51 protein-coding genes and 1 pseudogene (1 of these 52 running past the window's edge) are annotated in these 57,671 nt (G+C 62.8%); 24 read left to right on the top strand and 28 right to left on the bottom strand.

Going from position 1 to position 57,671, the window contains the following annotated elements:
• On the bottom strand, nt 1-273 hold the start of the coding sequence (gene rimO / locus VMH34_04355) for a 30S ribosomal protein S12 methylthiotransferase RimO (protein ID HTT08003.1). It extends 1,089 nt beyond the left edge of the window; the window shows 273 of its 1,362 coding nt (coding positions 1-273); its start codon is at nt 271-273; the stop codon falls past the left edge of the window.
• Nucleotides 274-400: 127 nt separating this feature from the next.
• Between rimO and glk the strand changes: the two genes are divergently transcribed.
• The gene (gene glk / locus VMH34_04350; GenBank protein ID HTT08002.1) at nt 401-1,357 is read left to right on the top strand and encodes a glucokinase; all 957 of its coding nucleotides are present in this window, start codon (nt 401-403) and stop codon (nt 1,355-1,357) included.
• 51 nt (nt 1,358-1,408) lie between these two features.
• On the opposite strand, the gene VMH34_04345 is transcribed toward glk, so the two are convergent.
• The gene (locus VMH34_04345; protein HTT08001.1) at nt 1,409-2,449 is read right to left on the bottom strand and encodes a mechanosensitive ion channel family protein; all 1,041 of its coding nucleotides are present in this window, start codon (nt 2,447-2,449) and stop codon (nt 1,409-1,411) included.
• A gap of 351 nt (nt 2,450-2,800) precedes the next feature.
• The gene (locus VMH34_04340) at nt 2,801-4,927 is read right to left on the bottom strand and encodes a molybdopterin oxidoreductase family protein (GenBank protein HTT08000.1); all 2,127 of its coding nucleotides are present in this window, start codon (nt 4,925-4,927) and stop codon (nt 2,801-2,803) included.
• A gap of 166 nt (nt 4,928-5,093) precedes the next feature.
• Here VMH34_04340 and VMH34_04335 point away from each other — a divergent pair, with 166 nt between their 5' ends.
• Nucleotides 5,094-5,855 (top strand): class I SAM-dependent methyltransferase, encoded by a 762-nt coding sequence (locus tag VMH34_04335; GenBank protein ID HTT07999.1) that lies wholly within the window; start codon nt 5,094-5,096, stop codon nt 5,853-5,855.
• Here VMH34_04335 and VMH34_04330 read toward each other — a convergent pair.
• Genes VMH34_04330 through recC form a run of 5 tightly spaced genes read right to left on the bottom strand, consistent with a single transcriptional unit; the run spans nt 5,852 to nt 16,293 of the window.
• Nucleotides 5,852-7,165 (bottom strand): YhjD/YihY/BrkB family envelope integrity protein, encoded by a 1,314-nt coding sequence (locus VMH34_04330; protein ID HTT07998.1) that lies wholly within the window; start codon nt 7,163-7,165, stop codon nt 5,852-5,854. The genes VMH34_04335 and VMH34_04330 overlap by 4 nt on opposite strands.
• Before the next feature lie 47 nt (nt 7,166-7,212).
• Entirely contained in the window at nt 7,213-7,704 is a 492-nt protein-coding gene (locus VMH34_04325; GenBank protein ID HTT07997.1) for a putative molybdenum carrier protein, read from the bottom strand.
• Nucleotides 7,701-9,491 carry an exodeoxyribonuclease V subunit alpha gene (gene recD, locus VMH34_04320; protein HTT07996.1) on the bottom strand — a complete coding sequence of 597 codons (1,791 nt, stop codon included), beginning with the start codon at nt 9,489-9,491 and terminating at the stop codon, nt 7,701-7,703. The genes VMH34_04325 and recD overlap by 4 nt, the downstream gene beginning before the upstream one ends.
• Nucleotides 9,488-13,084 carry an exodeoxyribonuclease V subunit beta gene (gene recB / locus VMH34_04315; protein ID HTT07995.1) on the bottom strand — a complete coding sequence of 1,199 codons (3,597 nt, stop codon included), beginning with the start codon at nt 13,082-13,084 and terminating at the stop codon, nt 9,488-9,490. Before recB ends, recD begins: the two co-directional genes overlap by 4 nt.
• Entirely contained in the window at nt 13,081-16,293 is a 3,213-nt protein-coding gene (recC, locus tag VMH34_04310) for an exodeoxyribonuclease V subunit gamma (protein ID HTT07994.1), read from the bottom strand. Before recC ends, recB begins: the two co-directional genes overlap by 4 nt.
• 39 nt (nt 16,294-16,332) lie before the next feature.
• Between recC and VMH34_04305 the strand changes: the two genes are divergently transcribed.
• From VMH34_04305 to VMH34_04270, 8 genes are all read left to right on the top strand, one after another.
• On the top strand, nt 16,333-17,415 hold the full coding sequence (locus VMH34_04305) for a phytoene/squalene synthase family protein (GenBank protein ID HTT07993.1): 1,083 nt from the start codon (nt 16,333-16,335) through the stop codon (nt 17,413-17,415).
• Between the two features lie 189 nt (nt 17,416-17,604).
• Nucleotides 17,605-19,566, top strand: a complete 1,962-nt coding sequence (gene shc, locus VMH34_04300) for a squalene--hopene cyclase (protein HTT07992.1) — start codon at nt 17,605-17,607, stop codon at nt 19,564-19,566.
• Complete coding sequence (locus VMH34_04295) at nt 19,563-20,267, top strand: 5'-methylthioadenosine nucleosidase (GenBank protein HTT07991.1); 705 nt, start codon at nt 19,563-19,565, stop codon at nt 20,265-20,267. The genes shc and VMH34_04295 overlap by 4 nt, the downstream gene beginning before the upstream one ends.
• A gap of 67 nt (nt 20,268-20,334) precedes the next feature.
• Nucleotides 20,335-21,099 (top strand): phytanoyl-CoA dioxygenase family protein, encoded by a 765-nt coding sequence (locus VMH34_04290; GenBank protein ID HTT07990.1) that lies wholly within the window; start codon nt 20,335-20,337, stop codon nt 21,097-21,099.
• 15 nt (nt 21,100-21,114) lie between these two features.
• Complete coding sequence (gene hpnA / locus VMH34_04285) at nt 21,115-22,101, top strand: hopanoid-associated sugar epimerase (GenBank protein ID HTT07989.1); 987 nt, start codon at nt 21,115-21,117, stop codon at nt 22,099-22,101.
• A gap of 11 nt (nt 22,102-22,112) precedes the next feature.
• Nucleotides 22,113-22,463 (top strand): DUF3147 family protein, encoded by a 351-nt coding sequence (locus tag VMH34_04280; protein HTT07988.1) that lies wholly within the window; start codon nt 22,113-22,115, stop codon nt 22,461-22,463.
• A 28-nt stretch (nt 22,464-22,491) separates the two neighbouring features.
• Complete coding sequence (locus VMH34_04275) at nt 22,492-22,992, top strand: hypothetical protein (protein HTT07987.1); 501 nt, start codon at nt 22,492-22,494, stop codon at nt 22,990-22,992.
• Between the two features lie 129 nt (nt 22,993-23,121).
• Nucleotides 23,122-24,372: a TIGR03862 family flavoprotein gene (locus VMH34_04270; protein ID HTT07986.1), complete on the top strand. Its 1,251-nt coding sequence runs from the start codon at nt 23,122-23,124 to the stop codon at nt 24,370-24,372.
• A gap of 29 nt (nt 24,373-24,401) precedes the next feature.
• Here VMH34_04270 and VMH34_04265 read toward each other — a convergent pair whose 3' ends face one another.
• From VMH34_04265 to uvrA, 3 genes are all read right to left on the bottom strand, one after another.
• Nucleotides 24,402-25,253 (bottom strand): hypothetical protein, encoded by an 852-nt coding sequence (locus tag VMH34_04265; protein HTT07985.1) that lies wholly within the window; start codon nt 25,251-25,253, stop codon nt 24,402-24,404.
• A 169-nt stretch (nt 25,254-25,422) separates the two neighbouring features.
• Nucleotides 25,423-25,884: a hypothetical protein gene (locus VMH34_04260; protein HTT07984.1), complete on the bottom strand. Its 462-nt coding sequence runs from the start codon at nt 25,882-25,884 to the stop codon at nt 25,423-25,425.
• A 61-nt stretch (nt 25,885-25,945) separates the two neighbouring features.
• Entirely contained in the window at nt 25,946-28,834 is a 2,889-nt protein-coding gene (uvrA, locus tag VMH34_04255; GenBank protein HTT07983.1) for an excinuclease ABC subunit UvrA, read from the bottom strand.
• A gap of 83 nt (nt 28,835-28,917) precedes the next feature.
• Here uvrA and VMH34_04250 point away from each other — a divergent pair, with 83 nt between their 5' ends.
• The 4 genes from VMH34_04250 to VMH34_04235 all read left to right on the top strand — a co-directional run bounded on the left by VMH34_04250 (nt 28,918) and on the right by VMH34_04235 (nt 32,611).
• Entirely contained in the window at nt 28,918-30,081 is a 1,164-nt protein-coding gene (locus VMH34_04250) for an MFS transporter (protein HTT07982.1), read from the top strand.
• Nucleotides 30,082-30,119: 38 nt separating this feature from the next.
• On the top strand, nt 30,120-30,584 hold the full coding sequence (gene ssb, locus VMH34_04245) for a single-stranded DNA-binding protein (GenBank protein HTT07981.1): 465 nt from the start codon (nt 30,120-30,122) through the stop codon (nt 30,582-30,584).
• A gap of 216 nt (nt 30,585-30,800) precedes the next feature.
• The gene (gene pyk / locus VMH34_04240) at nt 30,801-32,252 is read left to right on the top strand and encodes a pyruvate kinase (protein HTT07980.1); all 1,452 of its coding nucleotides are present in this window, start codon (nt 30,801-30,803) and stop codon (nt 32,250-32,252) included.
• A 23-nt stretch (nt 32,253-32,275) separates the two neighbouring features.
• On the top strand, nt 32,276-32,611 hold the full coding sequence (locus VMH34_04235) for a hypothetical protein (protein HTT07979.1): 336 nt from the start codon (nt 32,276-32,278) through the stop codon (nt 32,609-32,611).
• Here the strand turns inward: VMH34_04235 and VMH34_04230 are convergent.
• The 3 genes from VMH34_04230 to zapE form a co-directional block, all read right to left on the bottom strand.
• Entirely contained in the window at nt 32,608-33,090 is a 483-nt protein-coding gene (locus tag VMH34_04230) for a DUF934 domain-containing protein (protein ID HTT07978.1), read from the bottom strand. The genes VMH34_04235 and VMH34_04230 overlap by 4 nt on opposite strands.
• Entirely contained in the window at nt 33,090-34,763 is a 1,674-nt protein-coding gene (locus tag VMH34_04225; protein HTT07977.1) for a nitrite/sulfite reductase, read from the bottom strand. Before VMH34_04225 ends, VMH34_04230 begins: the two co-directional genes overlap by 1 nt.
• 368 nt (nt 34,764-35,131) lie before the next feature.
• Nucleotides 35,132-36,226 carry a cell division protein ZapE gene (gene zapE / locus VMH34_04220; GenBank protein HTT07976.1) on the bottom strand — a complete coding sequence of 365 codons (1,095 nt, stop codon included), beginning with the start codon at nt 36,224-36,226 and terminating at the stop codon, nt 35,132-35,134.
• A gap of 84 nt (nt 36,227-36,310) precedes the next feature.
• Between zapE and VMH34_04215 the strand changes: the two genes are divergently transcribed.
• Nucleotides 36,311-36,829 (top strand): hypothetical protein, encoded by a 519-nt coding sequence (locus VMH34_04215; GenBank protein HTT07975.1) that lies wholly within the window; start codon nt 36,311-36,313, stop codon nt 36,827-36,829.
• A gap of 23 nt (nt 36,830-36,852) precedes the next feature.
• On the opposite strand, the gene VMH34_04210 is transcribed toward VMH34_04215, so the two are convergent.
• A complete protein-coding gene (locus VMH34_04210; protein HTT07974.1) occupies nt 36,853-37,920 on the bottom strand; it encodes a PA0069 family radical SAM protein in 1,068 nt (355 codons plus the stop codon).
• A gap of 62 nt (nt 37,921-37,982) precedes the next feature.
• Between VMH34_04210 and VMH34_04205 the strand changes: the two genes are divergently transcribed.
• Together VMH34_04205 and VMH34_04200 are read left to right on the top strand one after the other, a co-directional pair.
• Nucleotides 37,983-39,221 carry a DNA recombination protein RmuC gene (locus tag VMH34_04205; GenBank protein ID HTT07973.1) on the top strand — a complete coding sequence of 413 codons (1,239 nt, stop codon included), beginning with the start codon at nt 37,983-37,985 and terminating at the stop codon, nt 39,219-39,221.
• 51 nt (nt 39,222-39,272) lie between these two features.
• Complete coding sequence (locus tag VMH34_04200) at nt 39,273-40,139, top strand: HAD-IA family hydrolase (protein ID HTT07972.1); 867 nt, start codon at nt 39,273-39,275, stop codon at nt 40,137-40,139.
• 181 nt (nt 40,140-40,320) lie between these two features.
• On the opposite strand, the gene VMH34_04195 is transcribed toward VMH34_04200, so the two are convergent.
• From VMH34_04195 to VMH34_04155, 9 genes are all read right to left on the bottom strand, one after another.
• A complete protein-coding gene (locus VMH34_04195; protein ID HTT07971.1) occupies nt 40,321-41,706 on the bottom strand; it encodes a DegQ family serine endoprotease in 1,386 nt (461 codons plus the stop codon).
• A 128-nt stretch (nt 41,707-41,834) separates the two neighbouring features.
• On the bottom strand, nt 41,835-42,284 hold the full coding sequence (locus VMH34_04190; GenBank protein ID HTT07970.1) for an Hsp20/alpha crystallin family protein: 450 nt from the start codon (nt 42,282-42,284) through the stop codon (nt 41,835-41,837).
• Between the two features lie 81 nt (nt 42,285-42,365).
• Nucleotides 42,366-44,153, bottom strand: coding sequence for a monovalent cation:proton antiporter-2 (CPA2) family protein (locus VMH34_04185; GenBank protein ID HTT07969.1), 1,788 nt, complete (start codon nt 44,151-44,153; stop codon nt 42,366-42,368).
• A gap of 14 nt (nt 44,154-44,167) precedes the next feature.
• Complete coding sequence (locus VMH34_04180; protein HTT07968.1) at nt 44,168-44,866, bottom strand: pirin family protein; 699 nt, start codon at nt 44,864-44,866, stop codon at nt 44,168-44,170.
• Nucleotides 44,863-45,516 (bottom strand): 2-polyprenyl-3-methyl-6-methoxy-1,4-benzoquinone monooxygenase, encoded by a 654-nt coding sequence (gene coq7 / locus VMH34_04175; GenBank protein ID HTT07967.1) that lies wholly within the window; start codon nt 45,514-45,516, stop codon nt 44,863-44,865. Before coq7 ends, VMH34_04180 begins: the two co-directional genes overlap by 4 nt.
• Nucleotides 45,517-45,540: 24 nt before the next feature.
• Nucleotides 45,541-45,969 carry a secondary thiamine-phosphate synthase enzyme YjbQ gene (locus VMH34_04170; protein ID HTT07966.1) on the bottom strand — a complete coding sequence of 143 codons (429 nt, stop codon included), beginning with the start codon at nt 45,967-45,969 and terminating at the stop codon, nt 45,541-45,543.
• Nucleotides 45,969-46,991, bottom strand: a complete 1,023-nt coding sequence (locus tag VMH34_04165; GenBank protein ID HTT07965.1) for an asparaginase — start codon at nt 46,989-46,991, stop codon at nt 45,969-45,971. The genes VMH34_04170 and VMH34_04165 overlap by 1 nt, the downstream gene beginning before the upstream one ends.
• A gap of 2 nt (nt 46,992-46,993) precedes the next feature.
• Entirely contained in the window at nt 46,994-47,560 is a 567-nt protein-coding gene (locus VMH34_04160; protein HTT07964.1) for a nitroreductase, read from the bottom strand.
• Nucleotides 47,561-47,567: 7 nt separating this feature from the next.
• The gene (locus VMH34_04155; protein HTT07963.1) at nt 47,568-48,356 is read right to left on the bottom strand and encodes a sulfite exporter TauE/SafE family protein; all 789 of its coding nucleotides are present in this window, start codon (nt 48,354-48,356) and stop codon (nt 47,568-47,570) included.
• 123 nt (nt 48,357-48,479) lie between these two features.
• On the opposite strand from VMH34_04155, the gene VMH34_04150 reads away from it, so the two are divergent.
• The 4 genes from VMH34_04150 to VMH34_04135 are packed head-to-tail and all read left to right on the top strand — an operon-like array spanning nt 48,480 to nt 53,406.
• Complete coding sequence (locus tag VMH34_04150; protein ID HTT07962.1) at nt 48,480-50,444, top strand: transglycosylase SLT domain-containing protein; 1,965 nt, start codon at nt 48,480-48,482, stop codon at nt 50,442-50,444.
• 6 nt (nt 50,445-50,450) lie between these two features.
• Nucleotides 50,451-51,419, top strand: a complete 969-nt coding sequence (locus VMH34_04145; GenBank protein HTT07961.1) for a complex I NDUFA9 subunit family protein — start codon at nt 50,451-50,453, stop codon at nt 51,417-51,419.
• Between the two features lie 14 nt (nt 51,420-51,433).
• On the top strand, nt 51,434-52,642 hold the full coding sequence (locus VMH34_04140; protein ID HTT07960.1) for a multifunctional CCA addition/repair protein: 1,209 nt from the start codon (nt 51,434-51,436) through the stop codon (nt 52,640-52,642).
• Entirely contained in the window at nt 52,639-53,406 is a 768-nt protein-coding gene (locus tag VMH34_04135) for a class I SAM-dependent methyltransferase (GenBank protein ID HTT07959.1), read from the top strand. Before VMH34_04140 ends, VMH34_04135 begins: the two co-directional genes overlap by 4 nt.
• Before the next feature lie 9 nt (nt 53,407-53,415).
• Here VMH34_04135 and VMH34_04130 read toward each other — a convergent pair whose 3' ends face one another.
• Genes VMH34_04130 through folB form a run of 3 tightly spaced genes read right to left on the bottom strand, consistent with a single transcriptional unit; the run spans nt 53,416 to nt 55,416 of the window.
• Nucleotides 53,416-54,606 carry an SAM-dependent methyltransferase gene (locus tag VMH34_04130; protein ID HTT07958.1) on the bottom strand — a complete coding sequence of 397 codons (1,191 nt, stop codon included), beginning with the start codon at nt 54,604-54,606 and terminating at the stop codon, nt 53,416-53,418.
• A gap of 5 nt (nt 54,607-54,611) precedes the next feature.
• A complete protein-coding gene (locus VMH34_04125; protein ID HTT07957.1) occupies nt 54,612-55,052 on the bottom strand; it encodes a hypothetical protein in 441 nt (146 codons plus the stop codon).
• Between the two features lie 10 nt (nt 55,053-55,062).
• Nucleotides 55,063-55,416: a dihydroneopterin aldolase gene (gene folB, locus VMH34_04120; GenBank protein HTT07956.1), complete on the bottom strand. Its 354-nt coding sequence runs from the start codon at nt 55,414-55,416 to the stop codon at nt 55,063-55,065.
• 79 nt (nt 55,417-55,495) lie between these two features.
• On the opposite strand from folB, the gene plsY reads away from it, so the two are divergent.
• Nucleotides 55,496-56,083 (top strand): glycerol-3-phosphate 1-O-acyltransferase PlsY, encoded by a 588-nt coding sequence (plsY, locus tag VMH34_04115; GenBank protein ID HTT07955.1) that lies wholly within the window; start codon nt 55,496-55,498, stop codon nt 56,081-56,083.
• Nucleotides 56,084-56,090: 7 nt separating this feature from the next.
• Here plsY and tsaD read toward each other — a convergent pair whose 3' ends face one another.
• On the bottom strand, nt 56,091-57,104 hold the full coding sequence (gene tsaD / locus VMH34_04110) for a tRNA (adenosine(37)-N6)-threonylcarbamoyltransferase complex transferase subunit TsaD (protein HTT07954.1): 1,014 nt from the start codon (nt 57,102-57,104) through the stop codon (nt 56,091-56,093).
• Nucleotides 57,105-57,192: 88 nt separating this feature from the next.
• Here tsaD and rpsU point away from each other — a divergent pair.
• Both rpsU and VMH34_04100 read left to right on the top strand, forming a co-directional pair.
• Nucleotides 57,193-57,372 (top strand): annotated as a pseudogene (gene rpsU / locus VMH34_04105) (30S ribosomal protein S21).
• 159 nt (nt 57,373-57,531) lie between these two features.
• The coding region (locus VMH34_04100) for a GatB/YqeY domain-containing protein (protein ID HTT07953.1) at nt 57,532-57,671 on the top strand (140 nt) is incomplete at its 3' end.

Here is a 57,671-nt window from a genome sequence, read left to right as displayed (position 1 = left end):
GCGCGCGCGGATCCTGTCCGCTCGCGCACCGAGGCAGCCGGTGACGATGACCTTGCCGTTTTCGGCCAGCGCCTCGCCGATGGCGTCCAGCGACTCCGTCACCGCAGACTCGATGAAGCCGCAGGTGTTGACCACCACCAGATCGGCGGCGTCATAGCTCGGCACGATGTCGTAGCCCTCGACCTTGAGTTGGGTCAGGATGCGCTCGGAGTCCACCAGCGCCTTGGGGCAGCCGAGACTGACAAAGCCAACCTTGGGGTTCATTTTGGACATCGGCATGACGGCGGCGATTTGGGGGCGCTGATTATACGCTGCGGGCCGATCCCGTTCGATGGATCAGCCAATATCCTGGCCAGCGGGCGTTGATCCGCGCAGCGGGTCCGTATACCTTGCGAATCCTATGACATCCAAGGCTGAATCACCGGCATTGATTGCGGATGTCGGCGGCACCTATACTCGGCTCGGCATTCTCACGGCCGCCGGCCCCGCTCATGTGAAGGTGGGCGAAAACGCCGCATCGGCAAATTTGATCGTCCTGCTGGAATCCTACCTCCAGACCGTACCGGCCAGCGATCATCCCACCCGCGGCGCGATCGCCGTCGCCAGCCCGGTGACGGGCGACTGGGTTGAGATGACCAACCTCAATTGGCGATTCTCCATCACCGATCTGAAATCGAGACTGAAACTCGACCCGCTGCGTGTCATAAACGATTTCATGGCGCTCGCACTGGCCTTGCCCCATCTGACCGCGGACGCCGTGGTACAGATCGGCGGCGGCAAGGCGGCCCGGGGTGGCGCGGTTGCCGTCGTCGGTCCCGGCACCGGTCTCGGCGTGTCCGGTCTGCTCCCCTGCGACGGCGCCCATGTGCCGATCACCGGGGAAGGCGGTCACGTGTCGCTGGCCGCCCACGACGAGGAAGAGGACCGGGTCCTCGAATGGTTCCGCCGCCGCTATGGACGCGTTTCAGCGGAGCGCGTCTTGTCCGGCCAGGGCCTGGTGGATCTCTATCACTGCCTATGCGGCGGCGCACCGGACCCCGCCATCTCTCCGGAAGCCGTCATCGCGCTCGCCCGCTTGCGGGAGGACCCTTTCGCGGTTCGTACACTGGAAACTTTTTTCTCTTTTCTTGGGGAAACAGCGGGCGATATCGCCCTCATCCTGGGCGCGCGGGGAGGCGTGTACCTTGCCGGCGGCATTCTGCCCCGCGTGCCAGATATGCTTGCATCCTCACCGTTTCGCGCGCGGTTTGAGGACAAGGGGCGTTTCAGGCGCTACATGGCCGAGATCCCGAGCTTTGTAATCACCGCGCCGTATCCCGCCTTCACGGGTCTTCAGGCCTGTCTCAAGCAGCGCTGACCGTTACTCAAGCCCCCGGTTGCGCGTCTCCCCTTCCGCAGCCGTGCGGATTCAGCCGGCCGCCTGCTGCAGCTGGATCGTTTGAGTGGGGTAGGCGAATTCGATTCCTTCCCGCTCAAATCTTTTCAATATCTCCAATCCGATTTTCTGATGGACGTCCATGTAAAAGTTGTAGTCGGGGTCAAGCACGAAATACACGGTCTCGATGACGAGTGCGAAATCGCCAAACTGGGAGAAATGCGAGCGATCAAAGCGCGTTTTCTCGAGGCTGCAGATGATCTCCCTGATCATGTCCGGGATGGCCGCCAGCTTGTCCGCCGGCGTTTGATAGGTCACGCCGATGGAGAAAACGACCCGGCGTTCGAACATGCGCTTGTAATTCCGGATCCGACTTTTCAACAGGTCGGAGTTGGAGAAGACGACCTGCTCACCGCCCAGACTGCGGATGCGCGTGGTTTTGATGCCGATGTGTTCGACCGTGCCCATCTTGTCATCGACAACAATGAAATCACCGATGAGGAACGGACTGTCAAATACAATGGATAATGATGCAAAAAGGTCCCCAAGAATGTTCTGTGCCGCCAGCGCCACCGCCACGCCACCGATGCCGAGTCCGGCGACCAGCGCGGTGATGTTGATGCCGAAGGTGTCGAGGGCGACGAAGGCGAGCATCGTCCACAGCAGCACCCTGACGACGATCCCCATCATGGACATGGTCGTGGCCCTGGCCGGATCCCAGCGCGTCGCCATGTGATGCAGCCAGCTGACGATGATCCGATCGAACCAGCTGGCGACCTGCAACAGAATGCCGGCAATGGCGATGCTGGCGAGCAATCCGTTCGCCGCCCGCGGGAGATTCAGCACGGTGGAACCAACGTACAACGCCAGCGGCAGGAACAGGACGATGCTGGTCCGATCAAGGACATCCACCAGATGATCGTCCCAGGTGTTTTCCGTCCGTCGCGCGAAGGCCGCAAGCCGGCCCAACAGCACCCGCTTGAACAGCACGACAACCAGCAGGACGACGGCGAACAGCACCAGGGACAGACCCAGCGTTTCCACAGAATGTCCGAACAGCTTCAAATCCTTCACGGGGAACCTCCATCGCGGTGCGCAGCTTTCGACAGGCGACGGGCGGGTTTTCGCAATGCCCGGAACCTCCGCCCGGAACGGCCGCCCTGCCGGCGCGCTCCCGGGGGATGACACGCCATCACCGCAGTTTCAGATTCGATCACGTGCCAAAATCGGCGGCGCTGAACAGACGATATCGCTATTGCCAAAACAAATGAACCACGGATGCCACGACGCAACAATCGTTGACCATATCTTCCCAATTGTGTTTGCAATCCGGAAGGATTCGTCCAAACCGGCCCGGTCATTATCGGCGGCGCTCGCACGGGCATCAAGCGCTCCCGCACCCCTCACGCCGGTTTTAAACCGGATTCAGGCGCGGGCGATCTCGACAAGGTTGTCGGAATACGTCGGGCAATGGCCCATGCCGCCGAAGCGGCCGGCGGCAATGCTGTTCACCGTGCCCACCGGATTGTGCGTGCGCCAGTAGCCCAATGTGCCCACCACCACGCCCGGATTGACGTCGTCCGTGACATGCGCGACGCCGAGGAAGGCGCCATGGTCGTTGTAGACCCTGACCCTGTCATCCTGCTTGATCGAGCGCGCCGCCGCATCGTGCGGATTGATCATGACGAACTGCTCGCCCTGGCCGTGGATCTTCTTGGGCTCGTTGGCATAGCAGGAGTTGAGGAAGCCGTGGCTCTTGGGCGCGACGATGTTGAGCGGGTATTTCTTCGCCCGCGCCGGCACGGTCTCCGGATTTTCGAACGGCGGAATGTAGCCGGGCAGCGGCGGGATCGGTTCGCCGCCCTGCAATTCGTTGTACATTTGCCGGAACGGCGGCGCCACGAAATTCTTCGCGTCCTTGAGCAGAATCTCGCACTTGCCGGAGGGCGTCTTGAAATTGCCGTTCTTGTGCGGCGTACGCTTGTTCGGCGCACCCAGTTTCAACCGGGCATAGCCGTGTTTGCGGAAATACTTCATGTCGATGCCCTTCATCTGCGGCACCTTCCAGTCGATGAAGTATTTGATCATCTCCTGATCGGTCATGGTGAACTGGCGATCGTTGAAGCCCATGGTCCTGGCCAGACGGCGGAAGATTTCAGAGTTGGCCACCGCCTCGCCGGGCGGCTCGATGGCCTTCTGATTCAGGGTGAAATACAGATGCCCCCACGAAAACATCATGTCGTCCATCTCCGCGGCCATCGCTGCGGGCAGGATGATGTCGGCATAGGACGCGGTGTCGCTGACGAAGTGGTCGGCGACCACCGTGAACAGATCGTTGCGCTTCAGGCCGGCGAGGATCTTGTCGGTCTCCGGCGCCTGCGTCACCGGGTTGGTATTGTAGACAAACAGCGACTTGATCGGCGGATCGAGCTTCAACTCGCCGGTCAATGCCTTGCCCAGTTGCAGAATGTTGACCACGCGCGTGCCTGGTTTAATCCAGTCGGGACGGCAGACCTTGTCCCACATGATCGGGAACTCCCACAGCGGCGCCTGGTAGATGCCGCCCGCCACGTCCTTCCATGCGCCGGTCAGCGCCGGCAGCGTGCAGATGGCGCGGATCGCCTGTGCCCCGCCCGCGGAGCGCTCGAGCGCGACGCCGATGCGGATCGAGGCGTTGCGCGACTTGGCATACTCGCGCGTCAACTTGCGGATGTCGTCGGCGGCAATGCCGGTAATCTTCTCGGCCCATTCGGGCGTGCAGCTGGCGGCATGCTCCTTCAATTCCTTATGACCAATCGTGTGCTTCTCCATGTAGCCGCGGTCGACGAGGTTCTCCGCGAACAGGACATTGATCATCGCCATGGCCAGCGCGCCATCGGTGCCGGGCTTCGGCGCCAGGTGCCAGTCGGCGTGCTTGGCGGTGCGCGACTTGTAGGAATCGATGACGACGAGCTTCGCGCCCTTCTCCTGCGCCTCCTTGACGAAGTGCCAGTGGTGCAGGTTGGTGGAGATGCTGTTGCAGGCCCAGATGATCATGTACTTGGACTGCGTGAAGCTCTCCGGGTCAAGGCCGGTGATCGGCCCCACGGTCAGGAGCCATGCCGTGGAGGAACCGGAGGCGCAATAGGTCTTCTCGCACACGGTGGCGCCGAGCTTGTTGAAAAACGCGTCGCCCGCGGTCAGGCCCTGAATCATGCCCTCGTTGCCGAGGTAGGAGAGCGGCAGGATGGCCTGCGCACCGTGCCGGGCGATGGTGTCCGTCCAATTCTGTTTGATCTCGGCAAGCGCCTGCTTCCAGGTGATGCGCACGAAGGCGCGGCTGCCCTTGGGACCGTTGCGCTTGAGCGGGTACAGCACCCGATCGGCGTTGTAGTGATGATCATGGAAGTCCTTCAGCTTCACGCACAGGCCGCCGCGCGTCATGGGATGATCGGGGCGGCCGCTGACGTCGATCAGCCGTCCGTTCTTGACGGTGTAGACGAACGCGCAGGTGTCGGGGCAGTCATGCGGACAACCGCCGTGGAATGTTTTGACGCCGGGTTCTTTGCCCATGAGTGACCTCCTTTGAAGTACCGATTTTAAGATCGCCGTTGTACGCGGCTTATGGAGGTTAACTTACACCCATTATTTATAGTGCGTCTACGCAAAATCTATTGTGCGATGCGGCATTGTCATGTTTTTATATGGCCTGCTCATTGCCCCTGCCCGCCCATGCCCCATGGCCACCACCTTTCAAGATCATTTTTCAACTGTCGCGGCTCAGTACGCGCAGTTCCGACCGCGCTATCCCGCGGCTCTGTTTGATTATCTGGCCAAACTGGCTCCCGGCAGAACACTGGCCTGGGACTGCGGTACGGGAACGGGGCAGGCCGCGGTGGCGCTGACCGAACATTTCCAGCGCGTGGAGGCGACGGATGCCAGTGCCGGCCAAATCGCGCACGCGCAAAAACATGCCCGCGTCGATTTCCGGGTTGCACCCGCCGAGCACAGCGGCATGGCGGAAAACTCGGTCGATCTCATCACCGTCGCGCAGGCGCTGCACTGGTTCAACCTGCCCGCCTTTCACGCCGAGGTGGCGCGCGTGCTGCGGCCGGCCGGAATTCTGGCGCTCTGGAGCTATGGGCGTACCGAACTCACGGACGGTGAAGCGCAGAAAATATTCGATGACTTCTACGACGGGATCATCGGTCCGTACTGGCCGCCGGAGCGGCGGGTTGTGGACGATGGTTACCGTGGAATCACGCTGCCGTTCCCGGAACTGGGCGTGCCCGCATTCACGATGGAAGCAGAGATGACGCTGCCGGCACTGGCGGGTTATGTGCGCACATGGTCCGCCACCCAGCGCTTCCGGCAAATCCGCGGTGAGGACCCGGTACCCGCGTTGATTGAATCACTGACCGATGTCTGGCCGGATCCGGAACGGCCGCGGATCGTCCGCTGGCCGCTGGCGCTGCGCGTCGCGCGCAAGCCCGGCGGCTAGATCATTTCAGCGAGGTCCTTGAGCGTGAGTGTCTTTACCGCCGCGGCGATGCTCTGTTCGTAATTGCGCCAGTGGGACAGGAACGCCGTGCTTGCGCGCGTCTCCAGTCCGCCGGCCGCATCCGCCGATCGCACGATATCCAGCACCGCATCCACCGTCGTGACCTCCGGCGCGCGCGCCAGCAGGTAGGCGGGTTCATCGCCCGCGACGGTTTTCAGCAGGCCGCTCTGCTGCAAGGGCTCCAGCATCTTGCGGAGCAGCGCCTTCGGCACGTGCAGTCGCTGCGCGAGAGCGGGCAGCGTGCAGGGCGGCCTGCTGTGGTAGAGCGCCGCCGTGATATGACCCATCGCCAGCAGGACCAGCGCCTCCTGCTCGCGCACGCTCAGAACCGGATCGCGCCGGCGACTGCTCAAATATTCCGGGTGCTGGTGATAGAAGGCGATGTTGGCGCCGGTGAGCAGGATGAGCCAGGCCACGTACAGCCAGATGATGAACAGGAACAGGCTGGCGAACGTGGCATAGACCGCCGTGTACTGCGCGGAACCGGCCACGAATTTTGCGAAAGCCCAGCTCGCCACCTGCCACAAAATGCCCGCCGTCACCGCGCCCGCAAAGGCCGAGCGCACCCGCACGCGCGTGTTGGGCATGAACACATACACAAAGGTAAACGCGCCGATGACGATGAGATACGGCAACAGCCGCGCCATCCAGCGCAGTACCTGCCCCACCAGTTCATACGAGGACAAATAATTCACCACCTGATTGTCCATCAACGAGGCGGTGATGCCGAAGGCGGTGAACACCAGCACCGGGCCGATGATGATCACGCTCAGGTAATCGCTGAAACGCTGTTTTGCGCTACGCTGGGTTGTAATCCGCCAACTGTGGTTGAAGGCCTGTTCGATCTTCTGCATGACCGACACCACGGTATAGAACAAGGTGACCAGACCCACGGTGCCCAGCGCGCCGACTTTCATGTTGTTGACGAAACTGATGATGTTGTGCGCGATGTCCTCGCCACTGGGCCCCAGAGGTTCCAGCGCCTGCAACAATATCGGTTCCAGCTTATTGTGCACACCGAAGGCCTTGAGCATGGAGAAACTGACCGCCAGGAGCGGCACCATCGACAGCAGGGAGGTGTAAGCCAGACTGGCGGCGCGAATCGGCAGATCGCCCTGTGTCAGGTCGCGCACGGTGACGTAGAAATAGCGCGTCAGGGTGATGAATACGGCGTGGTGATGCGGCACACCCCGGAGGTCGGGGTTCCCCCAAAGATAATGATGCACATGGGCGGCCGGCGAGCGATTCATATAACGATGATGACACTACTCCCGCTTCCGGCCAAGCAAGACAGCGTTCATGGTGCGGCAAATCCTGACTGCCACATTGCCTCCAGCGTTTGCTGGACGAATAACCGGATCGCCGGCTCATTCGAGGCCCTCGGTCCGGCAATGTTCAAAATCCTGACCGAGTGACGGATCAGAAATTCGCCAAGCGCCGGCATGTGCGCATCGCCGGGGTGGACATGGCGGCATGGCCTGCCCAGTCTCATCGCCAGTTGCCGGGTCAGCAACGAACCGCCGCTGAGCGCCGGTGCGATGGAAAAAACGAGCGTGGCGTCGCTGTCACGCACATTCCACTCCGTGCGTTGCGCGTAGTCCGCGGAAGGAGTCTCCGTCAGTTGGTAACGCACCGGGATGGCGCCATCTTCGGCCAGACGGCCCTGCGGACACCAGCCGCCATATTTGATGTTGTGCGCGATTGCCCAGTCCAGCGCCGCGCGATCGGCGCCGGTCTGGCCGCCCGATATGACCTTCTCCACCTCCCACCACCCACTCATACGATTCATGTCCACAAGGCATCACGCAGGCCGGAGTCGCGTTGCGAGACGCGTCCGACCGCCGCCGCCACAACCTCGGCGCTGCCGTAAATCTCGGTCCGCCGCCGGGCACGGGTGATGCCGGTGTAGAGCAGTTCGCGCGACAGCACCATTGAGGCGGCATCCGGCAGGATTAACAACACCTCGTCGAACTCCGAGCCCTGGGCCTTGTGCACGGTGAGTGCATACGCCGTCTCGTGCGCCGGCAGGCGCGCCGGCGCCAATGCCCGGATGCCACCGCCCGCCGCCGCAAAATAAACCCGCAGGTCGCGCGCACCCGATGCGCGCATCGCGATGCCCAAATCGCCGTTGTAGAGCTGAAGCTCATGATGGTTGCGGCTGATCAGCACCGGCCGCCCCGGATACCAGTGCTCCCGCGCCGGCAATCGCCCCTTGTCGGCCAGCACACGTTCAATCATCTCGTTGAGCCGTCGTGCGCCGCTCAAGCCCTCGCGATGCGCGGTCAGGATGCGGAAACGATCGAACGCGGCCAGCGCACGCGCCGGGTCGCCGTCATCAACCGCATCGAAGTATTCTTTCAATCCAACAAGCAGCCGCCCGACGAGTGCGGCGGGAATCAATTTTGCATCCGGAAACCAGCGCAGATCGCCCTCTTGATTTGCGGCGCCCGCGTTCCGCAGCAGCATCAGCGCAGCTTCCACGTCGCCTTCGCGCACGCGGCGCGAGAGCCGGGCGATGCCGCTGTCGGCGGCGAAGCGGTGGCTGCGATCGAGCAGCGCGGCGCAGTCGGCCAGCGGTGGGCGCACGCCCCCCGCCGTCGGCACGTTCATGCCGGTCACCGTGCCCAGCCGGCTGGCAAACGCCGGGGAGTACAGATTTTCGCGACTGCAAATATCGGCAAGTACCGCCCCGGCCTGCACTGAGGCGAGTTGGTCCTTGTCGCCAATCAGGATCAGCCGCGCCCCCGGGGCCAGCGCGTCAACCAGTTTCGTCATCAACGCCATGTCCACCATCGAGGCCTCATCCACCACCAACACGTCAAGCGCCAGCGGATTCTCACGGTTGTGACGGAATAAAAGCGAATCCGGCGCCCCGCCGAGGAGCCGGTGCAAAGTGGAAGCCGCGTCGGGAATGGCGGCCTTGATCGCGTCCGCCACCGGCAGCGTTTCGCGCGCGGCGCGGACGGTCTCCTGCATGCGCGCCGCCGCCTTGCCGGTCGGCGCCGCCAGCCCGATGCGCGGCGCCACAGGCGACTGTTCGGCGAGCAGCGCCAGCAGGCGCACGACCGCAGTGGTCTTGCCGGTGCCGGGGCCGCCGGAAATCACACACAGCTGCTTGAGTACTGCGATGGCGGCGGCGACTTGCTGCCAGTCAGTTTCCCCGCCGACCGTTCCGAACAGCCGCCGCAGCCCTTCCCGCAAACGCACCTCATCAACCTGCAATTCCGCCGTGGCGCGGGCACGTAAATCGGAGGTCAGCTTCTGCTCATAATTCCAGTACCGATGCAGATAAAGCCGGCCCGTTCCATCCAATATCAGTGGTTTGAATTCACCCGGCGCGCCGGCGACACCGCTTTGCCGCAGCGCTGCCATCCAGCCTTCATGATCAAGAGCGGGTGGCGGCGCGGCGCGGTGCAGATCGACACACACATGGCCCGCGCTGGTTGCAGCCGTGAGTTGTTCCACCGCCGCGGTGATAGCGGCGCCGTGATCGCCCGCCACACGCGCGAGCAACGCAGACAGGTGCGAGCCCAGCAATCGGAGATCGTCACCGCCCGTGACCGGTACGATGCTCATGCCGCGACTCCCCGTCGATCCGCGACCAGGGCATCGAGCGCCTCGATCAATGCCGCCGCCGGGCGGTCGTGAAACACGCCTTGCCCGGCTGCATGTGTCGGCGCCATGCCGCGCACGAACAGGTAAAATACGCCGCCCAGGTGGCGTGCATAGTCATAGTCGCGGAGCCGGGCCTTGAGAAAGCGGTGCAGGGCCAGCGCGTAGATCAGATATTGCAGGCCGTAGCGTTCGCGGTTCATCTCGGCGAGCACGCGATCGCCGGTGTAGTCTTCAGCCCCGGGTCCCAGCCAGTTGGACTTGTAATCAGCCAGGTACCAGCGCCCGGCGGATTCGAAAATCAGATCGATATAGCCCTTCATATACCCGCGGCCGAGATTGATTTCCAGATCCTCCACCTGCTGACGCAGGCCCGGCGCGGCGCCGTGGGCGGACAACAGCCGGATCAGATCGCGGCCCATGAACGGTTTCAGCGGGTAACAGAATTCAAGTTCGTTTAACCGCTGCTTGAGGGCAATGTTGCCAAGACGCAGATCGGGGTGTGACAGAAGCGGCGTGGCAAGCACGTTGCCCGTCATGTCGGCAATCGTCGCCGTCCATTCCTCGCTGAATCCATGCCGCAAGAGTTCGGCCGTCACGGTTGGCTGCCATGTGCCGCGATCGGTGAAGTCGATGTGCTCGAAGATGGCGTGGATGCAGCGGCCGGCGCGGGCACCACGCGAAAAGGCGTGGATGCCCGTCTCCGCGCCGGTTCCCGTACCCTCCCCTGTGAGCGCATCGTAATCAGGCCGATCATCGGCGCTGGCGCGCAACAGCGAGGAATAGCTCACCATGCGCACGGCCGGTGCGATGCGGACATCGAATGGACGCGCGGCCAGTTTTTCTGATCCGGTCGCCGGCGCTGCAAGCGTCGGCCGTTCAGGCCCCTCTTCTGACAATGTCTCAACGGCGATGGCGCCGCCACTCTTCAGCGCCAGCTTCTTCAGATCCGCCAGCAGCGCCTCATCGGACTTCGCCTTGACGTGTGCAAAAAACGCATCCGCGTCCGATTTCCAGCCATCGTCGCCCTGATGCAGCAGCCATGCCGGTGGCGCGCGTTCGGCACCGTCGACCGCGCCCCAAAACAGGTAACAGCGGTTCTTCGCCCGCGTCAGCGCCACGTAAAACAGGCGCAGATTCTCGGCGCGCGACTCCTGTTCCGCCTGTGTCTGCGCGATGGGATCACCGCAGTCAAATTGCAGCACCGGCATGTCGTTTTTCGCCAGATCGTGGAAATAGATCGGTTCGTCACTGTCGCGCGGCGACATCACGTCCCAGGCGAAGGGACAGAAGACGAAGGGAAACTCCAGTCCCTTGCTGTTGTGCACGGTGACGATGCGCACAAGTTGTTCGTCGCTCTCCAGCCGTAGTTGCGTCTCCTCCGTGCCGCGTTCCCGCGCCTGCCGGTGTCGGGCCAGCCAGTCGATGAGCTGTTCCATCCCTGCCAGGCCGTGGCCGGCCTCCGTTTGCAGCAATTCGGCGAGATGCAGCAGATTGGTCATTGCCCGTTCGCCATCGGCGCGCGCAAGCAGCCGCCGCGTCACGTCCGCCTCATACATGAGCTTGCAGAACACATGAAAAAATCCACGTTCGCACCACTTGTCATGCCAGGCATGGAAGTGCCGCACCCATTCCTCCCACGCCGTTTTATTGTCATCCAGATCAAGCAGCGTTTCAGCGGCGCAACCCAGCAGAGGGGTCGCGAGCGCGGTGCGCACCAGCCGCTCGCGACCCGGCTCGGCAATGGCGCGCAGCACATGCTCCAATTCCGCCGCCTCGATGCTCGCAAACACGCTCTCCTGCGACTGCTCGACGCTGTGTATGCCGCGCATCGCGAGGGCATTGCGGATGAGGCCCGCCTGCCTGTGGGTCCGCACCAGCACGGCGATGTCACGACCAGTCAATGGACGGCCGGTCTTTTTCACTTCATCGAAGAAATACGCCTGGTTTTCGGCGCTCAGGCGCAGCAAGTGGGCAATCTCGTTGACGGCGGCCTCCACTGCATGTGGTACGGCTGCTTTTTTGGGTAAAAACCCCACATCCGCGCCCCGCTGCATGAACCAGAGCACAAACGGAGCGCCGTCCAGATTCGACACTTCACGTTGCTTTTCCGCCGGCATCGCCGGTGAGAATTCTATGCCCGGAAGTAAAAACGCCGTGCTGGCATTTGCAAAGGTAAAGATCGCATTGACGGCATGGATCAATGCCGGCTCGGAACGCCAGTTCACCGTCAGGGGATGTATGGTGCCGGCGTCGCGGCGGGCTTGGAGATAGGCGTAGACATCGGCGCCGCGGAACCCATAAATGGCCTGCTTCGGATCGCCCACGAGGAACAGCGGCAGATCGGTGCCCAGATACAGGCGACGGAAGATGTCGTACTGCAACGGATCGGTGTCCTGGAATTCGTCGATCAGCGCCGCCGTGTATTGTTGCCGCAGGTGCTGCACAAGCGCGTCGCCCAGCGGTCCCGCCAGCGCCCGCTGGGTACGGCGGAGCAGATCGCCATAGGACTGCTGCCGCAGGCGGGAGAGGCGCGCTTCCAATTCCTGGTTGCAGTAATCGAGCAATTGTCGTCTCAACGTTCGCGCGCGCGACTCGAAGCACGCCGTAAGTCCGGCATGGTGCGTACCCAGCATTTCACAATGATCGAAAAACGGGTTCCCCGGCGTCGGTTGATCTTTTTTCGTGCCTTCATCAAGCCCGCTGCGGGTGAATTTCCGGAATTTCTCCGGCAATGCCAGGCTGGGTCTTCCCGCAAACAATTCATCCAGCGACATCAGCCAGCCGGGAATTGAATCCTTTTTATAGGATTTGCGATTCAATGCCTGGCTGTTCAGTAAAATCTTCTCAACCTCGTCGCGTCGCTTCCGCCAATCATCGGCAGCCGTTCCAAATGCACTGTCATAAATCCCTTCGAGATCGGAGCAATCGATCGTGTCGTCAACGCCGCGCACCTCCATGCCAGTTTTCCCCACGTGAGGTTTGATGGTTTTCAGCAGCGCTTCGGGAGTTTTCGATGTGCCGCCCAGCAAATAATCGACGAACAGCGGCGAAGCGGTGGTCACTTCCCGCCGCCAGAAATCCCGCGCGATTTCCGCGAGGAGATCATCGGTGTCAGGCAGGATTTCGACGTCAAAGGGCTGGCCGCCCGCAAACGGCCAGTCCGACAACACCTGCTGGCAGAAGCCGTGGATGGTGTGGATCGCTGCCAGATCGAAACCGGCCACCGCCGCCGTGAGCCTGCGGATCGCCAGCGCCGGATCGCAGTTCGCGGTGTGCAGCCGGACGATGAATTCATCGTCATCGCTGCCGCCACGGAATACCTTGAGCACGCGCTGAAGTTTTGCCCGCAGCCGTTCGCGCAATTCCGCAGTCGCGGCCTTGGTGAAGGTCAGCACCAGGATTTGATCGACGGTGCGTTCCGTCTCCACGATCAGGCGCGCATATAGGTTGCCCAGCACATGCGTCTTGCCGGTACCGGCGCCGGCTTCGATGAGTTGCAGGCCGGAAAGCGGCAGCGCCAGGGCATCGAACGATGCAGGCGACCGCCGGCTCACGATGACGACCCCGTGTGCCGCCGCAAAGGTTCGCAGACGCAGCGCGCCAATGTCTCGAATTCGGCATCGAGCGGATCAGTGTCACCGAAGGCAAGACGGTAGTGGGCGTCCTCGCACTCACCCTTGCGATATTCATCACCCTCCCAGGTTCTGCGTGCGGCGTCGAGGCCGTCCCCGCCCTTTTCGACAACAGCGATGTATTCCAGCGCCGACCTGGGGAAAAAGTGCAGCGGCCTTGTCAGTCCTTCGCGGAACAAGGCCAGCAGATCCTTCAACAATTTCCCTGGATCACTGACGGGTCGCAATCGTATTTCATCGTCCAACAGGTAAATCTCGCTCCCGCTGCCGGCGCGCGACACATTCAACGCCAGATGCTGAACCCAGCATTCCAGCTGCAAGGCGGGATGGGTTTTGTCACGAGCGAGATACCGTTGCAAGCCGCCGTCGGTGACGCCCGCCATCGCGCCCGTCAGGCGCACGCCGCCGATCTCCAAATCCAGCGCCAGCGTTTCCGCCGGCTTGAGCCGCCGGCGCAAATTCGCGGCGAAGCGCATCGCGGCTCTACTTTCCGCGAGGAACAGGCGCTCACCCACTTGCCCGTGCGGCAGGGTGCCGAGCGATTCCCCGGCAGTGCGCAGTTCTGCCGGCGCGTGACCCGCCAGCAGGAGATCGGTCAGCCGCTGGCGCATCCCGTTATCGGCATAATTTTCGAAAGCGAACGGCTCATCACCGGCCAGTTCCCCCGTCGTTTCGCGCAGGTCGATGCCCAGCCGGCGTGTCAACAGGAAGCGTGCCGGGTTGCGAAAGAACGAAACGAGATCGCGCAGCGTCAGCTCGCGCCACTCCCCGTCCTTGAGCGGTAGTATCGAAGTCAGCAGCGGCGGGCGTGCCAGCGTGTCGGCTGGCGCAGGAGGCACGCAAAGCTCCGCTCGATAACTGTACAGCCGTCGATCACGACCGTCGAAATAACGCCGACTGAAGGCCTGCAACGGATGGCGGGTCACGAAATGCTGTTCGTCCGCGGGCTCGCCGTTCACGGTGAAGCCCGTGCGCAGCACATCGAGCAGTTCACTGACCAGCACCGACGGCGGAAGTGATTCGTCGGTATGCTGATCGCTGCCCACGTAACTGATGTAAAGACATTCGCGCGCCGCGAGCAACATTTCCAGGAACAGATAACGATCGTCATCGCGGCGCACGCGATCACCCCGGCGGTGCTCTGAGGCCATCCTGTCAAAATCAGGCCGGTGATCGAGTCGCGGGTAGGTGCGATCATTCATGCCGATGAGACAGATCAACTTGTGCGGCAGGCCTCGCATCGATGCCATATCGGCAAACGTGACCCCGCCCCCGGCCGGCGCGGCGCGCCCCATCTGCGCCACCCGCTGCTCGAGCTCCACGCCCACCACGCCGCGACCGATGGTGCCGGCGAATGCCGCAAGTGTCGCGTCGCGCGCCATGCCCGACAGCACCTCGCGTAACGCCTGCAACGCCTCCTCGTCTGCCTCATCCTCGCCGGCCTCGAAAAAATTGTGGAGCAACGCTTTCAACGTCTCCGTCCAGGCGGAAACGCGGCGTGGTGGCGCCAGCCGGTCGCGAAACGTCAGCAGCGCGTCGAGATAGGCCAGAAACCGCGAAAGCAGGCGTGCATTGTCGCCCTCGATGCCGGCGTACGGCAGTATGCCGGCGTATGGTTGCGGACCTTCACCGGACATGGCGAAGCCCATCAGCAACCGATCAAGTCCGGCGCTCCAGGTATGCGCCTGCGTCGCCGGCAGCCCCAAGCGCTGCCGCTGGGCGGCGTCCCATGCCCAGCGGACATTCGTTTCAGACGTCCAGCGCCGCAATCGCGCCAGGTCATCGTCGTCCAGATCGAAGCGCCGCTGCACCGCTGGCACCTCCAGTGGCGAAAGCACGGCCTCGGCGGTGAGGCGGCTGTCCGGCAATTCCAGCAGCGCGAAAAAGGTGTCGGTCAGCTGGCCGCGCCGCGGGCCGCCCCGATCCATCACCCGGTAGGGAACATGGCGGCCGCCCGTCGCCGCGCCAAAGACACCTTCTATATAGGGTGCATAGGCGGGCAGCCCGGGCGTGATGACAAGGATGTCCGATGGCGTAAGCGCGCGACCCTCGCGTGCGGCGGACTCGAACATCGCCAGCAGCCGGTCATGCAGCACCTCCACCTCGCGCATGGCGCTGTGGCAGGCGTGGATTTGCACCGATTCATCGTGGGCGGCGGCCGGCAGCGGTGGAAATTCTCCGCGCTGGCCGCGGTCGCGCAGATCGAGAATGTCGGCTTGCAGTAGGTGCAACACGGATTCGGCGGCCGGCGCTTCAAAGTATTCGTGCTCCGCACCCGGCAATTCCAGGACCGCGTCGATGAACTCGCGCGCCGGCCGGCCGAGTGATGCCAGCAGCGCATGGCCGGTTTCCAGATGCAGTGATTCCGGCGCACGCGAACCGCCGAGCCGCGCCTGCTCGCGTTCATTGGCGATCTGACCCCAATATTGGCGGCAGGGATTGAGGAGAAACAGATGCACATCAGTGCGGCGGGCGAGCCGTTCGATGACCTCGAGATACGCCGGCGTCAGCGCGGGCAGGCCGAACAGCGACACCCGCCCGGGCAGTGAAGCCGGCACTGCTTCGTCCGCCAGCGCCCGCAGGCAGGCATCATGGGCATGAACCCAGTGTTCACCGTGATCGGCGGCGACGAGGCGCCGCCACAACCGCGCCTGCCAGTCATCGCCCTCGCCCCGCTCCCAGGCGCGAATCCAGTCGGGCCTGAACAGCAGATACTGATCGAAGACGCCGGCAATGCGGCCGGCGAGCTCATGGCGCCTGCGCTCATCCTGCCGGCCTTCGCCGGACTCGAGATACGCCGCCAGCGGCGCATGGGAACCGTCCCCCGGCAGATCGGCGAGCACGTCCATGATCCGCCAGGTCAGCACCGACGGGGTATAGCGCGATATTTCCGGCAATCCGGACAGGACCGCGCCAAACAGGCCCCAGATGAACTCCGCCGGGAAGGGAAAGCTGACGTTGGCGCAGATACCGAGCGCATCCGCGAGCCGCCACTGCAGCCAATGCGCAGCGCCATGACTCTGCACCACCACCGTCTCCGGCACGAACGGCGCTGGCGGATCATCCGTGAACAGCCGGGTCAGCTCATCGGCCAGCCGTTCCAGTCGATTGCTCTGATGGACGTGCAGCATCCGTGACCCGATCAGTTAAAATGGCTCCATATCCCCGGCATGACACACAATATTATGTCGCCCCCCACTCCGGAAGATGAAGCATACCAGCAGCGGATACTCCAGGGCGTCTCCCGTACCTTTGCGCTCACCATCCCCGAGCTGCCGCCGGCGCTCGCGCGCGTGGTCAGCAACGCCTATCTGCTGTGCCGCATCGCCGACACCATCGAGGATGACCCCGGGCTGAGTTATCCGCAGCAGCGCGAGTTCTCGGATCGCTTCGTCGCCGTGGTCGCCGGCCGGATGGACGCGCAGGCGTTCGCCGACGCGTTGCATCCACTGCTCTCGCCCAAGTTGCAGGAAACGGAGCGTGATTTGATCCACAACGCAGCCCGCGTCATCCGCATCACGCTGAGCTTCAATGCCAACCAGCGGGCCGCGCTGCTCCGCTGCGTGCAGATCATGGCCAACGGCATGGCCTGGTACCAGGAACGGGAGACCCTCGACGGGTTGGCCGACATGCCGGCGATGGATCGTTATTGCTATTACGTGGCCGGCGTGGTCGGTGAGATGCTGACCGAACTGTTCTGTGATTACTCGCCGGAAATCGCGACCCAGCGGGAACCGTTGATGAAACTGGCGGTCTCCTTCGGACAGGGACTGCAAATGACCAACATCCTGAAGGACATCTGGGAGGATCGCCGCCGCGGCGCCTGCTGGCTGCCGCGCGACGTTTTTCTGGGCCATGGCGTCGACTTGAGCAAACTGCCGGAGGCCGCCACGCAACCCGGCTACGCCGCGGCCTTGAGTGAGCTCATTGCCGTGGCGCGCGGGCATCTGGAAAACGCGCTCGCCTACACGCTGCGCATCCCGGCCCACGAGCGCGGAATCAGGCGCTTCTGCCTGTGGGCGCTGGGCATGGCGGTGCTGACGCTGGACAAGATCAACCGCCGCCGCGATTTCCGCGCCGGCCATGAGGTCAAGATTTCCCGCCGCCAGGTCCGCGCCACCATCCTGCTCAGCAACATGAGCGTTGCGCATGATCGCCTGTTGCGCGGCCTGTTCAGAATCGCCGCCCGGCGATTGCCTGCCGCCCCCGTTCATGCGACACTGGCGGCCATCGGTCGGGGGACCGGCACGTAAATCCGCACGCGGGAGCAAATCGTCCACATACTTTAATCGCATCAGACGGCGGAAAATAATCTTTACAGTTGTACCGCCGGTTGATCAGGCATTTCGGAATTTATCGGGCATCAACACCGGCCGGCGATAAGAGCGGAGGGAATTGCTTAATTCGATTCTTCGGCAACGGAAACAAACGGCCAACATACCATGATCATCAAGCCACGCTTCGGAAGGACGGAACCACAATCCAAAGGACGCGCAGTCCGTCCCGAAATCGCCGCGCGGGATCATGACCTGCACGCGGAAGTCGAGGCGGCCGTGCGCCGCGCGCGCTCGGCCCTGCTCGCGCAACAGCACGCCGACGGCCACTGGGTGTATGAGCTGGAGGCCGATTGCACCATTCCCGCCGAATACGTCCTCATGAACCACTTCATGAACGAAGTGGACGAGGTGCTGGAACGCAAGATCGCCCATTACCTGCGCGATCGCCAGGCCGAACACGGCGGCTGGCCGCTGTACCACGGCGGCGATTTCGATTTGAGCTGCTCGGTGAAGGCCTATTACGCACTCAAACTCGCCGGCGACGATCCCAACGACGCGCACATGATCCGCGCCCGCACCGCCATCCTGGCGCACGGCGGCGCCGAGCGCTGCAACGTCTTCACCCGCATCGCGCTGGCCCTGTTCGAACAGGTGCCTTGGCGTGCCGTCCCCTTCATTCCCGCCGAGGTGATATTGCTGCCGCGCTGGTTCCCCTTCCACATCAGCCGGGTGTCTTACTGGTCACGCACGGTGATGGTGCCCCTGTTCATCCTGTGCACGCTCAGACCCAAGGCCGCCAATCCGCGGGGCGTCGATATCCGCGAATTGTTCGTGACGCCGCCGGAGGAGATCGAGGATTACTTCCGCCCCAAGAACCGGCTGGCGAAGTTCTTCCTGGCGTTGGACAATTTCGGCCGCTGGCTGGAGCGTTTCGTGCCGCGTTTCCTGCGCCAGCGCGCCATCCGCAGGGCCGAGCACTGGTTCATCGAACGACTGAACGGCACCGATGGCCTGGGCGGCATCTTCCCGGCCATGGTGAATTCCTACGAGGCCCTGGCGATCCTGGGCTACCCCGCCGATCACCCCCACCGCGTGCAGGTGCGCACGGCGCTGCGCAAGCTGCTGGTCACCCACCAGCACGGCGTGTACTGCCAGCCGTGCATGTCGCCGGTGTGGGACACGGGTCTGGCCGCGCACGCCCTGTTCGAGGCGGCGGGCGAACAGGCCGACGAGGCCGTGCACAAGGGACTGGAGTGGTTGCGGGACAAGCAGCTGGGCGATGAACCCGGCGACTGGCGCGAGAACAAACCGGGCCTGCGCGGCGGCGGCTGGGCGTTTCAGTACAACAACTCGTATTACCCCGATCTGGACGACACCTCCATGGTGGCGTGGATCATGTACCGCGCCGATCCGCAGCATTACTGGGACGCCATCGAGCGCGCCGCCGACTGGACCTGCGGCATGCAGTCGAAGAACGGCGGATTCGCCTCCTTCGACGCCGACAATACGCACTACTATCTCAATGCCATCCCATTCGCGGATCACGGCGCCCTGCTGGATCCGCCGACGGAGGACGTCACCGCGCGCTGCATCGCGCTGCTGTCGCTGGTCAACAAATTCGAATACCGCGTTCCGGTCCGCCGCGCGATCGAGTACATGAAGCGCACGCAGGAACCCGACGGCCCCTGGTACGGCCGCTGGGGCACGAATTACATCTATGGCACATGGTCGGCGCTCTCCGCGCTGGAACTGGCGGGGGAAGACGTGAACCAGCCCTACATCCAGCGCGCCGTGAAATGGCTGGAAAGCATGCAGAATCCCGACGGCGGCTGGGGCGAGAGTAACGACAGCTACTATCCGCCCAAGCACCGCCGTCCGCACCCGAGCACGCCGTTCCAGACCGCCTGGGCCCTGCTGGGCTTGATCTCCGCCGGCTGTGCGGATACGCCGGCCGTGCGACGCGGCATCCGCTACCTCCTGGAACAGCAACTCGTGGCCGGCCTCTGGGATGATCCGTACTACACCGCGCCGGGCTTCCCGCGCGTCTTCTATCTGAAGTACCACGGCTACGCCAAGTATTTCCCGCTCTGGGCCTTGGCGCGCTATCGCAACATCAATCAGGGTTGAGTCGCCGCTTCGGCATCATCAGCGCCCTGCCCGCGGAGGCGGGCAGTTACGCGGGCGTCCCCCTGTCTCCCGGTCTGCATGCGTCAACCTCGACGATCATTCGTGTCTGCGGCATGGGCGCGGCGCGCGCGGCGCAAGCGGCCCGCGAAACACTGCAACATGGCGCACAAAGCCTCATCAGCTGGGGCGTGGCCGCCGCCCTGGACCCGCTGCTCCGCAGTGGCGACATCATCGTGCCACGCTGCATCCTGATGGACGGAAAAAACCTGCCTGTTGATGGCGCGCTGTCGGCGGGACTGCGACGTCATTGGCGGGGGGTCCCTTTGCACGATGGCGCGCTGTGGCACAGCCCGGTGGTGCTGGCCGATGCCGATAAAAAGCTTGCCGTCCACACGCGCACCGGCGCCATCGCCGCCGACATGGAGAGTGGCGCGATTGCCGCCGCGGCGGCGGAAGCGGGCGCGCCCTTTCTCGCCGTGCGCGTGATCGTGGACGCCCAGGCCATGACGCTGCCGGCGCCGGCCGTGAAAGGCGTGGATGCCTACGGCCGGGTTCGCATTTTGGATTTTTTGCGGGCCTTGTGGCGCGAACCCGGAAGCATCGGGCCGCTCATCACGCTGGGCGGTGCGTTTCACCGTGCGCGTGGCCGGCTCCGCGCCATCGCGCCCGCGCTGCAAGCGGCGTTGGCCGAAAGCCCCTGACCTTGCTTGCAGTGGTGACGGCCTTGAGCTATAAACCGCGCTCATTTTTGACGAATTGGAAGCTCTGATGAGTTCGGGTTCCCTGACCGGGGTGCAGGTCCGGACATTTCACGACGACGGTTTCCTGATTGTGCGCGGCCTGTTCGGCGCCAAGGAAACAGCGGACATTTCCCGCTGGGCGGATGAAGTCGCCGCCTACCCGCAGGTGCCCGGCAGGACCATGATGTACTTCGAGGACAGCCGGCTCAAAAAGAGCGAACGCATCCTCTCGCGCATCGAGAATTTCTATCCCTATCACGACGGCTTCCGCCGGTTGTTCGACAGTGATCTTCTGCGCGGAGCCGCCGGCCAGCTCTTCGGCGAACCGGCGGTGCTGTTCAAGGACAAGATCAATTTCAAGCTGCCGGGCGGCGACGGCTTCAAGCCGCATCAGGACGTGCAGGCCGGCTGGAACACCTACGGCACCCTGCACATCTCCGCCCTCATCGCCATCGATGAGGCCACCATCGAGAATGGCTGCCTGGAGCTGGTGAGGGGCTTTCATAAGCGCGGCGTGGTCGGCGGCATGTGGACGCCGCTCACCGATGCCGACATGGCCGGCATGAAATTCGAGCCGCATCCGACCAAGCCGGGCGACGTGGTGTTCTTCGATTCCTACGCCCCGCATGCCTCCGGCCCCAACCTGACCATGCAGCGCCGCCGGCTGCTTTACGTGACCTACGGCAAACAGTCCGAGGGCGATCAGCGCGAGCGGTACTACAGCGACAAGCGCAAGAGTTATCCGCCCGATTGCGAGCGGGAGGCAGGCAGGCAGTACGTCTTCCGCGTTTAACCAGCCATCCCGAACATGACCACACTCGTCACCGGCGCCAGTGGTTTTGTCGGCTCCGCCGTCGTCCGCCATCTGCTGGATGAGGGCATGCGGGTGCGCATACTCGTTCGTCCCACCAGTGATCGCAAGAATGTGGAGGGCTTGAATGTTGAAATCTGCGAGGGCGATCTGCGCGATTCCGCGTCGCTGGAAGCTGCGCTCAAAGGCTGCCATGCCCTCTTTCACGTCGCCGCCGATTACCGGCTGTGGACACCCCGCCCGCGCGATTTGTACCTGAGCAACGTCGAGGGGACGCGCAACATCCTGCGCGCGGCCGGCGAGGCGGGTGTCGAGCGCATCGTCTACACCAGCAGCGTCGCCACGCTGGGCCTGAACAAGGACGGCACGCCGGCCGATGAGAACACCCGCGTGCACCTGCGCGACATGATCGGCCACTACAAGCGATCCAAGTTTCTGGCCGAGGAAGTCGTGCGCGAAATGGTCAACACCGACCGCCTGCCCGTGGTCATCGTCAACCCCTCGACGCCCATCGGCCCGCGCGACATCAAGCCCACGCCCACCGGGCGCGTGATCCGCGACGCAGCGCGCGGCCGCATCCCGGCGTACGTGGATACCGGCCTCAACATCGTGCACGTCGATGACGTGGCCGCCGGCCACCTGCTGGCCTTCCGCCGCGGGCGCATTGGCGAACGCTACATCCTCGGCGGCGAAAATCTGCGCCTGAAGGAAATCCTGACGCGCATCGCGGCGCTCACCGGCCGCAAACCGCCGCGCATACAGCTGAATCAGGACTTGCTCATGCCGTTCGCGTATCTGGCGCAGGGGATCGCGCGGCTGACCGGCGGTTGGGAACCGCAACTGACCGTGGATGGCCTCAAGATGTCGCGCAAACTCATGTTCTTTTCCAGCCGCAAGGCCGAGACCGAACTCGGCTATCACGCCCGGCCGGCGCAGGAGGCGCTGCGCGATGCGGTACAATGGTTCCTCGAAAAGCGACGCTGAATACCATTCCAATGCTCTATTACGTCGTAAAGGTATTGCTTTCGGCGGTGGTTATCGTGCTGATCTCGGAGATCGCGAAACGCAGCACGTTTGCCGGCGCGATTGTGGCCTCGCTTCCACTCACTTCGTTGCTGGCCTTCGTGTGGATCTACGTGGAATCCGGCGACATTGTCAGGATATCCGCGCTCTCCACCAGCACCTTCTGGCTGGTCATTCCCTCGCTCACGCTCGTCCTGCTGGTGCCGATCCTGCTGAAGACGGGCACGAATTTCTGGCTCTGTCTCTTGCTGTCGATCACGGCGACCGTGCTGGCCTATCTCGCCATGCTGCGCGTGTACAAGCTGCTGGGGATTCAGATCTAGTGTTCCTCAACGACATCAAGCGCCCATCATGAAAACACCCGCGCTGATCTTCATGCTGTTGTTCTGGTCGTCGGCGGTGGCGGCGGCAGACCAGCTTCCGCCGATTGTGCCCAATCCGATCACTCTGGACCCCGAGCTCGAGGCCAATCAACCGATCGTGCGGCCCTGGCTGACCTACGGCGTTGAAACCGCCATGAATAAAAACGTCGACAAATACACGCGCGAAGTCGGCGGCAGGCAGGCAATGGCCCGGGAATGGAAATATTACAAGGCTTCACACGCCAGCGCGCACGATCCCTATCTGGACGATCTGGTCAAGATCGTCGATGCCGGTTTCATCAGGGAGTATGTGCATCTGTTCATTGTGCCGGCACCCGACACGATCGTACCGTCGCTACGTTTGCAGGCCTATAACAGTTGGGCGCTGGCCAACATTCCCAATCACAAAGTGGTGATCAACGCGGGGATTCACGTCAACCCCAATCCGACACCCGTCACCGGACAGGCCGCAAAGCCAGCCTACCCCTGATCGCCAGAACCCATATCAAAAATACCGTTCGCCCTGAGGTATCGAAGGGCAAACACCATATTCCGCATAATTCAGTCGTGCTTCGATACCTCAGCACGAACGGTTTTCTTACCCCGTGGCATTTTTGAGATGGGTTCTGGCAACAACTCACCCCGCACCGTGGCGATCATCGGCGGTGGCCCCGCCGGGTTGATGGCCGCGGAGGCCGCGGTCGAACGCGGCGCGCACGTCGACCTCTACGACGCGATGGCTTCCGCGGGCCGCAAATTTCTGCTGGCGGGCAAGGGCGGCCTCAACCTCACCCACTCCGACCCGCCCGATCTTTTTCTGTCCCGCTACGGCGCGCGCCGCGCGCAGCTCGCTCCCCTGCTGAAGGACTTCGGCCCCACTGAGTTGCGCGAATGGGTGAAAAGCTTGGGCATCGGGACTTTCGTCGGCAGTTCCGGCCGCGTGTTTCCGGCGGACATGAAGGCCGCGCCGCTGTTGCGCGCGTGGCTGCGCCGCTTGCGCTCGCGTGGCGTGACGTTCCACATGCGGCATCGCTGGTGCGGCTGGAATACGGACGGCGCCCTGCGCTTTGCCACACCGGAGAACGTGCGATCGGTGCGCGCCGATACCGTCGTGCTGGCGCTGGGCGGCGGCAGTTGGCCGAAGCTCGGCTCGGATGGCGCCTGGGTGCCGTGGCTGACGGAACGCGGCGTGCGCATCGAACCCCTGCGCCCCGCGAACTGTGGTTTTGATGTCCACTGGAGCGAACATTTCCGTACGCGCTTTGCCGGACAGCCCGTGAAATCCGTGACCGTCAGCTTCACCGAATCAAACGGTACCGCTCATCGTCAGCCCGGCGAGTTTGTCGTCACCGCAAATGGAATTGAGGGCGGCGTCATCTACGCCCTGTCCGGACGGCTGCGTGATCAGATCGCGGCGACTGGTAGTGCCCGCATTGAGCTTGACCTTGCGCCCGGACGGGAACTGGAACGGCTCGTCAGCGAACTGTCGCAGCCCCGCGGCTCGCGTTCCATGGCCAGCCACCTCAAGCGCCGCGCCGGCATCGACGGCGTGAAAGCCGGATTGCTCCGCGTAGTCGTGCCCAAGGACAGCTTCAACTATCCGGCGCATTTGGCGAAGGCCATCAAGGCATTACCGCTGCAACTGATCGCGCCGCGCCCGCTGAGCGAGGCGATCAGCACGGCGGGCGGCGTGGCTTTTGATGAACTCGATGAAAACCTGATGCTGCGCAGACTGCCGGGCGTGTTCTGTGCGGGCGAAATGCTGGACTGGGAGGCGCCGACCGGCGGCTATCTGCTCACCGCCTGCTTCGCCAGCGGTCGCATCGCCGGCCACGCCGCCGTTGCTTGCGTTGCTGCGAAGCTTCGCTAGCAATCATTCGTCGATCCTTTAGTCCGCTATTACTGATACCACCATGACATGAGTTTTTGGAGTAACCCAAAACACACTGTCTGAACTTCGTAGGCAAGTACGAAGCCCCCGACAATAACCCCGGAATTTATCAGAGCTTTTACACCAGCAGATCTGTTACTTAATACATCACCAGACAGAACGCTGTATACGAAGCCCAAAGGAGCGAACCAGACAATTACAGGGATGAGAGCAAGCCAAGAAATAATAATTTGTACTATGCTTACAGCGATACCATTAAAAAGTAGAAGTGCTAGAAACTTTACTAGAACAAACACAATACCGAGAGCATAGAGATAAAGAGGAAACACAATCCATACCCAATGATATGGCCTAACTCCTAGAACGGTACTTTGGGGATAATTAGAGGCTTGTATCTCTGCCCCCATTTCTCCGAAATAGTGCGCTACCCACGTAGTTAGTGGAATCGCTACGATAGATACCGCTGCAAATCCTGTCTGTTGCTCAATTTCTGTCTCGCCGAAAACCATAAGATAGAAAGTTGCCCCCCATATGAGGACGCTTGGAATATTTGCCGTAGCGGCAACAATCCCACCTTTAGTCTTCGCGATAGCACCTGCGAGAACCGCCGCCAGCGCTGTAACCAGAACATTAGAAAAGAGACACCAAATGTAATGATCTTTCCACCCCCATTCCGTAATGTCTAAGCTACGGTTATTGGCCAGCGCCTCTTGCACTATTTTTACATCGAACAGATATAAGGTGTTCTTCTGGAACGCTGCAAGAAGGAATATGGAATAGATATTGAAAGCCAAAAATGCCCAAAACCACCGTGCCATGCGTTCTTCCTTAGCGCCTTTGGGGAAAACGGCAAAAGGCATTATAAACCGCAATGAGAGAGGGCAGCATCGAGATATTTAGAATCTAGGCCCCGGCTTTTCTGGCGCGCACCACTTTAGCAGGCTTGGGCTGCGGCTGAAATTCTAATGGAATAGTGGTTAACGTGTTCGTTAGCCGGGCCCGCTTGCGGGCGTCGGCTGCACGCAACGGTTAGGCGGCAGTACCAAATTCGGCAGTATTCTCCGGCGCTTCACGAACAGCCTTTAGTAAATTGATCACCCAGATATCCGGTATTACGTTCGGAGATCCAACGGCAAGCATTGCTTGGAGTTTCCCATCGACGATTATAGATTCCGAGAAAGCTATCTGAGGAGCAGGATCTCCTTCATGAATTAGATTGCACCGTAGGTGCTCATAGATGATTTCCTCAATTGGCGTCTGATCAAAAATGATACTTGGGTTCGGGGTAGTACTTTGAAGAGATTTTCCGAACATCAATGTGGGAAGTACGTCTCGGATGAATGACTTAAATGCCTCACTATCACGAATCGGTCTGGGGTATCTCTTTCGGGATGTGGCTGCAGCGGCGATCAGTGCTAAAGCCCAAGTTCCCTCTTTGCGACCGTGTTGCCAGAGCAGTTCTGCATCTTCGATGCGTGCCTTTATGCTCATTTGGTCTTCATTCCACCTAATATGACATAAACAACGATAGAGGACGGTAGCAAAATAAAAGCTAAGTTCCGGCTTTGCGGGCGCGTACCGTTTTGGCAGGCTTAGGCAGTGTCTGAAGTTCTGACCGTGATTGCGCGAGGGTTTTGGTGAGGTAGCGGCCGGTATATGAAGTGGGATGCGCGGCGATCTGCTCCGGCGTGCCGGTGGCGACAACCTCGCCGCCGCCGTCGCCGCCTTCCGGCCCCAGATCGATGATCCAATCCGCGGTCTTGATTACGTCGAGATTGTGCTCGATGACGATGATGGTATTGCCGTGGTCGCGCAGCCGGTGCAACACGCCAAGTAATTGCTCGATGTCGTAGAAATGCAGGCCGGTGGTCGGCTCATCGAGGATGTAGAGCGTGTTGCCGGTGTCTCGCTTGGAGAGTTCGCGCGCCAGCTTGACGCGCTGCGCCTCGCCGCCGGACAGCGTGGTGGCGTTCTGGCCGAGGCGGATGTAGGACAGGCCCACGTCCAGCAACGTCTGTAATTTCCCGGCCACCATGGGCACGGCGTTGAAGAACGCGTGCGCGTCCTCCACCGTCATCTCCAGTACCTCGCTTATATTCTTGCCCTTCCAGGTGATGTCCAGCGTCTCGCGGTTGTAGCGCTTGCCCTTGCACACGTCGCAGCGCACGTAGACGTCCGGCAGGAAGTGCATCTCGACCTTGATCACGCCGTCGCCCTGACAGGCCTCGCAGCGGCCGCCCTTGACGTTGAAGCTGAAGCGCCCGACCTGATAACCGCGCGAGCGCGCTTCCGGCACGGCGGCGTAGAGGTCGCGGATGGGCGTGAACAGGCCGGTGTAGGTCGCCGGATTGGAACGCGGCGTGCGGCCGATGGGACTCTGATCGATGTCCACCACCTTGTCGAATTGCTCCAGCCCTTCAATCGCCGCGCAGGGCGCCGCCTCCAGCGTGCTTTCGTTCAACCTCCGCGCGGCATGGCGGTAGAGCGTGTCGTTGACCAGTGTCGATTTGCCGGAGCCGGACACGCCCGTCACGCAGGTCATGAGGCCGATGGGGAATTCGACGTTGATGTTTTTGAGGTTGTTGCCGCTCGCACCTTTGACCGTCAGCAGGCGCAGGGCATCGACGGCCTGCCGCTTTGCAGGCACGGCGATGCGACGGCGACCGGAGAGATACTGGCCCGTCACGGAATCGGGATGCCGTTCGATATCGGCCGGCGTGCCCTGCGCCACGATGGCGCCGCCGTGCACGCCCGCGCCCGGCCCGATGTCGACGACGTGATCAGCGGCCATAATCGCCTCTTCATCATGCTCGACGACGATGACGGTGTTGCCGAGATCGCGCAGCCGGGTGAGCGTGCCCAGCAGCCGCTTGTTGTCGCGCTGGTGCAGGCCGATGGACGGCTCATCGAGCACGTACATGACGCCGACCAGTCCGGCGCCGATCTGACTGGCCAGCCGGATGCGCTGCGCCTCGCCGCCGGACAGCGTTTCCGCGCTGCGCTCCAGCGTCAGGTATTCCAGCCCCACGTTGACGAGAAACTGCAGGCGTTCACTCACCTCCTTGAGGATCTTGCCGGCGATCTCGCCGCGCTGGCCCGATAATTTCAGCGATGAGAAAAATCCGTGCGCCTTGCCCACCGGCAGGCGCGTGACCTGCGGCAACGAAACATCGCCGACAAAGACATTGCGCGCGGATGGATTCAAGCGCGTGCCGGCACAGCTTGGACAGGGTTTGTTGGACAGGAACCGCGCCAGATCCTCGCGCACCATGTTGGAATCCGTTTCCTTGTAGCGGCGCTCCATGTTGCTGAGCACGCCCTCGAAGGCGTGCTTCTTCCGGCGCGTGCCGCCGGGGTGCAGGTAGGTGAAGTCGATGATCTCCTTGCCGCTGCCGTGCAGGATGATTTGCTGGACGCGCTCGGGCAAATCGCGGAACGGCGTGTCGATATCGAAATCGTAATGCGCGGCCAGCGCATGGATGAGCTGGAAGTAGTAGGCGTTGCGGCGATCCCAGCCGCGGATGGCGCCGCCGGGCAAGCTCAGTTCCGGGTGCTGCACGACGCGCTGCGGATCGAAGAACTGGATGACGCCGAGGCCGTCGCATTCCGAGCAGGCGCCGTGCGGATTGTTGAACGAGAACAGCCGCGGCTCCAGCTCGCTCAGGGAGTAGCCGCAATGCGGGCAGGCGAAACGCGCGGAGAACACCAGCGACGCACGTTTCTCGTCATCCATCCAGGCAATCTTGGCGATGCCGTCCGACAGCGCGAGCGCAGTCTCGAACGACTCCGCCAGTCGCTGCTTCTGATCGGCCCGCACCTTGAAGCGATCCACGACCACTTCGATGTCGTGCTTGCGGCGCAGGTCCAGCGCAGGCGGGTCGTCCAGCTCTATCATGCGGCCATCGACGCGGGCGCGCAGAAAGCCCTGCCGCTGCAGGTTGGCGAAGATCTGCTCGTGTTCGCCCTTGCGGCCCTGCACCACCGGCGCCAGCAGCATCAGCCGCGTGTCCTCCGGTTCATTCAGCACCTGGTCCACCATCTGGCTCACCGTCTGCGCCGCCAGCGTCACACCATGATCGGGGCAGCGCGGTTCTCCGACGCGGGCATACAGCAGACGCAGGTAATCGTAGATCTCGGTGATGGTGCCGACCGTCGAACGCGGATTGTGCGAGGTGGATTTCTGTTCGATGGAAATCGCCGGCGACAGCCCCTCGATGTGATCGACGTCGGGCTTTTCCATCATCGACAAAAACTGCCGCGCATAGGCCGACAGCGATTCCACATAGCGCCGCTGGCCCTCGGCGTACAGCGTGTCGAAGGCGAGCGAGGATTTGCCGGAGCCGGACAGACCCGTGAACACGATCAGCCGGTCGCGCGGCAGGTCGAGATCGATGTTCTTCAGGTTGTGCGTGCGGGCGCCGCGGATGCGGATTAAATCCATGTAACTTTCACCAAAGATCGAAGGCAAACTGGTACTATACGGTCAGTTTCACCTTCGACGCAAAGCCCCACTGCCTTGAATTCATGACCGCCGAAAAGATGACCCGCGCCGAACTGGGCGCAACCTTCAACATAGCCGGCATATTCTTCCTGCGCATGCTGGGATTGTTCATGATCACGCCGGTGCTGGCCCTGCACGCCGCCGATTACCGCGGTTCGACCGCCACGCTCATCGGCCTCGCGCTGGGAGTACACGGCCTGACGCAGGGTATTTTGCAAATCCCCTTTGGGGCGCTTTCCGACCGTTACGGCCGCAAGCCCATCATCATCGTGGGTCTTTTGCTGAGCGCAATCGGCACCGGCATCGCCGCCCTGGCCACGAGCATCTACACGGTAATCGCGGGGCGCGCCCTGCAGGGAGCGGGTGCGGTCGCCGGGGCGCTCATGGCACTGGCCGCCGATGCCACCCGCGACAGCCAGCGAACCAAGGCGCTGGCCATCATCGGCATCAGCATCGGCACCTCGTTTTCGCTGGCCTTCGTACTGGGGCCTGTGCTCGACCCGCATCTGGGCATGAGCGGCCTGTTCTGGCTGGCGAGCGTACTCGGTCTGGGGTCCATCTTCGTTCTGTTCGGCATCCCGGCGATGCCCGAGGCGGCGCCTGCCGAGGGTGTGGGTTCATTCTCGGGGGTGTTGCTGGACCCGGATTTGACCTTTCTTAACGGCAGCGTCCTGCTGCTGCATCTGTTGCAGATGGCCATGTTCGTGTCCGTGCCGGTGTTATTGCGGGATGCGGCGGGGCTGCCGCGCGCGCAGCACTGGCATGTCTATCTGCCGGCCCTTGTGGGGGCGACGATCCTTGTGCTGCCGCTCCTGCGTCGCGTGGATCGCAGCCCGCGGGCGGACGCGATATTTGCAGGCGCGGTCACCGTACTGCCGCTGGCATTCACCGGCATGGCCTTGTGGCACGGCAGCGCCATCGAACTGACGCTGGGTCTGCTCGCCTTCTTCAGTGCCTTCACCTTTCTGGAAGGCAACCTTCCGAGCCGGGTGTCGCGGGCGGCGCCGGCGGCGCGCAAGGGCGCGGCGCTGGGCGTGTTCTCCACCAGTCAGTACCTCGGCATCTTTTTAGGCGGCGCCAGCGGCGGCCTGATCAGCGAGCATTATGGCAATCCGGCGGTGCTGTGGTTCTGCGCCGCGGTGTCGTTGTTCTTAACAGTACTGGCTATCCGCAAATGCCGTAAATGATGATAACCTGTGTCGAAACTCGGCAAGGGGGAATACGCATGGCGCGCGGCATCAACAAAGTGATTCTGATCGGCAACCTGGGCAATGATCCGGAGGTGAAATACACCGCCAGCGGCAGCGCGGTGGCCAATGTCAGCATCGCCACCTCGGAAAACTGGAAGGACAAGGCCACGGGCGAGAATCAGGAGCGCACCGAGTGGCACCGCGTCGTGTTCTTCGGCAAGCTCGCCGAGATCGTCGGCGAATATCTCAAGAAAGGCTCGCAGGTTTTCGTCGAGGGCCGCCTGCAGACCCGCAAGTGGCAGGACAAGGAAGGGCAGGATCGTTATACCACCGAGATTGTCGCCAACGAAATGCAGATGCTCGGCGGCCGCGGCGGCGGCGGTTCTCCGGACAGCCGCGCCGGCGGCGAAACGTCGCGCGCAAGCTCCGCCCCCAAATCCGCCCCGGCACCGGCGGCATCCGCCCCCAAGGATGATTTCGACGACGACATCCCGTTCTAAGCCAAAAATTATCGTTTCGAACCCTTTACATCCCTGGCATATGAAAACCGTTCGTGCCGAGCCTTCGACAAGCTCAGGCCAAGGTACGCTGCGCGTATCGAAGCATGAACGGTTTGTGTTGCGATATGTTGTATTCGCCCTTCGATACCTCAGGGCGAGCGGTGCCTTAGGGGACGAAGGGGGATTTCCACTGGTGGCAGCAACTGAGTGGAAAATATGACTGTCATTACCGACGTCCAACTACTCAAATACCGGCGCACCAAGATCATCGCCACCCTGGGGCCGGCCTCTTCTGAATCTAAAGTGATCCGCAAACTGATCGAGGCGGGCGTCAATGTCATCCGTCTCAACATGTCGCACGGCGATCACGATGGTCACGCGCGTATTTACGAGCGCGTGCGCGCGATCGCCGATGAACTGAAGCAACCCGTTGCCGTGTTTGCCGATCTGTGCGGCCCCAAGATCCGCACCGGCAAATTTCGCGACGGGCAGATTACCCTGACGCCCGGCGAAACCGTCACCGTCACCACCCGCGACGTGCCGGGTGAGCCCGGTTTAATCCCCTCGCAGTACGAAGCCCTGGCCCGCGACGTCAAGCCCGGTGATCGCATCCTCATCAATGACGGCGTGCTGGAGCTGCAGGTCGGGCGCATCGACGGCACCGAAATCACGTGCTCGGTGATCCATGGCGGACTGCTCAAGAATCACAAGGGCATCAATCTGCCGCACGTACAGGTTTCCGCGCCGTCGCTCACGGACAAGGATCGCCTCGACGCCGAGTTCGCACTCAAGCTGGGCGTGGATTTTCTGGCATTGTCCTTCGTGCGCCGCGCCTCCGATCTCGATGAATTGCGCGCGCTTATCCGCGCCAGAAAAGCGCACGTCGGCATCATCGCCAAAATTGAAAAACCGGAGGCCCTTAACAACGCCTCGGCCATATTGGAGGCCGCCGACGCCATCATGGTGGCGCGCGGCGATCTGGGCGTGGAACTCAACGCCGAGCAGGTGCCCACCGCCCAGAATCAGCTCATCAACATGGCCCGCGCGAAAAACAAGCCGGTGATCGTCGCGACCCAAATGCTGGAGTCGATGATCGAGAACGTCCGCCCCACCCGCGCCGAAGTGACCGACGTCTCACATGCCGTCGCCGCCGGTACCGACGCAGTCATGCTCTCCGCCGAGACCGCCGCCGGCAAACACCCCATCGCCGCCGTGGAAATGATGACGCGCATCGCCAAACAGGCCGAGGCCTTTCAGTTCTGGCAGCGCAAGCGCACCAAGGTCAGCACCATCAAGCAGAAAGGCCCCATCCCCTTCGGCGACGCGGTGGCGGACGCGGCGGCGCGGCTTTCTTACGACCTCGACGCGCGGGCGGTGCTGGTCTTGTCCAGCAGCGGCATGTCGGCAGTCACGGTGAGCGCCTCGCGGCCCTGGGCGCCGATCGTGGGCATCAGCGCCAATGCCGCAACCTGCCGGCGCATGAACTTGATGTGGGGCATCGTTCCCATCCTGATACCAGAAGTCAGCGATGACAATGCAATTCAGATCGGCCGGCGCGTGGTGCAGGAATTGGGACTGGCCAAGCCGGGTGAGTACATTCTGCTCATCCGCGGCTTCCACGGCGATCCGCAGTTGAACACGCCCTCCATCACCCTCCTCGCCGTCTAAACCACACCAGTAGAGCGCAACCCATGTTGCTTGCGATGTCACTTTCGCCCCTACTAATGGCTATCGTGGCTATACTGGTTGTGGCTATAGCCAAAGCCCGCTCGATGTCAAAGCCGAAACTGAGTGTGCTCATTTTGATGAGTATTGTTTTTGCTATCGCGGGTGCCATCGCTTCTCTGATCTACACCATGACATGGATGGTTTGGTACGAAAAAGCCACTGGATATAGTGCCGGTAATGCACCCGTTGGATGGATATTATTTTCCGGCCCGCTTAGTGCGGCGTTAAGCCAACTATTAGCACTTCTAATTTGGTGGTTCAAAAAACCAAGTAATCGTAATGTACAACCCAAGCATTAACGATAGCGGTAAATCGGCTGGGCGTCGTCCGCAGCCGGCTGATAACGGACGGTGAATTCCTTGAAGGCGTTGAGGGCGTCTTCGATGTCCTTGTCGGCGCGCACGGCAAAGGAGTCGATGCCGCAGCGGCGCATGAAGTAAAGCTGGTCGCGCTGCACGTCGCCCACCGCGCGCAATTCGCCCTTGTAGTTATACCGCTCACGCAGCAGACGGGCATGCGAGAAGCAGCGGCCGTCGCCGAACTTGGGAAATTCCAGCGCGATCAGCGCAAAATGTTCAAGGTCATCGGCGATGGTGGTGACTGGTGTGTCGCCACCTACCTTCAAGCCCAGCCTGCCGCCACGTGCCAGCAATGCGTCGCGTTCCTTCTGCCAGCGCGCGACGCTGACGATGACGTCGCCCGCGGGCAATTCTGCCTCGTCGATGACCAGTTGCCAGCCATCGTCAACGATATGCAGATCCTTGTCGATGACGCGCATCAGGCGGCTTCCTTTTCTTCCTCGGCGTCGCCGTATACGCGCGCCTTGAAGGGCGCCATGCCGATGCGGCGATAGCAATCAACGAAACGTTCCTCGCCCTCGCGGTTTTCCACGAACACGTCGATGAGCTTGCCGATGACATCCGCGACCTCGGCCTTGGCCACCGACGGTCCCAGCCGATCCCCCAGCGCGGCGTCGTTACTGGCCGAACCGCCCAACGTGAGCTGATAAAACTCCACGCCGTGCTTGTCCACGCCGAGGATGCCGATGTGGCCGGCGTGATGATGGCCGCAGGCGTTCATGCAGCCGGACATCTTCAACTGAATCTCACCCAGATCGTAGAGATAATCGAGATCGGTGAATTTTTCGTTGATCTGTCTGGCTATCGCGATCGAACTGGCGTTGGCCAAAGAGCAGAACTCCAGACCGGGGCAGCAGATCATGTCGGTCAGCGTGCCGATGTTGGGCGTGGCCAGATTGAGTTTTTGCAATTCCTTCCACAGGCCGTACAGATCGCCCTGGCGCACGTCGGAGAACAGCAGGTTCTGATCGTGCGTGGCGCGGATCTCGCCGAAGTTATAGCGATCGGCCAGATCCGCCACGGCGTCCATCTGCTCCGCAGTGACGTCGCCGGGCGCCACGGCCGGCGGTTTCAGTGACAGGAACACCACGCGGTAACCGGCCACCTTGTGGCTGCGCGTGTTGCGCTTGACCCATGTGTTGAACATCGGATTGCTATGCAGATGCTGATCGAAACTCTGGTCCTGCGCCGCTTTCGGATCGTAGGCGGGTGGCGTGAAGAAGGTCTTCACGCGGTCGATCTCCTTTTGATCCAGCACTACATTGTCCTTGATGCGGGCAAATTCCTCCTCGACCCTGGCGCGGAACTTCTCCGGCCCCAGTGCCTTCACCAGGATCTTGATACGTGCCTTGTGGATGTTGTCGCGGCGGCCCTCGAGGTTGTAGATGCGCAAAATGGCTTCGAGATAGGACAGCAGGTATTTCTTTTCCAGGAACTCGCGGATCACGACGCCGATAATCGGCGTACGTCCCATGCCGCCGCCGACCAGCACCTTGAAACCGATTTCGCCGGCAGTGTTCTTGACCAGATACAGGCCGATGTCATGCCACTGCACGGCGGCGCGATCCTCCGTTGCGCCGCTGAAGGCGATCTTGAACTTGCGCGGCAGCCAGGAGAATTCCGGGTGGAACGTGGACCACTGGCGCGCGATCTCGGCGTACGGACGGGGATCTTCCAACTCGTCCCCGGCGACACCGGCCAGATGGTCGGCGGTGATGTTGCGCACGCAATTGCCGGAGGTCTGGATGGCGTGCATCTCGACGCTGGCCAGATGCGCCAGGATGTCCGGCACGGTCTCCAGCTTCGGCCAGTTGTACTGGATGTTCTGGCGGGTGGTGAAGTGGCCGTAGTTCTTGTCGTAATGGCGCGCGATGTGGGCCAGCATGCGCAGTTGCTTTGAATTCAGCAGACCATAGGGAATGGCCACGCGCAGCATCGGGGCGAAGCGCTGGATGTACAGGCCGTTGCGCAGCCGCAGCGGGCGGAATTCATCCTCGGTCAGCTCCTGGGCGAGAAAACGCCGCGTCTGGTCGCGGAATTGCGCGACACGCTCGTTGACGATGATCTGATCGTAATGGTCGTAGCGATACATGACCTACCATCCGCCCATCTTGGGAGGCAGTTAAGGTAGCAAGCCGGCATTATAGTTAAAAGGACTTAATGGCTCTATCGATATGCCATGAAGTTATTTCAAGTGCCGGAATCCACACAAAAAGAAGGGGCTGCAAGTTGCAGCCCCAACTCCTGGTGACAGGCTACGAGGAGGTCCTGTCATTAGGTGCCCACGGAGAACCGGTTAAGTCATCCATTTCGTGGCCAACAGGGGCGCCGAATTGGAACCATTGAGAACCGCGTTGGGCAAGGTGCAGTTCTCGCTGGAAATACCTGCAAACTTATAAAGTAGCTTAGTATATCTAAATATTTTGTCAAGTTATACTAATAACTTATTGTTTTATAATGTTATGATATGTGTTCTCGTGCAAGATATTCCTTGGATTGCATCTCCACCAAGCGGCTCTGGGTACGCTCAAAAAGCTTCGCCAGCCGCTCGCCTTGGTATAGCGCCTGGGGTTGGGCGGCGGCCGAGACAATCAACTTGACCCCATGGTCGTAGAACTCATCCACCAGATGGATAAAACGTCGCGCGGCATCGTTATTCCGGTCGTCCATCCGCGGAACGTTGGCCAGCAGCACGGTCTGATAGCAACGGGCGATCTCCATGTAATCCGCGGCTGAACGCGGCCCACCGCACAGCGCCTCGAATTCAAACCAGGCCACGCCGTCGGCCTGACGTACCGTCGGGATCATGCGACCCTCGATTTCCAGGGCGCCGTCGGCCTTGCCCGGCTCCGGGGCAACGCTGTCAAAACCACGCCTCAAACTCTGTTCGGCCGCCGCATCGAGAGGCGCGTGGTAAATCTCCGCCTTCTCCAGCGCCCGCAGGCGGTAGTCCGTGTCGTTGTCCATGTACATCACGCGGGTGTGCGCCTTGATGAGACGGATGGCGGGCAGAAAACGCTCCCGTTGCAAGCCGCCCCAGTACAGCTTGTCTGGCGGCTCGTTCGAGGTCGCCACCAGCGTGACGCCGTGTTCAAACAACGCCCGCAGCAGGTGCCCCAACAGCATCGCATCGGTGATATCGGCGACATGAAATTCGTCCAGACACAAGACACGGGCCTCCTGCGCCAGCCCCTGCGCAACGTGTCGCAGCGGGTGATGAATTTTTTTCAGTGATTTCAGTTCACGGTGGATGCGCTGCATGAAGCTGTGGAAATGAACGCGGGCCTTCTCCTCGAAAGGCAGGCATTCATGGAAGATATCGACAAGGTGTGTCTTGCCCCGGCCCACGCCGCCCCATAAATAAAGCCCCGGGATGTATGCTGGCGTGGCTTCCTTGCCCAGCAATTCCTGCCACCAGCTACGGCGCGGCGCGGCCGGCGGATGACACAAGACCTGATATAACTGCTGCAGATGATCGACGACCCGCCGCTGCATCGGGTCGGCGGTGAATCCATCACGAAGCAAATCCTGTTGATAGCGTTCCAGGGGATTCATGCGTTCAAGGGGCGCCCGCACTCATGTTCAAGTGCTAAAATGGCAGCCAACGGACATTAGTTATTTCTTCATACGATACGCGAGATGGCCCAACTCAACCAGATTCAATGCCGTTATATCCCGATGGAGGATCGCGTGTTGCTGCGCATCAATAGCAGCGATCACAGCGAATTTCGCTTCTGGCTGACGCGCCGGTATATCCGCCTGCTCTGGCCGGTGTTGTCGCAATTGTTGCAGGGAGACCCGCAAATCAGCCAGACCTCGGACCCACGGGCGCGTCAGGCCATACTGGCATTCCAGCACGAGAGTGCGCTCAGTCAATCCTCATTTTCGCAGACCTTCAGGGAAGATCAGGCGAAATTCCCGCTGGGCGAGGCGCCGGTGCTGCTCGCGCGCATTCAGACCAAGACCACGACGCAGGGACAGTCCATCCTGTGCCTGCATCCGGAACAGGGTCAGGGCATAGAACTCAACATGAACCGGACGCTGCTGCATGCGCTGACGCGCCTGCTGACAGACGCCGTACAAAAGGCGGGCTGGGAATTGGAACTCAGCGTACCGCCTCCCGCCACATCCGCACCCGAGCAGATCACCATCAACTGACCATCAGCCGGGAACCCGCCCGCTCAAATCAGACTGAGCTGGCCGTTTATTGAGGGCGGGCGGAACTGCGTGGTGTCCAATGCCCTCTCCGGGCGGTTCAAACCCAGCTTGCGGCAGGCCGCCGCGAAGCGCCGCGCGATCAATTCGGCAAAGTGACCTTCGCCGCGCATGCGGGAGCCGAACCGCGGATCATTCTCGCGCCCGCCGCGCAGATCGCGGATGACATTCAATACATGCTCCGCGCGCAACGGGTAATGGCGGCGCAGCCATTCCCTGAACAAATCCTTGATCTCGTACGGCAGACCCAGCATGACGTAGCCCGCGTAGAGTGCCCCGGCGGCATGCGCGGATTCCAGCACTTTTTCCATGTCCTGATCGTTCAGCGCCGGAATCACCGGCGCGAACATCACGCCGGCGGGGATGCCTGCTGCACGCAAGGCGCCGAGTGTTTCAATGCGCCGTTGCGGCGCCGTGGCGCGCGGCTCCATGCGGCGCGCGAGTTGGCGATCCAGCGTGGTGACGCTGACATACACCTCCACGAGCCGCCGGGCCGCCAGCGGCGCCAGCAAATCAATGTCACGCTCCACCAGCGCCGATTTGGTGATGATCGTGAACGGATGGCCGCATTCATAAAGCACTTCAATGATGGCGCGGGTAATCTTGTACTTGCGTTCCATCGGCTGGTAGGGATCCGTGTTCGCGCCCAGCGCCATGGCGCTGACGCGGTGGCCGGGTTTCGCGAGTTCCCGGCGCAGCAGCTCGGCGGCGTTGGTCTTGGCGAACAGCCGGCTCTCGAAATCAAGGCCGGGCGAAAGATCGAGATAGGCATGCGTCGGCCGGGCATAGCAATAGATGCAGCCGTGCTCGCAGCCGCGGTAGGGATTGATGCTGGAACGGAACGGGATGTCCGGCGAATCGTTATGGCTCACGATGGTGCGGGCGCATTCTTCGGTCACCTTCGTTGAGAGCGGTGGCGCGGATTCATCCGCCGTGCCCCAGCCGTCGTCGAAAACCTCGCGCGTCGCGGAGAGGTAACGCGGATCCGGTTGTGATCCGGCACCACGCCCCTTGCGAACGGGAATGACTTTCACGGCTGCGTTGTTCCGTAAAACAGGATCATCTTCGCCGGCCAACCGGGTATGATGTGCCGCACATGCTCGCCCCGTGGTTACACGATCTCATTTTACTCGTCCTGCTGGCCGCGTCACTGTGGCTGCTGGTGGCATCCCTGTGGGGTGGGCGTCAACGCGAACTGCTGTGGCGCCTCGACACCCGCCTGGAGGAATTGAACCGGCGCCTCACCCACGCCGAGGAACGCCGGCAGGAGGCGATGACTCAACTGAAGGAAACCGTCGCACAGCGGCTGGCAGACGGCCATCTGCACACCAGCAAAACCCTGCACGACGGTCTGCAGGGCGGGCTCACCTTGCTGCAAACACAGGTGACCGAGGCATTGCTGCGTTACGCCCAGGAATTGAGCCGGCGCGTGGACGCGCTGACGCAGGCCACCGACAAGCGCCTGCTCGACATCAGCGGCCAGGTCGAAAAGCGCCTGAGCGAGGGTTTCGAAAAAACCACCGCCACTTTCGCCGATGTGGTGAAACGGCTGGCGATCATCGATGAGGCGCAGAAACGGATCACGGAACTCTCGGGCAGCGTGGTCAGCCTGCAGGAGGTGCTCTCCGACAAGCGTTCGCGCGGCGCGTTCGGTGAGGTCCAGCTCGCGGCGCTGGTGCGCAATCTGCTGCCGGAAACCCACTTCGCGCTGCAATACAAACTGCCCAACGACAGGATTGTGGATTGCGCATTGTTCATGCCGGCGCCGACCGGACTCGTGCCCATCGACGCCAAGTTTCCGCTGGAATCCTACCGCCAGTACACACAGGCGGCCCTGCCGGAGACCGAGCGCAAGGCGGCCGAGCGCCAGTTCAAAATAGACGTCAGAAGACACATTCAGGACATCGCCGCGAAATACATCATCCCCGGCACCACCGCCGATGGCGCCGTCATGTTCATTCCCGCCGAGGCGGTATTCGCCGAGATTCAATCCCACCACCTCGATCTGGTCGAGGAAGCCAACAACGCGCGGGTCTGGATGGTCTCGCCAACGACGCTGTGGGCCGTGCTCAATACCGCGCGCGCCGTGCTCAAGGACGCCGCCACCCGCGAACAGGTGCACATCATTCAGGAACACTTGAGCCTGCTGGCGGTGGATTTTGGCCGCTTCCGGGAACGAATGAGCCAGCTCGCGCGTCATATCGAACAGGCGCACGACGACGTGCAGAAGGTGAATACCTCGGCGAAAAAAATCAGCGACCGCTTTGCCCGCATCGAGCAGGTGGAACTGGATCATCCCGAGACCCCCCGGTTGCCGGCCGATCAAACCAAGTGAGAAATTGTAAATTATCGTTTATAATCAAAGAAGCATGAAGCGTTTCTGGCAATGAGCTTTAACACGCACTCCCCCGCCCCCAATTGGGAATTTCCGCATACACCGCACCTGCGGGCATTGATTTTCGACGTCGACGGCACCCTGGCCGATACCGAGGAGTTTCATCGGCAGGCCTTCAACGAGGCCTTCAACGATTTCGGCCTGGACTGGGAATGGACGCCGGAATTGTATGCGGAACTGCTGGCCATCTCCGGCGGCCGCGAACGCATTCTCCACTACGCCGCCCGCACCGGCCTGCATCACGATCGTTCGACGCTGCCTGAATTCGCCGCTGACGTGCACCGCGCCAAGACCGGGCACTACGGCCGCATGCTGCGTGCCGGCCACGTCACCCTGCGCACCGGCGTGCGGCGGCTGCTCACCGAGGCGCGCGGGCAGAAAATTCACCTGGCCATCGCCACCAGCTCCGCTTATGTCAACGTCAGGACGCTGTTGGCGTTGAATCTGGGCGAGGACTGGCAGACCTGGTTCAGCGTGGTGGCGACATCTGACGTGGTGGAGGAGAAAAAGCCGTCACCGGCGGTATATCACTACGTCCTGGACAAGCTCGGCCTGCCGCCCAGCGCCTGCATCGCCTTTGAAGACACCGTCAACGGCCTGAAGGCCGCGACAAGTGCGCATATCCGCACCATCATCACCACGCATTTCTTCACCCGCCACCAGTCGTTTCCGGGCGCGGCGCTGGTGGTCAACCATCTGGGCGAACCGGATCACCCCCACAAGCGGGTGTCCGGCATCGAGCCGGATATCAATTACGTCAACCTGGCCCTGCTCAAGCAACTGCAGTTGAGCACCACCCGCCAGGTGCGCACGACGCGTTATCGCACCGGACACACTCCCGCCGCCAGCTCCATGTAGAAAAAGCAGCCACAATCTCCGCGGCTCTTTGAGGCAGTTGCGCTACAGGGAAGAGCGCCAGTGCGCGAAGGGTCCTGCCGTCATTTTCAATGGCGACAAGCCATTGAAAATCGGAGGCCGGCAAAAAACGCGCTTTTTGCCGGCCGGGCCCTGAGAAGTCCAGGATGGACTCATTCAGGGCTTACTTGAGGACAATGAACGCGGCGCTGTTGCCGCGGCGCACACCCAGCAGCAGCTGTTTTTTTCCGGGGCCGACGGCGCTCAACAACTCCTTCACGTTGGCCACCGCGCGACGGTTCACCGAAGTGATGACGTCACCGGCGCGCAGGCCGTTGCGCCAGGCGCGGCTGTTGCGCTCCACGTCAACAATCAACACGCCTTCGACGCTGCCGTACAGCGGCGAGTCGCTGTCAATGTCGGTTACGGTGACGCCGGCCAGCCGTTCGTCCCGGACACCCTCCCCCTGGTCGGTACGCTCAGTCAGCTCGGCGCTGACCTGCTGCGATTTGCCGTTACGCAGGATGTCCAGTTTGATTTTTTCCCCGGCCGGCAACAGGCCGAATTGATTGCGCGCGTCGGTGGCGGAATTGACATGCTTGCCATTGACGGCGGTCACCACGTCGCCGGGCTGCAGTCCCGCCTTCTCCGCCGGCGAGCCGGGCTCGACCGCCACCACCACCGCGCCCTTGGTGTCGCCGATGCCGAAGGCCTGCGACAGATCGGCGTTCAGATCCTGCATCTGCACGCCGAGCGCGCCGCGCTTCACCTGGCCGTACTGCACCAGCTGTTCCACCACCTGGCGGACGATGTTGGCGGGAATGGCAAAGCCGATGCCGATGTTGCCGCCGGATTGCGAGAAGATGGCGGTGTTGATGCCGACGAGTTCGCCGCGCAGGTTGACCAGCGCGCCACCGGAGTTGCCGGGATTGATGGAGGCGTCGGTCTGGATGTAGTCCTCATATTCGCCGATGCCAAGGCCACTGCGCGCCAGCGCACTGATGATGCCCGAGGTCACTGTCTGCCCCAATCCGAATGGATTGCCGATGGCCACCACGAAATCACCGACGCGCAGCTTGTCGGAATCCGCAATCGGCAGGGCGGTCAGGTCCTTCGGCGGAATCTTGATGACGGCGACATCGGTTTCCGGATCGGTGCCGACCATCTTCGCCTCCAGTACGCGTCCGTCGCGCAGTTTGACCCGGATTTCATCGGCATTCGCGATGACGTGATTGTTGGTCACCACCAGCCCGCGCTGCGCGTCAATGATGACGCCGGAACCCAGCGCCTGGGTCCTGCGCTGGAGGGGGCGGCTGGGGACATTGAAAAAATGACGGAAGAAAGGATCATTGAACAGCGGATTCTGCTCGATTTGGATATGACCCTCGGTGGCGATGTTGACCACGGCGGGCGTCACCTGCTCGATCATCGGCGCCAGACTGGGCATGGGTGCCGTACCCGCCGTCGGGGGCAGCCCCGCCGCGGCGGCGGGCATTCCCGCCGGATCCAGGGACAGCAGGGCCGTCAGGGCCAGCACGGCGGGATGCAATGCGTTTTGCCGGATGTTCATTATGATTTTTATCCCCGTTGAATGCGTTTATACTTCGAATACCGCCGTTGTATTTACAGCCCCCACCCGCCAAAACCAACACCCCGGACGGAGGACCTCCGCCCGGGGTGGGTGTGAGTATGAATCAATTACGCCTGTACTGCGATCTTGCGCGGCTGTTCCTTTTCGCGCTTGGGGATCGTGATCTCCAACACGCCATCCTTGCCCTTGGCCTGCACCCGCTCCGCATCCGCGGATTCCGGCAGGCTGAAGCGCCGGAAGAAACTGCCGCGCGTACGTTCCACGCGTACATAGTCGTCCTTTTCCTCCCTGGTCTCGGCGCTGCGCTCACCCTTCAGGGTCAGCACGCCCTTTTCCAGTGAGATCTCGACGTCCTTCATCGCCACACCCGGCAGGTCGGCGAAGATTACGTAACGATCCGCCTCCTCCTTGACATCGACTGCCGGCGCCCACTGCGGCGCCACCAGGGCCGAACCACCGGCACCCACGCTTAAATCGCCATCGGTGTCGAACAGACGATTCAACTCCTGATGTAACTGATTGAATACACTCCACGGTTGATAACGAACCAGAGTCATAATATTACCTCCATCAAAATCGTTTCCGGGCGTGCCCATCACGCCCTGATGAGGATATAGATGGGGCGGGTATTCTGTTTTTCAAGGGCGGGGGTCGGTGCCATTGGCGGGGGTCGTCGGGTCTGATTCAAACAGGTTTTTCAATTCATCCGCCGCCTGCTTCACGCTCTGGATCAACGCCGCCTCATCCTGGTAGATGGCGTGCTGGCGCAGCAGCAGCGCCTCGTCGTATTCGCGGAACATGGTCACTGTCCTCCCGGCCTCCGCGGGCGGAATGCCCAGCCCCTGCAATACCGCGCGCGCCATTTCCAGGCTGGAGAGATAGGTGTCGCGGTAGAGCACGGCGACATCCAGGTCCATCAGCTTGTAGCTGTGAAACCGGTTGCGCGCCCGCGCGTAGATCGGCACCTGCGGGAAATGGCGGCGCATCACCTCCGCCACCTTGAGCGAGGCCTCGACATTGTCGATGGCGAGCAGGAAGAGCTTCGCCTGCTCCACCTTCGCCGCCCGCAGCAAATCCAGCCGCGAGGCGTCGCCGTAGTAAATCTTGCTGCCGAACCTGCGCACGAAATCGATCTGGGTCGGGCTGCTCTCGAGCGCGGTGAAGGGGATGCCGCGCATGCGCAGGATGCGCGCCGTGATCTGGCCGAAGCGGCCGAAGCCGGCGATGACCACCGGGTTGCCCGGCTCATCGATGCGATCGTATTCCGGTTCGGCGGATTGCGTGAGCCACGGCTCCAGCCAGCGATCCTGCAAGGCATAGAGCAGAGGCGCCAGCATCATCGACAGCGTGACCGCCACGACCAGCGACTGCTCCATGCCGGCATCGATAATCCCCCGGCTGCTTGCCACCTGGAACAACACAAAGGCGAATTCACCGCCGGGCGCCAGCGCCACGGCCAGATGCCGGGCGGTGGCGTTGTCACCGCCCGCGCGGCGGCTGATGGCATACAGCACCGCGAACTTGACGAGGATCATCGCCGCCGCCAGGCCGAACAGCCACAGCGGCTGTTCCCGGATCAATCCGAGGTTGACCGACATACCGACGGCGATGAAAAACAATCCCAGCAGCAGGCCCTTGAAGGGTTCGAGGTCGGCCTCGATTTCGTGCCGGAATTCGGAGTCCGCGAGCAGCACGCCGGACAGAAAGGCGCCCAGCGACATGGACAGGCCGATGCGGTTCATCAGCAGCGCCGTGGCGATCACGACCAGCAGCGCCGCCGCGGTGAACAGCTCGCGGTTGCCGAATCTGGCGACCAGCCTGAACAACCCGCGCAGCACCTGCCGGCCGATGGCGAGCATGGCGGCGATGATCACGATGGCGCGCCCGGCCTCCGCCCAGCCGCCCTGCACACCGGCGCCGCCGTCGGGGGCGAGCAGCGGCAGCAGCGCCAGCAGCGGGATCACCGCCAGGTCCTGAAACAGCAGGATGGCGAAGGCCTCGCGGCCGTGCCGTGTCGTCAGTTCATCGCGCTCCGCCAGGGTCTGCAATATGAACGCGGTGGAGGACATGGCCAGACCGAAGCCGATCACGATGCCCACCCGCCAGTGCTGGCCGGCGGGCAGTGCCAGTGCGCCGATGATCACGGCGGTGATCAGCACCTGCGCCGAACCCAGTCCGAACACCGACCGCCGCAATACCCACAATCGCGAGGGCTGCAACTCCAGGCCGATGATGAACAGCAGCAGCACCACGCCGAATTCGGAGAAGTGCAGGATGCTGCCGACATCGGTGATGAGCCGCAGGCACCACGGGCCGATCAGCACGCCCGCGGCCAGATAGCCCAGCACTGCGCCGAGCTTCAGCTTTCTGAACAACGGCACAACGAAGACGGCGGCCGCGAGCAGGATGGCGATCTGCGCGAGCATGGCGATGCGCCGCTTCAGTCCAGATCGAACAGCAGCAGTTCCGCCCCGCCGGCCTTGTTCAAACGCGCCTCGGTTTCGCCCTTGAGCATGGCGGCGTCGCCTGCGGCAAGTGCATGGCCGTTGACGGACACGCGTCCGTTCGCGACATGTACATAAATCTCGCGATCTCTGGAAATCGCATGAACAACCTCTTCGCCGTCTTCCAGTACCGCGGCGTAAAGACGCGCGTCCTGATGAATGCGCACCGAATCCGCCGCGCCATCCGGCGAGGCGATCCGCTTCAGGTTGCCGCGCAGTTCCCGTCGATCGAAGTGGCGCTGTTCGTAGCTCGGAGGCAGGTCCTTGCGATCGGGCAAAATCCAGATCTGCAACAGATGCACCTGCTCCGTGGCGGAGGGGTTGAACTCGCTGTGCAGGACGCCGGTGCCCGCGCTCATCCGCTGCACGTCACCGGGGCGGATGATGGAGCCGTTGCCCAGACTGTCCTTGTGCTCCAATGCGCCGCTCAACACATAAGTGATGATCTCCATGTCGCGGTGGCCGTGGGTGGCGAAACCCCTGCCGGGGTTCACGTAATCCTCATTGATCACGCGCAGGCTGCCGAAATGCATGTGCGCCGGGTCGTAATAATCGGCGAAGGAGAAGCTGTGGTAGGAATCGAGCCAGCCGTGGTTGGCGTGGCCCCGCTCGTGGCTGCGCCGCAGTGCGATCATATCCAGAACGCAACCGTGGTCATCACGCGTGAATGCAGGGCCATCAGCTGTTTGATCGGCGGCGGCAGTTCCGCGGCGCCGGTTTCGACGGCCTTGGTGGCGTGGCGGGCCTCGTCATCCCGCATCTGCGCCACGATGGCGCGACTCTTGTGATCCGCCGCCGGGAGACGTTGCAGATGATCTTGCAAGTGCTCGACGACCTGCCTTTCCGTCTCGGCGACAAATCCGAGATTGAAACGGTCCCCGGCCACGCCGGCCGCGGCGCCGATCGCAAACGATCCCAGATACCACAGCGGATTGAGCCAGCTCAAATGCCCCTGAAGTTCATGCACGCGCCGCGCGCACCAATGCATGTGGTCATTCTCCTCCGCGGCGGACTGCCGCATGCGATCCTTCACAATTGGATCGCGCGCCGTCAGGGCCTGCGCGGTGTAAAGCGCCTGCGCGCAAATCTCGCCGCTGTGATTCACGCGCATCAGTCCCTCGGACAGCCGGCACTGCTCCGCAGTGAGATCAACTTCCTCCAAATCGCGGTCGGGGGCCGGGCGGGAGGGCTGCGGCAACGGACCGCACAATGTCTTCACCGCCGCGTCAAACGCGGCGATAAGTTCATCGCCCACATCCCATTTCCTCGTTGCTGAAGTATCCATCGAGGAAGACATGATAACAGGCCGTCAACGTTTTTCGTCGGTGCCCCACAAGGTCGCGATCACCTGGCGGCGATGCGGCGCGAGCCGGTGCTCGTAGAGGTACACGCCCTGCCAGGCGCCCAGCAGCAATTTTCCCACCGCCAGCGGCAGGCTGAGGCTGGTTTGCGTCAGCACCGAGCGCACGTGCGCGGGCATGTCGTCTCCGCCCTCGGCGTCGTGCCGGAACAGGGGATCGCCGTCCGGCGCCAGCCGCGCCAGAAAATTTTCCAGATCACGCAGCACCTGTGGATCGGCGTTCTCGCAGATGATGAGCGAAGCGCTGGTGTGCTGCGCGAATAAATGACACATGCCCTCGCCGCGGACATCGCGCGCCAGGTCGCGCAACGCGCCGGTGATCTCATAAGCGCCGCGGCCGCGCGTGGACACGTGGATCGTCTCCCGTCGCAGCAGCATCAGCCGGCATCCCGGCGCAGCACATAGACCGGATAGACCTCGCCGGTTTGTATGCCGCGCACATTGAGCAGGCTCAGCCGCCGGTAGTCACGCAACGGGGTGTCCTCGGGCTTCGGCAGCAATTCCAATTGCCGCAATGTCTCCACGGTGGCGGTCTGCGCGGCGCGGGTGGCGCCGTCGGCTATCTTGATGGCAACGCCGAAACCGTGCCGGCGCACGCTCAGGCATTGCACGCCCTCGGCGCCGCCCTTGGAGATCCATTCGCCGTGGCCCGTGTGCGTCAGCGCCAGATCGAAACGTTTCAGGCCTGACACAAGTTCAGGATGCCGGGTCATCGCATCGTACACGCGCGCCGGCGCGTCGCCGTAGCAGGCGTCTGGCGCCGGGTCACCGAGGCGGGCGTAGGCGGCGGCGAGCGCCGACAAGGGCACTGCGTAGTTCGGCGCGCTGCAACCATCCACGCCGGCGGCCAGATCCGCCGCCGGCACACCGGTGAAATGCGCGACGCAACCGCGAATGGCCTGTTGCACCGGATGTTGTGATTCGAGATAAGTTGCCGTCGGCGCCTGCAGCAGGCGCGCCAGCGCCAGCATGCCTGCGTGCTTGCCGGAACAATTGTGATGCACCGGCGTGTAGATGTCCTCGGCGTGCGGCCGCTGTTCGAGCGCCTCCAGATACAGCGGCGGGTGCACACCGCATTGCAGATCACGCAGATGGCAGCCGGCCTTGCCGAGCACGCCGAGCACGGCGTCCGCATGGCGCGGCTCGCCGGAGTGGCTGGCGCAAAGGATCGCGATCTCCCTGGCGGTGAACTGGTATTTCCCCGCCTCCGGGTGGGCCAGCAGCGGCATGGCCTGGAACGGCTTCAGCGCCGAACGGCCGAACACCGGCGCATGCGCGTCGCCCACAGACCACAATATTTTCCCCTTTGCGTCGGCGACGGCGATGGAACCGTAATGCACGCACTCCACCGTATCGCCGCGCGTGGCGACCGCCAGCGGTACATGTGCGGGGAGCGCCATTGTCACGGCCGCTCGCGCAGAATTTTCTCCAGCGGCTGCCGCCGGGTCTCCGTGACCTCCGCAGGATAACCGTACCAGAGCAGCGACACGACTTCTTCACGGCCCCCGTCCACGCCCACGCATTCGAAGAACCGCGGATCGCGCGTCACCTTGCCGGTGTTCCATTTCGTGCCCACGCCCCGGCTCCACAGGTACAGCATGAGATTCTGCACCGCGCAGGCGCAGGCGGCGTAATCCTCGCGCGCCTGCACCGCGTCCGCCGATTTCACGCAGGTCACCAGGAGCCAGCCGGGTACCGAGAGCCAGCGGCGGCGCTTGGCCTCGGCCGCCGCGGCATCCTGCTTCGCCGCGGTCAGTTCCGCGTTCAAATCCGCCAGCGCCCCGGCCGTCCGCCGCCCCAGCAGGTGAAAGCGCCATGGTTCGGTCAGGCGGTGATTCGGCGCCCAGCGCGCCAGCTCGATGGCTTGCAGGATCAGTTCGCGCGGCGGGAGCTCGGGCTTGAACGCATGCGTCGTGCGCCGGCCGCGCAGCAGCGCCGCGGTTTCACCGGTGGCCGTTGTTCCGGTCATTTGATTTTCAGCCCCACAACATGCGCACGCCGACCACCGCCACCACCACGGCGAAGGCGCGTTTCAGCGTGTCCACCGGCAGCGCGTGCGCCAGCTTCGCGCCCAGCGGCGCGGCAAAAATGCTGGTGGCGGCGATGGCGGCCAGGGCCGGCCAATAGAGGTGGCCGGTGCTCCCCGGCGGCAGTCCCGACTGCCCCCATCCGGCCAGTACGTGCCCCACCGCGCCGGCGAGTGTGATCGGCAGGCCGACGGCGGCCGAGGTGGCGACCGATTCGCGCATGCCGATGTTGCACCAGAACAGAAAGGGCACCGTCAGCGTGCCACCGCCGATGCCGAGCAGGGCGGAAAGCGCGCCGAATACACCACCTACCGCAATCATGACGGCGGTGGATGGCAATCCGCGGCCGGATTTGGGCCGCCAGTTGCGCAGCAACTGCCAGGCAACCGCGATTTCGAAAAGACCGAAAAACACCCGCAACCCATTGGCGGGGATCCCGCCGGCCACGAAAGCGCCCAGCAGGCCACCGGCCAGCACGCCCGGCGCGAGCCGTCGTACCACCGGCCACTGCACGGCGCCGCGACGGTGATGCGCCCAGGTGGAGGTGGTGGCGGTGAAGACGGCGGTGGCGAGCGAGGTGCCGACCGACATGTTCATCATCACCTCCGGATGAAAGGCGGCGGCCTTGAATAAAAAGTACAGGGCCGGCACCACGACGATGCCGCCGCCCAGCCCGAACAAACCGCCGAAAAACCCGGCCGCCACGCCCACGAGGGCATAAAGCAGAAGCAACGTCATGATGAAATTGTACCCGAAGTGATATTGAAGCTCTGAACAAATCCACCCCGGACTTCCGGTTTCGGAAATCACTCCATACCGGCCGGAGTTGCAGGCGCTGGCGGCAACGCCGAAAATGACTGTATGAGCCTCTCCAACCACTCGCTCGGCGCCGCCCGCGTCTTGCTCGGCGCCCTGCTGTGCCTGCCGGCGCCGGCGCTGCCCGCCGCCGGTGAGCGTGAGCGTTTTCTCGACGCCTACCACGCCTTTCAGAAGGAAGACTACGCACGCGGCAGGAAACTGGCGTCCGGCCTCGAGAATTACGTGCTTTATCCCTATCTGCAATACGCCATGCTGGATCACGATCTGGAACATGCCCCGGCGGAAACGGTGCACACGTTCATGGCGGCGGATGGCGGTTCGAGCCTCGGCGAGCAACTCCGCGCCGACTGGCTGATGCTGCTCGCCCGCCGGCAGGCCCGTGAGGATTTTCTGCGCGACTACACGCCGCAAAGGGATCCCACCTTGCGTTGCTATTATTTCGAAACGCGCCTGGCGACGGGCTGGCAGGAGGATCTGCGGCCCGGGCTTTTGTCCCTGTGGGGAAGCGACGAGGTTCTGCCCAAATCCTGCGATGCGGTGATGGCCGCGCTGCTGGAACACAGCGACGCCGCCACGGCCGCGGACTTGCGCTGGCAACGCGTCATCGCCCTGGCACGAAACAATCGCGCCGGGGAAGCCGCCGCCCTCGGCAATTCCCTGCCGGCGGCGGACAAACGCTGGTTCGTCTTGTGGCGCAACATGCACGCCAGACCCGAGACCACGCTGGGCGTCGCCGCCCTGAAAACCGATCATCCGCGCGTCCGCTTCATCGTTCGCGAGGGCATCGAGCGGCTGGCGGCACAGGACGCCGATCGGGCCCACGCCCGATGGCAGGCACTGCACGGGCGCTACGCCTACAGTGCGGAGGAACAGGGCGCAATCACCGCGGCCATCGCGCTCGCGGCGGCCCGGCAACGCCTCGACAACGCGCCGCGCTTCCTGGATGAGGTCCCCGCTGGTGCGGTTACCGACAAGGTGCAGCTGGCGCAGTTGATGACGGCATTGCAGCATCGCGACTGGCGGCGGTTGCGGCAATGGACGGAACGCCCGCCCGCGCCGGACATGGACGCGCTGTGCTGGCGCTACTGGCACGCGCGCGCGCTGGAGGAAACCGGCGACGCCGCGGCGGCGCACGGCGAATATCAATCGCTGGCGCAGGAACACGATTACTACGGGCTGCGCGCGGCGGAACGCCTGGGCGTTTTCTATGACATCACTCACCAGCCGCTGGAACGGCCGATGGCGGAAGTCGGGGCCTTTCTGAAACGGCCGGCCATACGGCGGGCGCTGGAATTGCGGCAGCTGGGCCTGAGCACCGAGGCGCGGCGTGAATGGCAGTACGCGATCCAGTCGCTGGACGCGCATGGGCTGGGGGTGGCGGCCATCGCCGCCTATCAACAAGAGTGGTATGACCGCACGCTGCTGGCGCTGAACAAGGCCCATGAGTACGGCGATCTGGAGATGCGCTATCCACTGCCCTACAAAACGCTGCTGGAGCAGACCGCCGAGGCGCGCGGTCTGGAATTGCCGGTGCTGTACAGCCTGATCCGCAGCGAAAGCGCCTTCAGCGAAGACATCCGATCGCCCGCCGGCGCGGTGGGCTTGATGCAGCTCATGCCCGCCACCGCCAGACAAACCGCCAGGAAATTGAAATATCCCTACAAGGGCAAGAACGAATTGCTGTCGGCGAAGACCAATGTGTTTCTCGGCAGCACTTATCTGCGCGCCATGCTGGACAAGTACGACGGCAACCTGGCGATGGCGGCGGCGGCCTACAATGCCGGACCCAAACGGGTGCAGCAGTGGCGGCCCGCCGACCATTGCACGCCGGCGGAGATTTGGGTGGATACAATCCCGATCACGGAGACGCGGCGCTACGTGCGCGGCCTGCTCTATCATGCCGCCGTGTATGAAATGCGCCTGAAGCAGGCGGTGACGCCGTTGCTGAAGCGCCTCGCGGCCATCCCCCCCGTCAACGGCACCCCCGCGTTCTGCAGCGTGAACTGATCATCCATGCACACGCATCAGATCGCCTTGCTGGGCGGCACGGGTTTCGTGGGCCGCCACCTCATCAGCCGGCTGGCGCGGGATGGCCACCGCTTGAAGGTCCTGACGCGCCGCCGGGAAAAGCACCGCGACCTGCTGGTGATCCCGACCCTCCGGCTGATCGAGGCGGACGTGCACAACCCGGCCCATCTGCGCATGCATCTTGCAGGCTGCACGGCCGCCATCAATCTGGTCGGCATTCTGAATGAGCACGGCGATGACGGCCGCGACTTCCATCATGTCCATGTCGAATTGGTGGAGAAGCTCATCGCCGCCTGCCGCGATCTGGGCGTACATCGCCTGTTGCACATGAGCGCGCTGCACGCCAGTCCAGCCGGCCCGAGTCACTATTTGCAAAGCAACGGCCGGGCGGAGGAATTGGTCCAAGATGCGGCGCGCCATGGTTTACAGGTCACCAGTTTCCGTCCCTCGGTCATCTTCGGTCCCGGCGAGAGATTTCTTAACCGTTTTGCCCAGTTGTTGCGCTGGACGCCGTTGTTTTTTCCGCTGGCCTGTCCCCAAGCGCGTTTTGCGCCGGTATGCGTGACTGATGTGGCGGAGGCAATGGCGCGCTGCCTCGACGATCCGCACAGTTATGGCCGGCGTTACGACCTGTGCGGCCCGCGGACGTATACACTGCATCAGCTGGTGGCCTACACGGCGCAAATCATCGGGGTGCGTCGCTTTATTGTGCCGTTGCCGTATTTTCTTTCGAAACTGCAGGCCAGCGTGCTGGAATACGCCCCGGGCAAGCCCTTCTCGCGCGACAATCTGCGTTCATTGCAAGTGGACAGCATCTGCGTGGGCGGCGGCGCGCTCGCTGCGCTGGGCATCATGCCCACGCCATTGGAAGCGGTCGCGCCGGATTATCTGCTGCCTTCCGGACAGCGCCGACGCTACGATGATTTCCGCCACCGCATCAGCCTTCCGGCCTGAACACCCGCAATCAAGTGAAAATATACAAAGTTGGCGGTGCCGTGCGCGACCGGCTGCTGGGTTTGAAAACCAAGGACTGCGACTGGGTGGTGGTGGGCGCCACGCCGGCGCAGATGGAATCACTGGGATACACACCAGTCGGCAGGGACTTCCCCGTGTTCCTGCATCCGCAGACGCACGAGGAATACGCCCTGGCGCGCACCGAGCGCAAGTCCGGGCGCGGCTACAAGGGTTTCACCGTGCACGCCAGCCCCGAGGTGACGCTGGAGGAGGATTTGCAACGCCGCGATCTCACCATCAATGCGATGGCCGAGGACGAACAGGGCGCGCTTGTCGATCTCCACGGCGGCCAGGCGGACCTGAACGCGAAAACCCTGCGGCACGTCTCGCCCGCGTTTGTCGAGGATCCGCTGCGGGTGCTGCGCGTGGCGCGCTTCGCGGCGCAACTCGATTTCACCGTGGCCCCGGAAACCCTGGCGCTGATGCGGACCATGGCGGCGGACGGCGAACTCAACGACCTCACCGCCGAGCGTGTCTGGCAGGAGACAGTGCGGGCGCTGGCTGAATTACACCCCAGGCGTTACATCGAGGTGCTGCGCGAATGCGGCGCGCTGGCCGTGCTGTTCCCGGAGATCGATCGGCTCTTCGGCGTCCCGCAGCGCGCCGACTATCACCCGGAAGTGGACACCGGCGTGCACATTCTGCTGGTGCTGGATCAGGCGGCGCGGTTGAGCGACGACCCCCGCATCCGTTTCGCGGCGCTCATGCACGACCTCGGCAAAGGGACGACGCCCGCCGAGTTTCTGCCGCGGCATCACGGCCACGAAGAGCGCAGCGTGCGCCTGCTGGAGGAATTATGCGATCGCTGCCGCGTGCCGAACGACTATCGGGAACTGGCCATCATCGTCGCGCGTTATCACGGCCTCTGCCACCGCGCCGACGAGCTGCGCCCGGACACGAAGCTCAAGCTGCTGGAATCGACCGATGCCTTTCGCCGCCCGGAGCGCTTTGAACAGTTTCTGCTGGCCTGCGAAGCGGACCGGCGCGGACGGCTCGGGCTGGAAGACCAGCCCTACCCGCAGGCCGATCTGCTGCGCCGCGCGCGGCAGGCCGCCGTGGCGGTGGACACCACCACGCTGCTGGAACGCGGCCTGGCCGGCGAGGCCTTCGCCGGCGAACTGCATCAACTCCGCACCGCCGCCATCCGCGCGTTGACACCATGAATGAAACTCCGGAGGGCATTGCCCTCCACGCCTGTCCACTCTGCAACTCAGCGCGGATCGGCTTCTATCTGGAAATAAAGGGCTATCGCCACGACCGCTGCACAGACTGCGGATTTGCTTTTCTCAATCCGATGCCGGACCAGCGCCGGCTCAACGCAACCTACCAGGGATGGCGGCAGATCAACCAGGCCTTCTACCCGCATGCCGGCTCGCGTGGACGCAAGTCGCTGCTGCGCGGGTTGCGCCTGTGGGGTTATCTGCGCGGGAAGCGCGTGCTTGACGTGGGTTGCGGCGGCGGCTTCTTCGTCAATGCCGCGCGCCGGCTCGGCGCCGAGGCCACCGGCCTCGACGTGGATACCGGCAGCATCGCCTACGCGCGCCGCGAATTTCCGGCGTGCCGGTTTGAATGCATGTCATATGACAACTACCGGCCGGAAAGAAAATTTGATTTCATTCATTGCTCGGAAGTCATCGAGCACGTGAGCAATCCGCATGATTTGATGAAGCTCTTCGCCGCCACCCTGGCGCCGGGCGGCCACATCTTCATCACCACGCCCGATCTCGGCAGCCCCAACCTGCCGGCAAATGTCGCCGATTGGGCCGGGTTTTCACCGCCGGTGCACGTCGGTCTGTTTACCGAGGGAAATCTGCGGCAGCTATTCGACCAATACGGCTTCGCGCTCGTCAAAAAATTCCCCATCCGCAAGACCGGCATGAAACTCCTGTTCCAATTTCGCCCGCGCCCGGCGCCGAAAGTGGAATAGAGCCGCAATCTACAAACGTTCGAGGGCGTTGAAGGCGGAACAGCCGCGCAAAGGCAGGTCGAGCCCTTGGGTCGCGGCGAGCACCTTGAAGCGCTCGCCCATCTCGCCCGGCAGTGTCAGCTGCTGCACCTGCCGCGACAAGATCGGCGCATGGTCGGGTTGTACGCGCACCGCCTCCTCATAGTATTCCAGCAGGCCCAGCGACAGCAGAAAATGCGCCTGCGTGCTGTAGCCGGCGACCGTGAAATCCGCGGCTTGCGCGGATTCGGCGACGGCGGTGAAATCCACCGAGGCGGTGATGTCCTGCAAGCCCACGTGCAGGAACGGATCGTCGTGCGCGTGGTGACGGTAATGGCACAGCAGCGTGCCGCGCACGCGTTGCGGGTGATAATACTCGCGGCGTGGGTGGCCATAGTCCGCGATCAACACCAGCCCGCGCTGCAAACAATCGCCCAGCGCACGCCACCAGCCGCCGAGCAGCGGGTTGTATTCGGAGGTGTAGCCGGCGGCGAATTCACCGCATTCCTTCTCCAACGCGGCAATGGCCTGTGCGGGTTCGGAATCCGGCGGGATGTCTTTCTCCTTCCAGTGAAAGTTTCCATCCTGGCAACCGACGTACATCTCCGCATAGCCGTGCTTTTGCCTGCGAAACACGGTCACCGGCATGGCATCCAGCACTTCATTCGCCAGCACCACCCCGGCGAATGGCTTTGGCAAGCGATCCAGCCAGATTATTTGTCCGCAGTATTCCGGCAATTCGGCGCGGATCAACTGCTGCTGGCGCGCGCGCAGATCAGGGCTGACTTCGAGGATGTGGTAATGCGCGGGCAGGACGCCCTCCTCCGCCAGCGCCCGCAACACATCGACGGCGAGCCGGCCGCTGCCGGCGCCGAACTCCAGCAGATCCCCGCCATCCAGCGCCCGCAACACCTCTGCGATCTGCCGGGCCAGGCAGCGGCCGTACAACGGCGAGATTTCCGGCGCGGTGACGAAATCCCCCGCGGCGCCGAACTTGGCCGCCCCGGCGGCGTAATAACCCAGCCCCGGCTCATAGAGCGCCATGCACATGAACTCGCGGAAGGGAATGGCGCCGCCGGCGCTGTCGATGGCGGCGGCAATGCGATTACGGAGTGTATTGCTGTGCTCCGCCGCCTCGCCGGTCGGCAACGGCAGGGCCCGCGAAGCGCCCGTGGAACCCACGGAGGTCACTGCCTCTTCTTCAATGCTCCGATGAAATCCGGCAGTTCGGAGTCGAGCAACCAGTGCCTGCCCTCATCGCTGTACCACCACACCTGGTGATCCTCCAGCGTATGAATGACGCCGGATCGTTCGTGGTAGAAGGTAATCACCGCCGTCACCGCAGCCTCCTTTTGATCCGATGCCATGACCATATCGTTGATCTCATAGGAAGACACGCGAATGTCCTTCAGCGTGTCCAAATTCACCTGTCTGGGCTGGCCCTTGCGCAACACGATGTACTTCACGGCATCGCTCCATTGCCCCCAGCGCAGAAGTTGGGCATAAGTCTTGGTGGCGTCATCCAGCGCGTCCGCGCGCTTGCTCGCCTCCATGCGGGCACAGGCACCCAGCACCAAGGCCAGCGCCAGCATCCAGAGTACATTTCCAAGGTTGCGCTTGTTGTTCATATACTCCCCCTCACTTTTTACCGCGCTCAATGACCACGCCGACGTCGCGCACCCCGCGCACCGCGCCCTGTTTGTTGAGCTTGAGCCTGAGCCACGGCACCTTGAATTCGTTCTGGATGAGTTCCGCCACCTTTTCCGCCAGCGTCTCCACCAGCGTGAACTGGCTGGCCCCGACGAAGGCGATGACGCGCTGCGCCACTTCGCCGTAATCGACGGCGTCATTGATGCCGTCGGACGCCGCCGCCTTGCGCACGTCGACGCCCAGATCGATGTCAAAGACCACGGTCTGCCGGATGCGCCGTTCCCAATCATACACGCCGATGACGGTGTCGATGCGCAAATCGTGGATGTAGAGAATGTCCATGCCCCGCCCCCGCTCCCGGAGGACACATGAGACCGAAGCGCTCTTGACCTGTCAAGCGCGGATGCCTTCCAATGCCGTCATGTGGAGCATCCTCAGCATCGCGGTGGGCTATCTGTGCGGATCGATTTCGACGGCGATCCTCGTCTGCCGCGTCATCGGCGCGCCCGACCCGCGCGCCGCCGGTTCCGGCAATCCCGGCGCCACCAACGTGCTGCGCGTGGCGGGCAAGGGCGCGGCGGCGGCCACCCTCATCGGCGACAGTTTGAAGGGCCTGCTGCCCGTGCTGCTCGCCCGGGCCCTGGGCGCGGACTCTCTTATTCTCGGACTGACGGCGGGCGCGGCCTTTCTCGGCCATCTCTATCCCGTGTTCTTCCGCTTCCAGGGCGGCAAGGGTGTCGCCACCTTCATCGGCGTGCTGCTCGGACTGGCCTGGCCGCTGGGTCTGAGCTTCATCGCCGTCTGGCTGCTCATGGCCGCGATATTCAGGATTTCCTCCCTGTCGGCGCTCACCGCCGCCGCCGTCACGCCCGCGCTGGCGTGGTGGTGGAACTACCCGCTGTCTTGTTTATTCGCCACAACGGCCATGTCCGCACTGCTCTATTGGCGCCATCGCTCCAACATCCGCAACCTGCTCGCCGGCACTGAAGACCGCATAGACAGAAATTGAGGTTCTCTCATACCACCGGCAATTCGGACATCGGCCAGCGCGGATGGGCCTGGAACGACAGCGGCTCGTGCTGGCCGGCGGCCAGCCGCCGGTAACCGGCATAGGCGATCATGGCGCCGTTGTCGGTGCAGAATTCCGCGCGTGGGTAATACACACGACCCTTCGCTTCACGCGCGATGTCCTCCAGCCGCGCGCGCAATGCCGCGTTGGCGCTGACGCCGCCCGCCGCGATCAGCGCCTTCAAACCGGTCTGCTTCAAGGCGCGGCGGCATTTGATCGCCAGCGTGTCGATCACGGCCTCGGAGAAGGCGAGCGCGATGTCGGCCCTGCTTTGCGCGTCGCCGCCGCATTGCGCCAGCGTGTTGAGCGCGTGCGTCTTCAAGCCGCTGAAGCTGAAATCGAGTCCGGGCCGGTTGGTCATCGGGCGCGGGAAACGAAAACGGCCTGCCCTGCCCTGCTTCGCCAGTTTTTCCAGCGCCGGGCCGCCGGGATAACCCAGTCCCAGGATTTTCGCGGTCTTGTCGAAGGCCTCGCCGGCGGCATCATCCAGCGATTCGCCGAGCAGGGTGTAATGACCCACGCCTTCGACGCGGAACAACTGCGTATGGCCGCCGGAGACCAGCAGCGCCACGAACGGAAACGGCGGCGGATCATCCTCAAGCATGGGCGCGAGCAGGTGCCCCTCCATGTGATGCACGCCGATGGCCGGGATGCCGAGCGACCAGGCCAGCGCGCGGCCGACCGCGGCGCCCACCAGCAGCGCGCCGATCAACCCCGGCCCGGCGGTGTAGGCCACGCCATTCAAGTCCTGCATCGTGAGGCCCGCTGCCGTCAGCACCTCGCGGATCAACGGCACGGTCTTGCGCACATGATCGCGCGAGGCCAGCTCAGGCACCACCCCGCCGTAGGCCGCGTGCATGGCCACCTGCGTGTACAGCCGGTGCGCCAGTAGTCCGCGCTCGGCGTCGTAAACCGCCACCCCGGTCTCGTCACAGGACGTTTCGATGCCCAATACTTTCATGGAAGCTATTTTTGCATTTAACCGGCCTCCTCACTACAATGGCCGCCCCTTGCATAGCGCCTGTAATTGGAAAGGAAATAAAAGCTGCATGCCAACAGTAAAGATTCGCGACAACGAACCGTTTGACGTTGCCCTGCGCCGTTTCAAGCGCGCCTGTGAAAAGGCCGGTATCCTGGCCGAAATCCACCGCCGTGAGTTCTACGAAAAGCCGACCCAGGTGCGCAAGCGCAAGGCGGCGGCCGCGGTCAAGCGCTGGCAGAAAAAGGTTTCCCGCACCTCCATCGCGACCACCCCGCAACAGAAGCTGCTCAAACAACGCGAGGCGGCGGCTCGTCTGGCCGCACGCGGCGGTCGCGGCGGGGATCGCCGGCGTTGATCGCCGTTCTGGATCACGCCGCCCGATTCGACGGGCTTGATTTCTCCCGCGATCGTGCTCAAAGAACGTATCAATGAGGATGTGAAGGCGGCGATGCGGGCGCAGGACAAGCGCCGCCTCGGGGCATTGCGGCTCATCACCGCCGCCATCAAACAGCGCGAAGTGGACGAGCGCATCACCCTCGATGACCC

Source organism: Gammaproteobacteria bacterium, assembly GCA_035501935.1.
GTDB lineage: Bacteria > Pseudomonadota > Gammaproteobacteria > JAJPIJ01 > JAJPIJ01 > JAJPIJ01.
The sequence above is the reverse complement of the archived record's forward strand: the minus strand, read 5'-3'. Positions and strand labels throughout refer to the sequence as shown.

Excerpts from the sequence above, each read along its gene's own strand:
- VMH34_04185 (HTT07969.1), bottom strand. The coding sequence starts at position 44,153 with ATGCTCGCGCAGATCGCCATCCTGCTCGCGGCCGCCGTCTTCGTTGTG.
- VMH34_04205 (HTT07973.1), top strand. The coding sequence starts at position 37,983 with ATGCTCGCCCCGTGGTTACACGATCTCATTTTACTCGTCCTGCTGGCC.
- VMH34_04280 (HTT07988.1), top strand. The coding sequence starts at position 22,113 with ATGCTCTATTACGTCGTAAAGGTATTGCTTTCGGCGGTGGTTATCGTG.
- pyk (HTT07980.1), top strand. The coding sequence starts at position 30,801 with ATGACTGTCATTACCGACGTCCAACTACTCAAATACCGGCGCACCAAG.
- zapE (HTT07976.1), bottom strand. The coding sequence starts at position 36,226 with ATGAATCCCCTGGAACGCTATCAACAGGATTTGCTTCGTGATGGATTC.
- folB (HTT07956.1), bottom strand. The coding sequence starts at position 55,416 with ATGGACATTCTCTACATCCACGATTTGCGCATCGACACCGTCATCGGC.
- VMH34_04225 (HTT07977.1), bottom strand. The coding sequence starts at position 34,763 with ATGTATCGCTACGACCATTACGATCAGATCATCGTCAACGAGCGTGTC.
- VMH34_04325 (HTT07997.1), bottom strand. The coding sequence starts at position 7,704 with ATGAATCGTATGAGTGGGTGGTGGGAGGTGGAGAAGGTCATATCGGGC.
- recD (HTT07996.1), bottom strand. The coding sequence starts at position 9,491 with ATGAGCATCGTACCGGTCACGGGCGGTGACGATCTCCGATTGCTGGGC.
- VMH34_04160 (HTT07964.1), bottom strand. The coding sequence starts at position 47,560 with ATGACCGGAACAACGGCCACCGGTGAAACCGCGGCGCTGCTGCGCGGC.
- VMH34_04250 (HTT07982.1), top strand. The coding sequence starts at position 28,918 with ATGACCGCCGAAAAGATGACCCGCGCCGAACTGGGCGCAACCTTCAAC.
- VMH34_04200 (HTT07972.1), top strand. The coding sequence starts at position 39,273 with ATGAGCTTTAACACGCACTCCCCCGCCCCCAATTGGGAATTTCCGCAT.
- VMH34_04340 (HTT08000.1), bottom strand. The coding sequence starts at position 4,927 with ATGGGCAAAGAACCCGGCGTCAAAACATTCCACGGCGGTTGTCCGCAT.
- VMH34_04230 (HTT07978.1), bottom strand. The coding sequence starts at position 33,090 with ATGCGCGTCATCGACAAGGATCTGCATATCGTTGACGATGGCTGGCAA.
- VMH34_04195 (HTT07971.1), bottom strand. The coding sequence starts at position 41,706 with ATGAACATCCGGCAAAACGCATTGCATCCCGCCGTGCTGGCCCTGACG.
- VMH34_04180 (HTT07968.1), bottom strand. The coding sequence starts at position 44,866 with ATGATCGCACTGCGGCGCAGCCACGAGCGGGGCCACGCCAACCACGGC.
- plsY (HTT07955.1), top strand. The coding sequence starts at position 55,496 with ATGTGGAGCATCCTCAGCATCGCGGTGGGCTATCTGTGCGGATCGATT.
- tsaD (HTT07954.1), bottom strand. The coding sequence starts at position 57,104 with ATGAAAGTATTGGGCATCGAAACGTCCTGTGACGAGACCGGGGTGGCG.
- VMH34_04190 (HTT07970.1), bottom strand. The coding sequence starts at position 42,284 with ATGACTCTGGTTCGTTATCAACCGTGGAGTGTATTCAATCAGTTACAT.
- uvrA (HTT07983.1), bottom strand. The coding sequence starts at position 28,834 with ATGGATTTAATCCGCATCCGCGGCGCCCGCACGCACAACCTGAAGAAC.
- VMH34_04275 (HTT07987.1), top strand. The coding sequence starts at position 22,492 with ATGAAAACACCCGCGCTGATCTTCATGCTGTTGTTCTGGTCGTCGGCG.
- VMH34_04335 (HTT07999.1), top strand. The coding sequence starts at position 5,094 with ATGGCCACCACCTTTCAAGATCATTTTTCAACTGTCGCGGCTCAGTAC.
- hpnA (HTT07989.1), top strand. The coding sequence starts at position 21,115 with ATGACCACACTCGTCACCGGCGCCAGTGGTTTTGTCGGCTCCGCCGTC.
- VMH34_04260 (HTT07984.1), bottom strand. The coding sequence starts at position 25,884 with ATGAGCATAAAGGCACGCATCGAAGATGCAGAACTGCTCTGGCAACAC.
- VMH34_04165 (HTT07965.1), bottom strand. The coding sequence starts at position 46,991 with ATGGCGCTCCCCGCACATGTACCGCTGGCGGTCGCCACGCGCGGCGAT.
- VMH34_04135 (HTT07959.1), top strand. The coding sequence starts at position 52,639 with ATGAATGAAACTCCGGAGGGCATTGCCCTCCACGCCTGTCCACTCTGC.
- ssb (HTT07981.1), top strand. The coding sequence starts at position 30,120 with ATGGCGCGCGGCATCAACAAAGTGATTCTGATCGGCAACCTGGGCAAT.
- VMH34_04305 (HTT07993.1), top strand. The coding sequence starts at position 16,333 with ATGACACACAATATTATGTCGCCCCCCACTCCGGAAGATGAAGCATAC.
- VMH34_04235 (HTT07979.1), top strand. The coding sequence starts at position 32,276 with ATGTTGCTTGCGATGTCACTTTCGCCCCTACTAATGGCTATCGTGGCT.
- VMH34_04145 (HTT07961.1), top strand. The coding sequence starts at position 50,451 with ATGCACACGCATCAGATCGCCTTGCTGGGCGGCACGGGTTTCGTGGGC.
- VMH34_04330 (HTT07998.1), bottom strand. The coding sequence starts at position 7,165 with ATGAATCGCTCGCCGGCCGCCCATGTGCATCATTATCTTTGGGGGAAC.
- VMH34_04155 (HTT07963.1), bottom strand. The coding sequence starts at position 48,356 with ATGACGTTGCTTCTGCTTTATGCCCTCGTGGGCGTGGCGGCCGGGTTT.
- shc (HTT07992.1), top strand. The coding sequence starts at position 17,605 with ATGATCATCAAGCCACGCTTCGGAAGGACGGAACCACAATCCAAAGGA.
- VMH34_04170 (HTT07966.1), bottom strand. The coding sequence starts at position 45,969 with ATGCTGCTGCGACGGGAGACGATCCACGTGTCCACGCGCGGCCGCGGC.
- VMH34_04270 (HTT07986.1), top strand. The coding sequence starts at position 23,122 with ATGGGTTCTGGCAACAACTCACCCCGCACCGTGGCGATCATCGGCGGT.
- VMH34_04125 (HTT07957.1), bottom strand. The coding sequence starts at position 55,052 with ATGAACAACAAGCGCAACCTTGGAAATGTACTCTGGATGCTGGCGCTG.
- VMH34_04215 (HTT07975.1), top strand. The coding sequence starts at position 36,311 with ATGGCCCAACTCAACCAGATTCAATGCCGTTATATCCCGATGGAGGAT.
- VMH34_04150 (HTT07962.1), top strand. The coding sequence starts at position 48,480 with ATGAGCCTCTCCAACCACTCGCTCGGCGCCGCCCGCGTCTTGCTCGGC.
- recC (HTT07994.1), bottom strand. The coding sequence starts at position 16,293 with ATGCTGCACGTCCATCAGAGCAATCGACTGGAACGGCTGGCCGATGAG.
- coq7 (HTT07967.1), bottom strand. The coding sequence starts at position 45,516 with ATGGATACTTCAGCAACGAGGAAATGGGATGTGGGCGATGAACTTATC.
- VMH34_04290 (HTT07990.1), top strand. The coding sequence starts at position 20,335 with ATGAGTTCGGGTTCCCTGACCGGGGTGCAGGTCCGGACATTTCACGAC.
- glk (HTT08002.1), top strand. The coding sequence starts at position 401 with ATGACATCCAAGGCTGAATCACCGGCATTGATTGCGGATGTCGGCGGC.
- VMH34_04265 (HTT07985.1), bottom strand. The coding sequence starts at position 25,253 with ATGCCTTTTGCCGTTTTCCCCAAAGGCGCTAAGGAAGAACGCATGGCA.